Here is a 57,671-nt window from a genome sequence, read left to right as displayed (position 1 = left end):
ATCCTCAGAAGATATTGGTTATAGGTATAAGTCTTATATAGAAGATATTGTATTGACATTTGAATTGTTGGGAGCAAAACTGATCCCAGAATACAAACATTTAAGAGCTAATAACAATAAAGCTTTTATGGAGCTTATGCGCAAAACCATTGGTATTACTCCTTATTTGAAATCTAAGATATTTGGATCGATGGCAGATTTAAAAATGAAGATAGAAGATATCGATTTTCCATGTGTTTTTAAAGAATCAGGAGGCGCATCTGGAGACGGAGTTTCGTTAGTAAAGAGTAAAGAAGAATTATTCACTAAAGTAAAAGCGTCTAGCAGAGAACGTAGTTATCTGCAGGATTTTAGGGATCATGCCAGAGCAATAAAGCACAAAGGGTATATCAAAGAATCTGTCCATAGAAGCAAATTTATTCTTCAGGATTTTATTCCTAATCTAAAAAATGATTGGAAAGTATATGTGTTTGGAAATAAGATATATACCTTTAAACGCCCGATTTTTAAGGGACGAGGGATAAAAGCCAGTGGAGGGGGTTATGATAATTATTTTTATGGCCTTGAAGCCGAAGCACCCGAAGGAATGTTCGATTTGGCCTTAGAAATATTTAAAAAATTAGATGTACCTCATGTTTCTATAGATTTTGCATACGATGGAGACGAATTTTACGTTTTAGAGTTTCAGTCTTTATATTTTGGAACAGCCGGAATACCATATTCTGAAGGATACTTTACCAAAGAAAATGACCAATGGAAGTTTATTAAAGAAAAATTGGAAATTGAAAAAGTATATGTCGATAGTATTGCTTACTATCTAAATCCATAGGATAGGAGATCAGGTTTTAAAGGAAATAAAGACTGTAATTAATAAGATACGTAGATAGCATTGTTAATTACATAGATCATTAACCCCTTTAAAATGATTGATTTTGAAAACTATTCTTGCACTCACGGACTATAAAGGCAATTTTGGTTCTAAACATTATGCGGTTCCTTATCGCAGCGGAATGGAAAAAGAAAAGCTAAGGCAATATTTTAAAGAATATGGCTTTAACCTTACTTTTGCCACATTTTCAGAAATCGATCTTACCACACAAAACTATAGAGGAGTATATGTAATCTATACGTCATCAGAAGATCCTTTCTATTATTACAAAGATTATATAGAAGATCAGATTTTTGCATTGCAATTGGCAGGTGCTAATGTGATTCCTCTATACGAGTTTTTACGAGCTAATAATAATAAGGTTTTTATGGAGCTTCTAAGAGAAATTATATTACCCTCAGAGTTTTGTAAATTAAAAACGTTTCGGTTTGGAACCACAGAAGAAATGTTAACATGTATTGATCAGATTAATTTTCCAGTGGTTGTAAAAGGATCAGGAGGAGCATCTGGAACACAAGTATCTCTTGCCGAAAACAAAAGAAACCTATTGCAAGAAGTGAAAAAAATATCAAAAACTTTTCATATCAAAAATTATTTATGGGAAATAGGACGTTCATTTAGACACAAAGGGTATAAAAAAGACTCTATGTATCGAAAAAAATACATTTTACAGGAGTTTATACCTAACCTGAAAAAAGATTGGAAAATCCTCGTTTTTGGTCAACGCTACTTTATATTAACCCGCTATGTTAGAGAAGATGATTTTAGAGCCAGTGGAAGTCAAAATAATTATAAAGCCGGTATCCAATCAGAACTAACATACCAGATTTTAGACTTTGCCAAGCAAGTATATGATAACTTAGAAATCCCACATATTTCACTAGATATTGCATTTGACGGAAAAAAATATTACCTTTTAGAAATGCAAGGCGTATATTTTGGCACCTCTACGATATATATGTCTGATGCTTACTTTGTTAAGGGTGATAATGGTTGGTCTTCCAAAGAAGTAGATTTAGACCTCGAAAAACTGTATGCCGATTGTATATATAGTCATATCATCAAAAAGAAAAGCGTACTAACTGCATGATATCATTCATATATTAAGTCGAGAACGTATACTATGGAAATACTTTTTATAAGTAGTGGTAATACCAAAAGTGGTATTTCTCCTATTATTAAAAATCAGGGACAATCCTTAATAAATCTGGGGCATAAGGTTACTTTCTATACCATAAAAGGAAAAGGACTAAAAGGATATTTCAACAACATTTTTACTTTAAGAAGGTTCTTGAAAAATAAGAATTTTGATGTTATTCATGCACATTACTCACTAAGTGCAATGGTGGCTTCTTTATCTGGAGCGCAACCTCTAGTAGCTTCTCTAATGGGAAGTGATGTAAAGGCTTCGGGTTTATTAAAATACATGATTAGATTTTTCAATAGGTTATTTTGGAAAAAAGTAATTGTAAAATCTGAAGATATGAAAATATCTGCGGGACTTAAAGAATCGTATATTATTCCTAATGGAGTAGATTTTGAAAAATTTACACCCAAAGATAGAAACAAGTCCATTGAGATTACCCAGTGGGATTCATCTAAAAAACATATACTTTTTGCGGCAAATCCAGGTCGTTATGAAAAGAATTTTGTATTAGCCAAACAAGCTTTTGAATTACTAAATGATCCTTCTTTAGAACTACAGGTTCTAATAGATATTCCTAATGAAAAAATGGTGCATTACTTTAATTCTGCAGATGTTATTTTATTAACTAGTCTTTGGGAGGGATCACCAAATGTAATAAAGGAAGCAATGGCTTGTAATTGTAAAATTGTAGCGGTAGATGTTGGAGATGTTAAAAAAGTAATTTCTAATACCCAAGGGTGCTTTGTTACCAGTTTCAATGTCAAAGAGATTGCATCAACCATAAAAGGAGCTTTGCTTTTGGAATATAAAACAAAAGGGAGAAACCATATTCAATATCTTAACTCATCACATATAGCACAACAAATCATTAATATATACAATGAAATATTATATTCTAAGTAAGCCAACAAACAAAGAATTTAATGAATTAGAGGAGTTTATTCAACAGCATCCAAATGGAAATTATTTTCAATCCACATCGTTTTTTAAGTCCTGTAAAAGAAAGTTCATTCCTTATTATATAGTTGCTAGTCAAAACGATAAAATAAAAGGAGTATTACTTGTATTTAAACAGATACAAATTAAGAAACCATTTCTAAGTTTTTTATCCTCGCGCAATATTATTTGGGGAGGCCCATTAATTCACGATAACGATACAGAGGTATGTGAAGGGATACTAAATGCTTATGAAAAATTTAGACCCAAATCAATATACACGCAAATAAGAAACTTATGTGACACTTTTTTACTTAAAGACACATTGGTCAGAAACGGTTTTAACTATGAAGAACACTTAGATATACTAATTGATTTAACAAAGTCAGAAGAACAGTTGTGGTCCGAAATTAATCCAAAAGGAAAAAATAAGATTAGAAAAGCAATTAAAGAAGGAGTAACTTTTAGTATCGATAATACAAAAGAGGCTTTACAAGATTGTTATACTGTTTTAGAAGAAGTCTATCTGCGTGCAAAATTACCTTTACCTGACTTTGATCACTTTATCTCTCTGTATGAGAATTCTCGAGATAATGAAGGGCTCGCTATTGGAGTGGTAAAATATGAAGGTAAAATTATTGGGTGTATGCTTTGTTTACTTTATAAAGATGTTGTTTTTGATTATTATGCAGGTGCTTTGAGTGCTTTTTATAAAAAGCGCCCCAATGATGTAATGCCTTGGGAAATATTTAGATGGGGTAAATCAGAAGGTTATAAAGTGTTTGATTTTGGTGGAGCAGGAAAGCCCAATGTTCCTTATGGGGTGCGTGATTATAAATTAAAATATTCTAAAGAATTGGTTAACTATGGGAGGTATGAAAAGATTCACTATCCTATGCTTTATAAAATGGTTTTGTTAGGTTTTAATATGCTCAAAAAGTTTAAAAAATGAAAATTCTAATCGATATCGGTCATCCCGGACATGTACATTTATTCAGGAATTTTGTAAATGAAATGCAAGAAAGAGGACACGAATTTTTGTTTACTTGTAGACAAAAAGAATTTGAAATAGAGTTGCTTAAGGCAGCAGGTTTTAAATATGTTTCTTTTGGAAAGAAGTATAATACTACCACAGGAAAAATTTGGGGGCTTCTTAAATTTGATGTTTTAGAAATATTACAAGGCCTTAAATTTAAGCCAGATGTGTTAATGAGTCATGGGTCTCCCTATGCTGCCCATGCTGCTGCAATTTTAAAAAAACCGCATATATCCTTAGAAGACTCTGGCAATTGGGAACAAATCAAAATTTATTTACCATTTACCAAAACGGTACTTACACCATCGGTCCTTTTTGAAGACCTTGGACCCAAACAGGTTCGATATAAAAGCTATCATGAGCTTGCGTATTTGCATCCAAAATATTTTAAAAGTAATGAAGAGCATCATACGATCTTAAATATCCCAAAGGATAAGAAATATGTGTTATTAAGATTCGTATCCTGGAACGCCTCTCATGATAAAGGACAAAATGGTTTTACAGCTCAAGAAAAAGAGAATCTTGTTGCCTATCTTGAAGCTCGGTATGAGGTTTTTATTTCTGCAGAGAGTGAGTTACCCGAACACTATGAAAAGTATAAAATAAAAATCGCTCCAGAAGATATGCATGAGGTATTGGCTGGCGCTACCTTTTTTATAGGAGAAGGAGCGACTATGGCAGCAGAAGCAGGAGTCTTAGGAACCCCCTCTATCTATGTAAACTCTATTAGAAGAGCCTATAACGAAGATCAGGAAAAATACGGATTGGTTTATAATTTTCAGAAAGGAGAAGGTGTTTTAGAGAAAATTAAGGAATTAGAACAACTACCAGATCTTAAAAAAACTTTTAGAGAACGACAACAAAAACTGCTGGCAGATAAAATTGACCTCACAGCTTTTATGGTCTGGTATGTAGAGCACTTTCCAGAAAGTCAAGATACCATGAAAACAAACCCTAATTACGACCTTAATTTTAAATAATGGATTTTACAGTAAAAAAATACACAGAGCTATTGCGATCCCTTATTGATCAGGGATATATGTTTCAAACTTTTGAAGATTTTATAAAAGAACCAGCGCAAAGAAGTGTTGTGCTTCGACATGACGTTGATTTGTTGCCCTTTAATTCTCTTACGTTTGCAAGAATACAAGCAAAACATGGGGTAAAAGGCACGTATTATTTTAGAGCAGTACCCGAGAGTTGGGATGAGGCAGTAATCAAAGAGATTGGTGAATTAGGTCACGAAATAGGATATCACTATGAATGTTTGACTACTTGCAATGGAAATGTAGAATTAGGGATTAAAGACTTTATTACTAATTTGAATGCGCTGCGCGAATTAGCTCCTGTAACAACTATATGTATGCACGGTAGTCCTATGTCAAAATACGACTCAAAAGATTTATGGAAAACGTATTCATATCAAGATTATGAAATTATTGCAGAACCATACTTTGATGTTGATTTTGAAAAGGTTTTTTACATTACAGATACTGGAAGAAGATGGGACGGTCATAAAGTAAGTGTAAGAGACAAAGTAAAAACCTCTATGAAAAGAACATTTCATACTACAGATCAAATTATAGAAGCATCAAGTACTTTGCCAGATCAAATTATGTTTACTTTTCATCCACAAAGATGGAATGATGATAAAAGATTATGGGCAAAAGAATTGATCTTACAAAATACAAAGAATGTGGTCAAGAAATTTTTCTTTGTAAATAGATAATTGTGATTAGAATTTGGCTCGTTTTTTATAGGAATTATAAGAAAAAGATATTTTGACTGATATTTCCCCTATTATGTCGGTTTAACTTATTGTTAATCAAACAAGAGCGTAATGTTAAAATGACAATAATCATCGTTAAGTTTACGTTATTCTTCGATAATTAAACAATCGATTATAATATAGTTACGGAAAACCCGTTAGACTAAAACTTATGTCGTTGATAATGAGTATTTTACTTATTAAGTATTTGTTAAAAAATTAACAGTTTGTTAGTAATTTTTTTCTTACATTAGAGAAATTGCCCCAGAAACCCTTAAAACCAACAAAACCATGACCACCAAATTTGCTACGTACATCGACAACCAAATTGAAAGGCTTTTAAACCCAGAAAATTCCAATGGTAAAACCGTTATTGTCGACCGAAACAGGGACGAGGAAATCAAAAAATTAATTTGTAAAGAAGTAGGCAATGAAACCTTTGATTTTATTGATAAATATGTAGGTCGCTCACTTAAAAGAGTGCATGTGATCGCCACCAGAACATATTTTAATATCGATAAGATAGCCACCAATAAGTTTTCTGCATTAGTTAACCTAAAAAGAGTCAATGACTTTAGAAGAATAAATAAATATTTTGAATCGGTTAATGCAAAACTACCTTTGGGCGGTGTTTTTATTAATCATGTCGAAACACATGCGGTTCGTAAAAATAGAATTTTAAAAAAAATTCCTAAATCTTTAGGGTATTTGTACTATTTCGCAGATGTAATTCTTACACGGGTAGTACCAAAATTGAAATATACAAAAGGATTGTACTTTCATATCACAGGAGGAAAAGGAAGAGTTTTAACCAAGGCAGAAACTTTTGGGCGTTTATACTCTTGCGGTTTTGAAATAGTAGAAGAAAAAACAATCAATAATTTGCTTTATTTTGTTGCAAGAAAGATAAAAGAGCCCAGTTTTGATTCAGACCCTACCTATGGACCTTTAATTAAACTTAGACGACTAGGTAAGGATGGAAAAATAATAAGAGTATATAAGTTTAGAACCATGTACCCTTTTTCTGAATATCTACAGCAGTATGTTTTTGAAAAAAACAATTTGAAAGAAGGCGGAAAAATTAAAAACGATTTTAGAATATCCCACGAAGGGAAAATAATGAGAAAATATTGGATCGATGAGCTTCCTATGATTATTAATTTAGTCAAAAATGAAATGAAATTGATAGGAGTACGTCCATTAAGTAATCACTACTTTAGCTTATATCCAAAAGAGCTTCAGGAAAAAAGAATTAAAGTAAAACCAGGGTTGCTTCCTCCCTTTTATGCAGATATGCCAAAAACATTGGAAGAAATAGTAGCTTCAGAAATGAAGTATCTCGAGGCTTACGAGAAAGCACCTTTAAAAACAGATATTCAGTATTTTATTAAAATTTTACAAAATATTTTATTGAGAGGCAAAAGAAGTTGCTAAACCTTGGTATCTTAAACGATATTAAATTTCCACAAATGATCATTAAAACGTTGAATAAACTTTGGCTTATTATTCTAATTTTATTTTTTACCGCTTGTGCTTCAAAAAAAGATGTAGTTTATTTTCAAGATATAAAGAATACATATGAAAAAGAAATAGTAGAGAATTATAATACCGTATATCAGCCAGATGACCTGTTAGCAATAACTGTGTCATCTTCTGATATGCAAGGATTAGAACCTTTTAATCTGCCCGCAGTTTCTTTTAATGCTATTCCTGGCAGTGTTGTAGGGCAGCACAAACAGCTAACCTACCTCATTAAAAAAGATGGTACTATAGACTTTCCTGTACTTGGCAAAGTAACACTGAAAGGCCTTACACAAATAGAGGCCTCACAGTTGTTAAAAGAAAAATTATCTATCTATATAAAAGATCCTATTGTTCACTTAGAATTAGTTAACTTTAGAATCACAATTTTGGGTGAAGTAAATAAACCTGGTACGTATACAATTTTGAATGAACGTATTAGTATTATTGAAGCTTTGGGTATGGCAGGAGATCTTTCTATTACAGGTAAAAGAACCGATGTTCTTGTTATTAGAGAGCAAAACGAAAAATTTAAATACCATAGAATAGATCTAACTTCTGATGAGATTTTTAACTCACCTGTTTTTTACTTAAAACAAAATGATGCGATATACGTTACTCCTAATAACGCAAAGATAAAATCATCCTCGTATAATAAAAATGTACCCATATGGGTTTCTGTAGCATCGGTTATTATGTCGGTGATTATTTTGTTAAGTAGATAGATAAATTTGTTAAAAACAGAAAGTGAATGGATTACCAGTATGAAAAAGATAAAAACAATCTTGCCTTTAAAGACCAGCTTCAGGCTTACCTAAGGTACTGGAAACTATTTTTATTATCCACCATTATATGTCTTGTGTTGGCCTATTTGTATCTTAAGTATACGCCAGTGCAGTATAAGGTAGCAGCTACTATTTTGGTTAAAGGAGAAAAAGCGGGTATACTCTCAGAATTATCAGCCTTCGAAGATTTAAGTATTGTAGAGTCTAGTAATAAAGAAGTCGAAAATGAGATAGAGGTTTTAAAATCCAGGCCACTTTTTGAAAATGTCATAAAAAAACTGAACGCAAACTATGTTTATTATGCCAAAACAAACCTTTCTAAGCGAACTGTAGAACTATATAAAAATAGACCTTTTACAGCTTTGTTTGTGAAAGATTCACTGTTGCTGGACGAAGCAGCAGAATTTGTAATTACTATTAACTCTAAAAACAAATTTACACTGGTAGAAAATGCGCACGATTATAAAGTAGAGGGTACTTTTGGAAAAGTGGTAACGACCAGAATAGGTAATTTGATATTGGCCAAAAATCGAAAACCCAAATTTTTTGATTCGTTTGTCAATAGAGATGTTTATCTGTCTATTAGCACCATATCCACGGCAGTAGAGAACTACAAAGCAAGTGTAAGTGTCGGTTTGGTAAGTAAGGATGCAGATGTGATTTCGCTTAGAATGAATACTTCTAATACAGAAAAAGCAAAAGATGTTCTTAATCAGTTAATAGAAGAATATAATATAGACGCTGTAAGAGATAAAAATCAGATTTATGAAAATACAGCAGATTTTATTCGAGAGAGACTGGCGATTATTAATTCAGAGTTATCAGATATAGAGCAAGGAGTTGAGGTATTTAAAACATCTAATAAGCTTACCGATGTCTCTACCGAGACCGAACTTTTTTTGGCAAACTCATCAGAGAATAAAAAAGGAGTAGGAGATACTTATACTCAATTGGGTTTGGTCGATTTTATGAATGATTATCTTCACAAGAATACCGAAGGTCTATTGCCAGTAAATTTGGGCTTTTCTGACGTGGCAATTGTACAAATTATTTCAAAATATAACGAGATATCCCTTAAGAGAGATGAGGTTTTGAAAGGAACCACCCTTAAAAACCCGATGGTGATAAGTCTTAATGAAAAATTGGGAAGCCTAAAAATAAGCCTTAAGCAAAGTCTCAGTAATCAGAAAACAGCGTTAAAAATTAAGCTTAGAGATCTGGAAAGACAAGATGCTATGATGAATGAAAAAATAGCATCTCTGCCAAAAAAAGAACGTGAATTACGTGATATTGTAAGGCAGCAAGAAATAAAAGAAACTTTATATCTGTATTTATTACAAAAAAGAGAAGAAACAGCAATTTCTTTGGCAGCTACCGTAGCAAATGCAAAGATTATAGAAAAAGCATATGCTTCTAAGTCTCCTGTAAAACCAAAGAAACGAATCATTGTACTGGTAGCATTAATGGGAGCTATTTTTATCCCTGTGTTATTACTATTTCTTAAAGATCTTATTGACGTAAAGGTAAAAGGTAGAAAAGAATTAGAGAATATATTAGATATTCCTATTGTAGCAGAAATACCAAGAACCGATGTCAAAAATAACTTTATTATCTCTACCGACGACCGTTCTGTAGTGGCAGAAGCATTTAGGATATTCGAGAGCAATATTAATTTTTTGCTGTCAGACAGTACCCAAGAAAATAAGGTTATACTTGTTACTTCTTCTTCTACCGGAGAAGGAAAAACATTTACCTCTACAAATTTAGCCATTTCCTTAACCGAACCCGAAAAGAAAGTAGCACTTTTAGGGTTAGACCTTAGATCTCCTAAGATATTAGAATACTTGGGAGTTAACGATACTCTTGGTATCACGAATTATATAAGGGATCATGAACTTTCATTGGATGATATTACTATCAATTTAGAAGATAGTCCAGGGTTAGATATTTTAAACTCTGGTATTGTACCTCCCAATCCTATAGAGATCTTAAAAAGTAAGCGTTTTAAAGAGCTAATGGAGATCTTAAAAAATAAATATGATTATATCATTATAGATACTCCTCCGATTAGTTTGGTAGCAGATGCATTACTACTTAGTGAATATACCGATTTATGTATTTATATTGTTAGATCAGGGTTCTCTGATAAAAGACAATTACCGGTTGCTCAAAACCTATATAAAGACAAGCGTTTTCCTTCTATGGCAATTTTATTGAATGAAGTAACTCTTAGTAACGGAAGTTATTATGGATATTATGGATACGGATATGGACTCAATAACTCAGAAGAAACACCTAAACCTTGGTGGAAGTTTTTTACTTAACAATAGAATAAGAAAAAGTAAGTCGTACCTGATTTATTAGTACTAATTATAATCGAGCAGTACTCTTGGCTTTAGGAAGAGCGATATCTTCATTAGAAATAACTTTTTCAAAGCAGGGATTTTGAACAGGCTTTTTTTGTAGTAGTTTTTCTCGAATTACATCCCAAATCATGGTATAAAGAATAACAAATATACCACCTATCAAGGCTAATATTCCCAACACAGAACGAGCTATAAAACCTACAAAACGGTTTATCATTTTGACCATTGTTACTTATTTACGTTTAGATTTTTATTAAATATCCAGGCACCCAATTCATTAGGGGATAAGTACCACATATTATACTCTTTTTGATTTTTTTCAAAAAGAAAAATTCCCTAAAATATGCTGTGTGAGTTGAGAGTTTAAGTATTTATCAAAAATACTAATTTTTTATTTCATTTCATAAAAAAAGATTAAAATTTGGCAGTAAAACCGCAATATAAATACAATATTGTTATTCTAATCTTAAAAAAAAGAAGTAATCGAAGTAAATTATTTCTTTATTTGTTCATTTTATGAAAATGAAACGGGGTAAATTCCCTTAATTGTGTGTTAAAAAATGAATGTTTTTAGAAATTACTAATACACTTTTTTTTCAAAGTATCTTTTGTCTTTAATCTATTCTATTTCCTTTAGAAGTTTTACACCGTTGTTATGGTTAAAATAACTCGGGTTTTTGGATAGTACTTTTAATTCTTGAATGGCTTTTTCTAATTGATTGACTTTTAGGTAAGCTAATGCCAAATACCAATAAGCTCTGTTAGCATCAAGACTATTACTGTTTTTAAGTTTCGTAAAGTTAGCTATTGCAAGACCAGTTTGATCGGTTTCTAATTGGGCTATGCTAGTATAAACAATAACCTGCCAGTTTATAATTGTACTATTTTCTGTTTGATATTTTTGAAATATAGTAAGAGCATCACTATATTTTTTTTGGCGAAATAATTTCTCAGCTTCAGTAAGATTATTATGACCATCTCTTAAAGTTAATGAAGGTAAATCACTCCAATCACTATAGGTTGCATATAAGTTTTGATGATCTGTACTGGTATTTAGCTTTGAAAAAGTAAAGAATCCAAATAGTAGCATTGCTGCAATTGCAGCAGCATAATAGTAGCGTCTATTTTTGTTTTTCGAATAAAATTTAAAATATTGTTTTTCTGCATTTTGAATATGAGCAGCAACAGTCTTTCCTTTTTTACTTTTTAAAAAAGTTTCATGTTCTTTTATTTTAGAATGTTGTGTAGAAGCATCAGTGATTGCCCAATCGGTATCATCAAAAATAATGTTCATCTCCCGATACAGTTCAAATTCTTTTTGAGCTTTAGGATCTGACGAAATCTTTTGTTCAAAAACTTTTGACTCGTCTGTGGTCATTTCCCCATTTAGATAAGCTTCAATCTCTTGTTCGAATTTATTCATAGCTCTTTTAATTCATTATAACGAGAATCAGATTTTATAGCTTCCTTAAGCTTATTCTTACATTTAAAAATACGTTGTCTTACTGTGTTTTCTGATGCATAATCTAATTTTTCTGCAATTTTTGAATAGGGTACTTTATTAAAAAAATAGCTCAGAATTTTTCTGCAATTTTCAGAAATGGCAGCTAGTTTTTCCTGAAACAATTCCCATTTTTCTTGTTCATAAGCTGCCAATGCTATTTCTCGTTCTTCATGTACTTGATCAATTATTGCCGGATTTGTTACCCGCAATTGTTTGATTTTTATTTCTCTTCGCCAAACATTTTTACAAGTGGTAAAAAAATATCCTTCGAAAGTAGAAGTGATTTTGAAATGTTTTGCCTGTGCTCGTGCAGAGAGTTGTAAGAGTCCTTTTTGCATAACATCTTTGGCATCGTCTTCTGTACCATCATGTTTACAAACATATCTTAAAACCTTTGGGTAAAGTTTTTTGTAGATTTCTGTGATCCCTTTTTCATCCCCAGTAACAAGGCTTTGAAGTAGGAAATCATCAGATTTTTGGGAGGCCATAGGATACGAAAGTTGATTGTCGAAATAAAATTTTGATAGTAATTCTACCAGCACAAACTTAGATATAATTTATAGATTTATATAGGGGAAAAAGCCCTGTTTATTGAAATTCTTAGAAAAACAGAGCACATAAAAAGTACTTTTTTCTGCATTGTGATAGCTCATATTCGAATTACAAAACTATTTTGATAATGATCAAATTGAAGCAAAATTTTCTTTGTAAAACGAAACAAAAAAAGATCAATATTCTGGGTAACATTTTATGTAATTTGCACTCCTCTTAGTAACTATTAATCAACCAAAACATGTTGTATTCTTGGGGAAGAAAATAGATGTTTTGCTTACTAAAATTTTAAATTATGAAAAAAAGTATTGTTTTAATTGTGGGATTCTGTCTGTTAACATTATGGGGATGTGTTACAGATGAAGGTGATAGCATAACTACTGAAGCTATAGAGAGTAGGGCAAAAAGTGCAGGTACAAATGTCTCAATTCCAGAAATTATAAAAAATGAAGTAGTTATACAGTATAGAGTCAAAGGGCTTTCGGAAGAGAAAAAATTAAGTATTCAACATCATTATGAACGTTTACACAAGTTTAAAGTTACAGAAAGAAAACCGTGTGATTGTGACAATAATGATATAGAATTGTGGACAATAGATTTAACCAATTCTAAGTTTTCAAAAATCGAAGGCGCCATAGGAAACATGGGAGGCCCCGAGCCAGAAGGCGGTGTCGAAGCAAACCTAAACTTTTATTTTCAAATTAGAATGGATAGATTGAATGGTAGATATTCTTCATCGCTGGTAGATAAAGTAGCCAATAATACAAATAATGAAGATGTTGTGAATATTGCTATTCTGGACACTGGTATTGATTATGATTTTTTTCCAGAACCATTTTTATATGATAGTAGTGGGACGAGTGAGTGTCAAGATGAAATTTCTGGATGGGATTTTGTAAATAACGATAATGACCCCAGAGATGATCAGGGACACGGAACTGTAGTTGCCAAAATTATTACTAATAAATTGGATCTGTACAATATACCCTATAGAATCATGGCGGTTAAAGCTTTTGATCAAACAGGAAGAGGATCCTATTGGACTACCATTTGCGGGTTGAATCACATTGCAAAAAAACAAAAACAATTTATAGTTAATACTAGTTTTGGGTTTTATAAACTTACCGATCAAACAATTTTTAAAAATGTTATAGAGGATGCTAGTGATCGATTGTTGTTAGTCTCTTCTGCTGGTAATAATGGAGTTGATACGGATATTGCAGGAAATGAACATTTCCCTTCTGGATATGACTCTGATAATATATTAACAGTAGGCGGTTATATAGAAGGAGAATTAATGAGTGCTCCAATATTTGGAAGCCAATATATAAGTGGCTTGTTAATCGCAAGTAATTCTAATTACGGAAGCAATAGTATTGATGCCTTAGGTCCGTTTGATGAACATCAATTTGAGTTAATTGATGTACTTGATCCTAATAATCCAATTCTGATAAATGTAGAAGGCACATCATTTGCTGCGGCAGAAGTAACAGGTAGAGCGGCACGATTGTTTAGAGAAACCATAGGAACCCCTATAACGATAAAAGAAAAAACGTTGGATTCAGGTTTTTTAGAATACGGATTAAATAGTATTGTTAATAGTGGTAAAGTTATTGTTAGAAATCTTATCAATACAGCAAATCAACCAACAACTGGACATTATTAGAGAAGTAAAAAGATAACGATAAAGGGATTTAATAGAACCATCTATACATTAGATATAAGTAATCGATAATTCATACTTTTGAGGTATGAATTATCGATTACTTTTTTTTTGCATTATAAGTTTCTCTTCTTTATTTAGTCAAAATCAATACTACAAGGAATTCAAAGAAATTCTAAACACCACAGTCAAGATATCTATAAAAGAAAAGGAATTAGACTTGTTTTTACTTTCAAATGCTCAAAAAATGCCTAAAGAAGAGCTGGCAGATTGTTATCATGAGTATGGTAAATGGTTTTATCAGCAGAGTAAGATTACTACGAATACTCAAGCAATAAAGAAAGCTATTTTACACACCAAAAAAGCTGCAGAAATAAAACAGAAAATAACGAACATAGCCCCTAAGTCATTAATAAAAACACTTTTTAATTTAAGTTTTTTTAATAATAAGGATAACAACTTCTTCGAATCTATTGATATCTATTCTAAAATTATAGAAATTAATAAGGATATGAACAAGTCATTATATTCTTATATCGGATTAGGAAAAATATATAATAATATAGGAGACCTTCATAAAGGTTTACAAAGTTTTAGTAGTGCTATCGCTTATGCAAAAAAGGATGTTAAGTATAACAATAGATTAATAGAAGGGTATTTAGGAAGAATAGATACGTATTCCTTGATGGGATATGAAAAATATTCTGATTTTATTAAAGCAGATATAGAAAAAATAAATATCATTTTAAGTAAAACTGAGATTAATAAGTTTGCGGTTAAGCATTATAAAAATCGTATTCATCATATAGAAGGAAATAGACTTTTAAAAACAAAGAACTATAAGAAAGCGAATCAAAATTTTCATAAAGCAATAAAAGGATTGTCTATAAATGATTCTCTTAATCTGGCTAAAGGATATAATAGTTTAGGTTTGTCATTCTTACATTTAAAAGAAATTGACTCTTCCAAATTTTATCTGCAGAAATCTATTTTACACGCTTCTAAATTTACATGGCCTTATGAAAATATGGGAGATCTTTATCTTACACAACAAAAATTTACCAAAGCATTATTAGCGTATCAAAAAGCTATAGATTATGCTGTTTTTAATAATAAAGAATCGGCATATGATGACTTAGTCGCTATAGAAGAGTTAGAAATAGCAACAGATAAATATTATTTATTGGGGCACTTAATTCAAAAGGCAAATGGTTGGGTCTCATATTATCATCATGATCAAAATAGGGATCATTTAAGACAAGCATTACGTACTTTTAAAGTGGCAGATCACCTGGTTGATATTATTCGTTTTGAAAGTACAGAATATAAATCCAAGCTGTTTTGGCGTGAACAAGGAGCATCTCTCTATATGAAAGCAGTAGAGACCTGTTATTTATTAGATTTACCAGAGGATGCTTATTATTTTATGGAGAAAAATAAAGCATTACTACTTCTAGAGGATATTACAAATGAGCAGGCCAAAGAGAACTCAAAACTTCCTGTGGTATTGGCAAAAAGAGAGTTTGAATTAAAACAAGCAATACACTTTTCTGAAAATGAGCTAAATATTGCTAAAAACAATCCTAAAGACAGTTTACAGTTTTTGAAAGATCAAATTTACCGTCATAAGCGTATATATGAACGATTTGTAGATTCTATATCCCGAGCGTATCCTAAATATGCTGCAAACAAGAAAAAGATAACCGTGCTACCGTATAAAACATTTAGGACCAAATATATTTCTGATCAAGAGTTGGTATTACAGTATATTTTTAACAAAAATCAGGGATATGGATTGTTAACGAGCTCTAATAAATCTATTTTTTTCGAAATAGACCAGGTAGCACAGCTTCAACAAAGTATTCAAATAATTCAAAAACAGTCTTCAAATTGGTTTTCTGATCAAGAGCAGTTATCAGGCTATCATAAAAATGCACATGTTGTTTTTAAGCGATTAGTACCACAGGTGGTATTTGAAGCGATAAAAGGAAAAAAAATCACAATTGTACCCGATCATACTTTGCAGCAACTGTCCTTTGACACTTTAGTAACTTCAGAACAAGATCATAGTTATTTAATAAAGGATACAGAAATTAGATATATCTATTCTGTATCCTATCTTGATCGCAATGATAAGGTTTTACGAGACCCTACATATTCTTTTATGGGTATTGCACCGGTTACTTTTTCTTCAAAAGATTTAGGGGATTTAACTTTAAGTAAAGAAGAAGTGACTTCGATTACGGATTTACTTAACGGAAACGCATTACTAGAAGAAAAAGCAACCAAATCGAATTTTATAGACACTATTTATCAGTATAAAGTAATACACCTTTCTACACATGCAGATATTGGAACGATTACAACCCCATGGATAGCTCTTAGAGATAGTAAGCTTTCTCTAAATGAGATATATGCCACCAAAAATCAATCTGATATGGTGGTATTAAGTGCTTGTAAAACCTCATTAGGAAAACTCCAAGAGGGAGAAGGTATAATGAGTTTGGCAAGAGGTTTTTTTCATTCTGGGGCCAAAAGCGTGGTTTCGTCATTATGGGCCACCAATGATAAATCTAGCAAAGAATTAATGATTGATTTTTATAAAGAACTGGATAAAGGATTAACAAAGTCAGCAGCATTAAGAAATGCCAAGTTGAATTATATTAATTCGCATACAGGTAGTGAGTTATCTCCTTTTTATTGGGGTTCTCTGATACTTATTGGAGATAATACTTCATTGTCTCTGTCCAGTAATTTTTTTGATAGGTATTGGGGAGCTGTTTTATTAGCAGCGGTAATTTTATTACTGGTAGTGTTTTTCTTTTTGAAACGAGATACTATTTTCTATAAAAAAATAAAGTAGCAGTCTTTGATTTTACACACATTAAAAAGAGGCTGTCTAAAAGTGACTTTAGACAGCCTCTTTACACCTTTTTTGAGACTAATAAACTTCGAAATCGTTGAAAACAGTTATAAATTCATTTTTTCAAAATTTCTCATTGTTTTGATTTTCAATTTTCTTAGAATATAGCCCAATCCTATTTTATCACATTTAGTCAAATACAATTTACATTCCTAATACCATCTTTTCGCTCACAACTCAAGTTGTGACGTCTTCAAAGGGAGATTTTAGATCCCTTCCTTTGAAGGAAGTTTGGAATGGATGTTTTTTAAAACCTAAGATAACAAAGTAGGACTAACTATTAGGGTTGTCCTGGCTGACCAGACTCTAAAATACGTCTGATTTCACGTGGGTCAGTAATTACTGCATTTGGACTACATACTCTACTACCACCTTTAACCTCTATAAGTTCATTTTTTTCTAAATTTCTCATTGTTTTTGATTTTTAATTATTAAACTTTTTAATTAATCAAAGCGCTTTGACGGTAGTAAACATATTATTACAATAAGTGTATAGCAAATCATTAAAAACAAGATTCTGGAATTTCGATCAAAATTCCGGAATCTGGTACAATTTTTTTAGAAGGAAACGATATTTGATATAATATCTACTCATTAACCCATCATTTTAAAATGATTTTTAATAAAATGATTGCCTGTTTTTATACCTTTCAATTGACTCCACCATAAAACCTGAGACCGTTCCTGTGTTTTGTTCACAGCACTAATAGAGGTGTAAAGTGAAACAAACCATTCGATGTATTTGTAATTAGATATATCGAATGGTTTTGTGGTATGTAACTCTTTATTAGATATTATTCTATAGCCAGTTGACGTACCATTGTTACTCCAGAAATGTCGGTAGTTTTGATGAAATACATTCCTTTAGAAATATTGCTGTCCAAATTAATTAAGATACTTTCTCTTTGCTTTATAAAATGAAGCGGTGTACTTTTTCCTGAGAAAGTGACTAATTCGACTTTTTCAATTCTATTGGTAGAGGTTGTTAAAACAGTAAGTGTTTTTCCAATTTGGGCGGGATTTGGATACATCTCTAAACGATTCTCTTCTTGAGTGGCTAAAGAAGATTTTTTATCATCAGAAAATCTCCTTTCATATTCTGGATACTTGTCAAAGATAGTTCCAGAAATAATCTCTTCATTGATCTCTCTGGTATAGCCGCTATCAGGCTCATAAGGATATTCTTTGATTTCGATAATAAAACCACCAATATTATTTTCGGTAGCACTTTCCTGAATCTGAATTCTAAAGTATTTCCTTGTTTCTGCCCAATCTGTACAATCGTTCCAGATTCCATGTTTTACGTAGTACCAGGTGTTAATTAATAAACCAGCAGAAAAAGAAGCGGTGTCAGAATTACAACAGTAGGCATTATTACTAACCAAATTATGATTTACATCGTATACTTCCCAACCGTGATATGTTTGTACGGGATTAGAATCTGCAAGCACATTTACAGTCACATTTCCATTAAGGTCACTACCCGCACTTAATGAAAAATCTGTAGTAAATCCTAACCAGCTAACAGGTGTTGGTACTATTTTTCTGTTCTCTTGCCATGGATAACATCCATTTTTATCACTGTCTTTCCATACTCCATGTTTGATATAATAATTTTTTGTCCAGCTTAATCCGGTAAATGTATATGTGTTTCCTGTTTGTATACCACCTATTTGAGTACCTCCCATGATTCCGCCAGTATTAGTTTCGAATAATCCCCACCACTGATAGGCTGTAGGATCTATTGTAGTAACTTCTGCAGATATGGTACCATCACCGGCACAAAAAGTATGAATTGTAAAATTAGCATCAAGTAAAATATTACCAAGTATTGTAAAACGTTTTGTTAAAGGTAGCCACCCATTACAAGTATTGTTCATTGCAACTTTGATCTCGTATTCGTATCCCATTTCAAAAGTGGTATTGGTCGCGTTAAACAATGAAGTTAAGTTTACAGTGTTTAACTCTCCTTGAGTCCATCCTAACCCAGATACATACTGAAAATTCCCAATACTCCCGGCTGGTCTTCTCCACGCGTCGATAAAGTAATTATCTTCATCGGTAGAATTGGCACCATCAAGAAAAATAGTTTCTCCATAACAGAATGTATTTCTTTCAGTTCCCGAACTGTCTTCAAAATGAAAGTCTACAGCCAAATTATCTTCTTCTACAACAATATTATCTACAGACATGGCAACCTGAGGGTTTCCATTAAAAAAAGGATTAATAATTAGTGTAGAGAAATTTGCTGTGGGAGTAAAAGAAACTGTAATGGTTGTTCGATTGTTTAGGTATGGTCCCCCTATAGTATTTGTATAAATAACCTGTTGATTTTGAATAGCGCCATTTTGTACATTAGCAGCTCTAAAATTAATGGTTCCGTTGGTATTTGCATTCGCATTATTGTTATCATCTGTCCATATTTCAAAAGAAACGGTATAGCATTTTCCTTGTTCAAAAGCAACAGAGGTTTGTAATGCTTCAAAATTTCCGTTAGCAGACCACATCCATGCATTAGGATTGTTAGGTACTCCCCATAAAGCAGGGTGTCCTCTAAATTCTGTCCATCCTGTTACACCGCAACTTGCCCATGTGGTTGTGTTACCAATAAAATTAAAATCAGGACAATTAGGGTCATAAATAGAAAAATCTCCATTGGTTACTAAGTTAGTCTGAGCTATTCCTGAAAAGGATAAAAGTGTCATCCAAAGTAGGAGGATTGTATTTTTAAGTTTCATTTTTTAAAAGTTTTAATAGTAGCTTACTCATGCGCTTTTCGGCTTCCGCGATCCATAAAGGATTTTTCAATAAGGCTGATCAGGCCAAAACAATTGCTCATATACGAGAAGGAGAATAAAAGAGACAAAATGTTACCATAGAATTTTAAAAAAATTTGAATCGATGATAAAAACTGTTTGCTTTTTGGTCAACTATAGTTTAATAGTATAAATGGTTTAACAATTTAGAAACCTATAGAAGTAAATGATATACTCGTGAACATCGTATAAACAGGGAGATTTCCGCCATATGATTACTTCTTTATGAGCTTTTGGTAAGGTATTCCCTTCTTTAAGAAAAGGATATTTAATCGTTAAAAAGAGATTTAGTTTGAAACCTTTTTTTATATTTATCCAGAATTTTAAAAGTGACCCCCACTTTAAGATTTTTATAGAATTGATCTGATGTAAGTCAGGGAAGCGGAGCTATACCTTTTAAGTAAAAATGATTTTTGAAATTAAAATCAGCTAACATTAAGGTCAATTTTATATTCTTGTTATAACACTACTAATGAGATAAATTTGTGAGTTTTTTTGAAGAATGTTTCTGTCAAAAAAAAGCAATAGATAAGAATATCTTTAGACTATTTTTTTAAAATGTAAAGGAAAGAGAAAGTAACGCCAGAATTTTCGTTAAATCAGTGTTAAAACAAGAAAAATAAGAATGTGTTAGTAGTTGAGTATTTAATTTTTTTGTAATATTCGGCTCTGTTTAAAACTGCTATATATTTAAGAGGATTTTTTAGAAATAAAAATGATTCTTATTGAAGTATTTTCTAATAAAGAATACTTCTTTTACCCCGAAAAAATTCATAAAATAATTTGATGGTATTCCTATATCAAATGGGCTACTGTCTTTAAAACCTATATTGTTTGTGATTCACATTTAACTGCACAAAATAATGTGATTCATATGGCGGAGCTTTGCAAAAAAATTAATGAGCTCTACCAAGCATAAAAAATCTAACCAACTTAAATATATAATATGAATCGTTGTTATACAGACAATTGGTACGTTTTGTACGTAAAATCTCGTCATGAAAGAAAGGTAGAAAGCCTGTTGAGAGAAAACCAAATAGAAACATTTCTACCATTTGTAAAACAAGTAAGAAAATGGAGCGATCGCAAAAAGACTATAGAAGTTCCACTTTTTCCTTCCTATATTTTTATAAAATTACTTAACAAAAGAGAATTTGAAAGAGTTCGCTCTATTGATGGTGTATGTGATTATATACACTTTGGTAGGGAATATGCTAAAGTAACAGATGACGAAATAAGTAAGATACGACTATTTCTTAGCATTAATGAACTAAGCGATATAGAGACTTCCTCAGAAAGACCCAAAGTGGGCAAGAAATATACAATAACTCATGGACCGTTGTTCGGTGTAGAATGCGAAGTGAGTATGGTAAATAATAAAGATAGAATAGTAGTTAGAATAGATTCTATACGGCAAAATATCAGTGCCACCATTCCTGCAAATTATTTATCAGAACCGGCTATGGCATATGGATAATCATATTCGGAATCCCTTTTATTAATCATTAAGTATAAAGTGTTGTTTTTCATATTGTTACGATAAGAAAAACAGGTTGTTGCTGTCTTTTAATGTGTGATTTTTACCCCTAATATCACTCATTGAAAATTAGTAAATCAAGTGGCTATAATTTAAGCTGCCTAGGATACCTATTGCTTTTTTTGAGCATTTTGGATGATCAGATAGATGGTAACAACAGCATAATCTTCTAAAAACAAAATTAATTCACACTAATTATGAAATCACTTAAGCAGTATCATTTATCCGAGACTTCAAAAATTGTATCACCTTCTTTACCAGGAGAAAAGTCAAAAAAATTATTAGATCTTCAAAGCGAAATTGAAGGGAGAGTTGTTTCTTATCCGAAGAGTATGCCTATTGCTATAAAAAGAGCAAAAGGTAGTATTATAGAAGATGTTGATGGAAATCAGTTCATTGATTTTTTCGGAGGTTGTGGCGTACTTAATGTAGGTCATGGAAACGAGTATGTTCTGGATTATGTAAAAGAACAACAAACAGAGTTAATTCACGCATTGGACTTTCCTACAGAGAATAAAATGTCTCTCATAAAAAAAATATTAAATAATTTACCAGAACAAATACGTGACGATTACAAGGTTAGTTTTGGTGGCCCTACAGGCTCTGATGCTGTAGAAGCAGCAATAAAGTTGGCAAAGATAAAAACCGGTAGAGACGGTGTGATCGCTTTTACAGGGGGCTATCACGGGATGACATCGGGTGCCTTGGCCGTTACATCAGACACATTTTTTAGAAAAAAACTAACATCACTTATTCCTAATATTCATTTTGTACCTTATGGTTATTGCTATCGTTGCCCATTTAATAAAAATCATAAAAATTGTAGTTTCGACTGTGTCAGTCATTTTGAGTGGATTCTAGAAACAGGACACTCTGGTATTGCTAAACCAGCGGCAATCATTTTAGAACCTCTTCAGGGAGAAGGAGGTAATATTTTACCAAAGAATGGATACTTAGAGCGTATTGTAGAGGTTGCTCATAAACATGATATCATTGTGATTTTTGATGAAGTACAAAGTGGTTTCTTTAGAACCGGTGCTTTTTTAGAGTTTATGAATACCAAAGCGGTACCAGATATTATTTCTTTTTCTAAAGGGTTTGGAGGAATTGGATTTCCTATTTCAGGATTGATCTATAGAAAAGAAGTTGAAGCTTGGGGCCCTGCCGAGCATATCGGAACTTTTAGAGGGAATCAGGTAAGTATAGCAGCAGCTCGTGGTGCTTTTGACTTTATTGAGGCTTATAATCTAGAAGAACATACGAAGGATATAGGAGCCTATTTGGTAAAAGGTCTCGAAAGTTTAGAAATGGAAATTCCATTTATTGGCGAAATAAGAGGTAGAGGAATGATGATAGGAGTCGAGTTTGTTAAAGATAAAAGCACCAAAGAACCTTTCCCAGAATTTGTGAAAAAATTTAGAACAGAATGCTTTCAAAGAGGACTGTTATTCGAAGTTGGAGGACACTATAATAATGTGTTACGATTAGTGCCTCCTCTAGTTACAACGTATTCGATTGTAGATGCCGCCATAGAAATAATGCGAGAAGCTATTGTAGTGTGTGCAGAAGAATACTTAGAATCTGCGCTTGTCTAAATTTTAAAAAAAATAAACCAATAGAAATGTTACCAACTAACCGATTGAATTCTGAAGATGCTACTTCAGGAAAAACATTGTTGCACCTGTTTGAAAAACATAGAAATACCTCTCCAAATAAAGTTATATATAGATTTTTACCAAATGGTGAAGAAGAAAGTGATTCGAGAACCTATCAACAATTATATGATAGATCCAGAGTTATTGCTTCTAATATTTTGGCAAAAGTTAAGCCGGGGGATCGAGTTTTATTATTGTATCCATCGGGATTAGATTTTGTAGACGCGTTTTTAGGTTGCCTTATGGCAGGAGTAATTGCTGTTCCTGCTTTTCCACCACAAGGAAAACGTAGAATAGGAAGACTTGAAAAAATAGTAGCAGATAGTAAAGCTTCACTCATTTTAACAACAGACAATGTTTATTCTAAAAGTCATAAATGGTTTAGTGATGAGGTTTTTTCTGAAATAAAATGGCTTCAAACCGATACGATAAAAGAATTTATTGAAATAGATTTTCCTGTAGTACATTCAGAAACAGTAGCTTTTTTACAGTATACATCTGGATCTACAGGAGATCCCAAAGGGGTTATCGTAAATCATGCCAATATTTTACATAATAATAGGCTGATTCAGAATTGCTTTCATCTTACAAAAAAGACCATAGGAACGAGTTGGTTACCCATATATCACGATATGGGATTAATAGGAAATATTCTTCAAGCATTTTTTGTTGGTTTCGAGATGATCATTTTCCCTCCTAATGCTTTTATTCAAAAACCATTACGATGGTTACAGATCATTTCTAAATACAAGGTTACTTATAGTGGAGGGCCAAATTTTGCATATGACTTATGTACGAGTCAAATAAAAGAAGAGCAATTAAAAGACTTGGATTTAAGTGATTGGCGAGTGGCTTATAATGGTTCAGAACCCATTCGATTAGATACCATGAATAGATTTGCTGCTTATTTTAAGAAAGTTGGTATAGACGAGACCAACTTATTTCCTTGCTACGGAATGGCAGAAACAACTCTTGTGGTAAGCTCAAGCAAATTTGCAAATACACCTTCGGTGTTAAACATAGATAAAAGCGAATTTCATGCTGGAAATGTAAAGTTATTGAATGATAAGGATACAGAAATCGATCAGATAAAGTTTGTGGGTAATGGCCCTGTTTTGGGAGATATGAAGGTCAAAATTGTAAACCCAGATACCAAACAGGTTTGTAAGAAAGGAGAAATAGGCGAAATATGGGTGAACGGGCCTAGCGTTGCCAATGGATACTGGAATAGAAAAGAATTGTCCAAGACTATTTTTTCGGCCTATACCACCTATGCAGATGGAAAAGAAAACAAAAAGAATGGGCCCTATCTACGTACAGGAGATATGGGATTTTTACACGAAAATGAATTATACATTTCTGGTAGACTGAAGGAAATGATGATTTTTAATGGAGTGAATTACTTTCCTCAAGATATAGAAAGAACCGTTCAGTATTCGAACCCAGATTTACAGAACAATGCAGGAGTTGCTGCTGCGATTGACGTAAAAGGTGAGGAGAAGTTACTAATTGTTCAAGAAATAAAGCGTACAAGTTTACGCAGTTATAAACTCGAAGAAATTGTTAAAAACATATGCGAATCGGTTCTGTTAGAGCACGAATTATCAGTGAATAGCATTGTTTTGGTAACGCCAGGTAAAGTAGGAAAAACATCTAGCGGAAAAATACAACGACTAGGGACTAAAATTGCTTATGAAAATAACACTTTGGACGGGATTCTGGAGACCTGGACTATAGGAAAAACTCTGGATCAACATACTGAAACAGCTGTAGAGATGGACAGTTCTTTAACAAAAACTGCTAAAGAAACAACAGCGTGGTTACAAAAGACAATTGCTTCAGAGCTTAATCTTACTTCGGTAAATATAGATGTAAAAGCTTCTTTTGCATCACTTGGTATGACTTCGTTTCAGGGGATTAGGTTATCAGGATTGTTATCAGAATACCTTGATAAAGAAATCTCACCAACATTAATTTATAGTTATCCAACCATAAACGATTTGGTAACGCATCTGCAAGGAGCCGAGAAACACTTTCAAAATCAGGAAAACAATCGACTTCAAGATAATGAACCCATTGCTGTTATTAGTATGGCGTGTAGGTTTCCTGGTGCATCAGATATAGAAACCTATTGGGAAAACTTGGTAGCAGGAAAAGATGCGATTACTGAGATTCCAAAAAGCAGATGGGATATCGATCAGTACTATAAAAAAGAGGTAGATGGATATAGCATGAATACGCGTTGGGGAGGATTTATAGAAGATGTAGATAAGTTTGATGCCTCTTTCTTCGAGATATCTCCTAGAGAAGCAAAATTAATGGATCCACAACAACGTATATTGCTGGAGCTAAGTCATGAATTGATAGAGCGTTCTGGATATGTACCGGCAAATCTAAAAGGATCAAAAACGGGGGTATACATTGGGATAGAACAAGTAGATTATGGGGTTTTTATCAATGATTTTCAAAAAGATTTATACTCGGGAGCTGGAGCGGCACTAAGCATGTCTCCAAATAGGTTGTCTTATTTCTATGATTTTAGGGGACCAAGTATGGCTGTAGATACAGCATGTTCGGCATCTTTAACAAGTATTCATACTGCGGTAAAAGATCTTAGAAATGGTGATTGTACAATGGCCATTGCAGGAGGAGTAAACCTTACCTTATCTCCGCATATAACAGTGGCATTATCACAAGCAAGTATGATGTCTATAGATGGTAGATGTAAAGCTTTTGATGATTCGGCAAACGGTTATGTACGTAGTGAGGGATGTGGTTTAGTTTTACTAAAACCTTTATCCAAAGCAATTGCAGATGGCGATAAAATAGAAGGAGTCATAAGAGGATCTGCTATCAATCAGGATGGCCGAAGTAATGGGTTAACCGCTCCAAATGGTCTAGCGCAACAAGATGTTATCGAATCGGCATTACAAGCAGGAAACTTGCTTCCTAACGAAATAGATTATGTAGAAGCACATGGTACGGGTACCGCACTGGGAGATCCAATAGAGGTAAATGCTTTGGACGCTGTTTATGGACAAGATAGAGATCAAAAGACTCCTTTAATTATAGGATCGGTAAAATCTAATATCGGTCATCTGGAAGCCGCGGCGGGAATCGCCGGATTTATCAAAACACTTTTGTGTTTGAAGAATAATCAAATTCCAGGACAACTACATTATTATAAACCCAATACACATATTAATTGGGAAAAATTAAATGTAACCATTCCTGAAAAACTGAGGTCATGGGAAAGAACAGGAAACAGACTTAGAAAAGCAGGGGTCAGTTCTTTTGGTTTTGGTGGAGCCAATGCACATGTTATAGTAGAAGAAGCTCCTGTTATAACAGGAAAAGAGATACAAAATGAATTAAATGCAAGACCTTATGAGTTAATCACCTTATCAGGAAAAGGACAAAAAGCCTTACAAAGTCAGGTAGAAGGTTTAATTCAATACCTGGAAGCAAACCCAACGATTAGTACAAAGGAACTATCTTTTAATAAGGCAATAACCAGAAGCCATTATAGCAATCGACTTGGAATTGTATGTGAAGATCAAAAAAACCTGATACAGCAACTTAAAAATATTGAAACAAAAGAACTAGAGAGTAGCAAAAAACAATTCCTGAATATTACTTTTTTATGTACAGGACAAGGATCACAAAATATTGGTATGGGCAAATCGCTTTACTATAGCGAACCTGTTTTTAAAGATGCTTTGGATCAGTGCGCCAGTATACTAAACACGTATTTAGAAGAAAATTTATTAGCCGTTTTGTTTGCCGAAGAAGGTAGTGAAAAGGCAAACTTGCTAGGGCAGACTGCATACACACAACCAGCACTTTTCTCATTAGAATATGCATTATACAAATTGTGGGAGAGTTTAGGAATTGTACCCGATGTGTTATTGGGGCATAGTGTAGGAGAAATAACCGCAGCATGTATCGCAGGAGTATTTTCGCTAGAAGATGGTTTAAAATTGATTGCAACCCGAGGTCGATTAATGCAAGAGTTACCACAAACAGGAGCAATGGCTTCATTAAGTTGTAAGGTAAGTTTGGTGTCAGAATATCTTGAGAAGTATGAAGGTAAAGTGAGCCTAGCAGGAATTAATAGCCCTAATCAAACAGTTATTTCTGGAGAAAAAGACGCAGTAACAGATATCAGCAAGGCATTATCATTAAAAGGAATAAAAACTAAAGAGCTTAAAGTATCACATGCCTTTCATTCGCCACTAATGAAACCTATGTTAGGGGCGTTTAAAAAGGTAGCAGAAACAATCACTTATAAACGACCAGAAAAACAACTAATTAGTAATGTATCAGGTAAACTGGCAGGTGATGAAATCTTGTCTGCCGCCTATTGGGTTGCTCATGTTATGGAGCCAGTAGACTTTTTACAAGGCATGGAGTCCCTCGAAAAACAAGGAGTAAACACTTATATAGAACTAGGGCCGCATCCTGTGTTAATTACACAAGGAGAACAATGTGTGATGGATAGCAACGCTATTTGGATAGCGTCGATGCGAAGAGATAAGGATGAAATACAACAGTTTTTGGAAAGCTTAAGTACCATTTATGAAGCTGGAAAAAACATTGATTGGCCATCCTTTTATAAAGGACGTGCTACCGAAAAAATAGATCTTCCGACGTATTCGTTTCAACATAAAAGTTATTGGATAGAACCTACAACTCAAGCACAACCACCACAGGAAAATACCAATTCTATAGTAGAGAAAACGCCTGAAACAGCCAAGGCAACGACTTCAGAGAGAGTGTTTAAAGAGATTGAAAAACATCTTAGAGATATTATTTCTGTGTCATTACAAATGGATGCAAACGAAATTTCGTTGCATGACCCATTATTACAGCTAGGTGCCGATTCGTTGGTATTGATAGAGGTGATCAATAAGATCAAAAAGAAGTATAAGATTCAGCTTTCGATCAGAAAATTATTTGAAGAGTTACATGATCTAAATGCAATCATAAATTATATTATTTCAGAAACCGGTTTAGAAGCACATCAGATTCAGGATGTAAATAATGATATTGTTGTAGAAACCAAGTATGATAGAGATGCTGCTTTTAAAGATATAGAAAAACACCTTAGAGACATCATTTCTGTGTCATTACAAATGGATGCAAATGAGATCTCATTGCACGATCCATTATTACAATTGGGAGCAGATTCGTTGGTATTGATAGAGGTGATCAATAAGATAAAGAAGAAATATAAGATTCAGCTTTCGATCAGAAAATTATTTGAAGAATTACATGATCTAAATGCGATTATAAATTATATCATAGAGCAGACAGGTCTTGAGGGATATCAAGTAAAAAATGAAGAAGATAGTCTACCTCTAGATATTAGTTGTCCTATTTCTGGACCGGCAAAACAAGTAAACGGAAGCAGCTCGATTTCTGATCAAACTTCATTATCAACAAATGGTTTGAGTCAAAAGTCAAATGACGTTCAAAGAATAGCAGTTGCTACAGGAAATACTTCGAGTGCTCAAATCATGAAAGAACAGTTCATGGAGCAAAATAGAGTGATGACTCAAATGTTTGCAGACCAAAATGAACTTCTTTCTAAACATATTACTTCATCTAACCAAGGTATTTCCGAAAGTTTTGTACGATTTAATGAAGTGCTTAAACCTACTAATGGGCAATTGATTGAGAGCAATGGTAATGCGATAAAAAGTCAAACACCAAAAGATAAAGTGAGTTTACCTGGTTCTTTTGGCAGTAAGGATTTTTACTTTCAAAAATTACCAAAACATCAGGAAGAGCAACTGCCAGAGTTAATCGCAAACTATACGCAAAGAACACAAAAATCAAAAGCTTTTGCAGAGAAGAACAAGGCTGTTTTGGCAGATTACCGATCGGCTTTTAAGTTCAATATTGCGACTAAAGAAATGGTGTACCCAATTGTTAGTGATAATGCTCTGGGATCACGTTTTACTGATATTGATGGGAACGAATATATTGATATCGTTAACGGGTTTGGTTCTTGTATTTTTGGTCATCGTCCAGACTTTATAACCAATGCTATTCAACATCAGAATAACGAAGGGATTAATATTGGCCCTATGTCCAAATTATCTGGAGAGGTAGCAGATTTGGTTTCAGAATTAACCGGATTAGAAAGAGTATGTATTACGAATACCGGAACAGAGGCAGTTTCTTTTGCTTTACGTATTGCACGTGCCGTGACCAGAAAAAGAAAAATAGTCATCTTTTCGGGCTCGTTTCATGGGCATGGAGAGGTTACTTTAGGAACACAGGGAGATACCGAGAATATGGTAGAGCCCATGTCTTCTGGGATTCCTTATGGGATGGTAAAAGATCTAATCATACTTAGTTACAATGATGATGATATTATAGAACAAATCAGAGAGAATAAAGATGATTTGGCCGGAGTGATGGTAGAGCCTGTTCGAAGCAGATATCCTCATTTTCAACCCAAGGAGTTATTACATCAATTAAGTGCGGTAACCAAAGAGCTGGATATCCCATTGATATTTGATGAAATGGTGACTGGCTTTAGAATCATGCCAGGAGGCGCACAAGAACATTTTAATGTAAAAGCAGATATTGTTACCTATGGTAAAATTGCCGGTGGTGGAATGCCTGTAGGTATTGTTGCAGGATCTCCTAAATATCTTGATGCCGTAGATGGAGGTGTTTGGCAGTATGGAGATGATTCTTACCCAGCAGCCGATAGAACATTTATCGCAGGAACATTTACCCGTCATCCTATGGTAATGGCAGCTTCAAAAGCAGTACTAACCCGAATTAAAGAAATAGGAGTAGACGCTTATCGTGATCTCAATCAACGAAGTGAAAACTTAATGAACCGATTAAATGCCTATTTCAAAGAGCATGCATTGCCGATAGAAATGGTACATTTTGGTTCTTTGTTTTCGTTTAAATACAGAGGCAATTTTGAATTACTTTACTTCAACCTCGTTCAAAGAGGAGTGTATGTATGGGAGTCAAGTAATCTTTTCTTAACCTTTGCACATACCGATGAAGATTTAGATTACTTATACAAAGCAATTAGCGAAAGTGTATCGGTAACCTATAATGCTAAAAAGAATCAAAATATTTCTATAGCATCAACGAAGAATGACGAAGTAATTACTGCCGATCTTACGCTTGCACAACAACAACTATGTCGATTAGATGAGATCGAGATAGAACGATCGCTCTCCTATATGATCTCTTTTGGTCTGAAAATGAATGGAGATGTTAATATAGACTTAGTCAAAAATGCGCTAGGTATAATCATAGAGCGACATAGGATCTTAAAAAGTAAAATTTCTGAAGATAGAAATGCTTTATTATTGGATGTTTCGGTACCGTTAGAAATAAAAGAAATTGATTTTTCTGGTCATGAAGAAGCGCTTAGAGAAGAAAAGTACCTATTGTTTACTAAAGAAAATGTAAATACTCCTTTCTCTTTTCAAGAAGGTCCATTTGCACGTATACATTTAATCAAATTCTCTAATACAGAATATAGGTTATTAATAACGATGCATCATGTTATTGCAGATGGGTGGTCTTCTGTTCTTTTTATTAATGAATTTACAGAATGTTACAATGCATTATTAATTGATAAACAACCTATAGCACCGGTAAAAGTAGAGTTTCCAGAATATGTGAATTGGTTACAACAAAACAAGAGTAGTCAACAATGGAAAGAAGACGAACAATATTTGTTGGATACTTTTTCGGGCAAATCTTTTCATATTCAGTTACCATTTGATAGAAATACTGCTGTAAATATTCATGAAAGTAATTCTATACAATTAACGATACCTAAGGACAAGGTTCGTGAATTAAAAGATTGGAGCAGTGCTAATAACCTTACGTTGTTTATGACATTTCTTTCTGCGTTCGAACTTGTGTTGTTTAAGTTAAGTCAGCAAAAGCATATCGTAGTTGGGATTCCTGTTACAGGTCGATCTATGCCTAATACAGAAAAATCGATGGGGTATTTCTCTCATATTGTACCCTTATTATCTAGCTATGATCCTGATCAAAATATTAATAGATATTTAAAAACACTTACCTCTCGATTGTTTGATGCTTTTGATCATCAGGAATATCCATATGCAGATTTTAGAGAGTTAATGAAGGGAGATGAAAAGACAGCATTTGGTGAAGGTGTAAATGTAAATTTCAACTTTGATGTGAGTTTAGGAAGTCCAAAAATGGAAGGCCTTGTCACAGAATTTGAAGAATACAGACCAGAATATGTTGAGTTTGATTTGGCACTTAATGTTATAGAACATCAGGATGAACTTATCCTAACTTTTGATCATAGAAAATCGTATATCGATGAGGTACACGCAAACGAATTCTTAGAATATTTTGAGCAAGTTTTGCATCAGATAACAGATGAGTTTGATTATAAGTTATCTAATATCGAATTACTGTCTGATCGTAAGAAAAAGGAATTATTTCAACTTAATCATTTATCTGTAGGATACCCGCGTACCAAGACGATTGCCGATTTATTTGAGTATCAGGTTCACAGACGTCCCGATGCGATAGCAGTAAAGTTCGGTGATGAGCAGTTGACTTATAAAGAATTGGATGAACGTTCGAATCAATTGGCATCCTATCTTGTTAAACAAGGTGTGGTATCTCAGGAGCTGGTAGGTATTTGTGTACCTCGTTCATTAGATATGATTGTTGGTATTTTGGGGATTGTAAAATCGGGAGCAGCCTATGTTCCTATAGACCCTGATTATCCCGCAGAGCGTATAGGGTATATGCTTTCAGATTCTGGAGCGAGTAAGGTGATTAGTAGCGCTAGTTGTGCAGAAGTATTGACTGGTGCAGATAGTCTAGAGATTATTTATCTAGATACAGATGCTGATACGATCCAGAAAGAATCCACATCGCGATTAGACATTGAGATTTCTGCAGAAGATTTGGCCTATATTATCTATACATCAGGTAGTACAGGTAAACCCAAAGGAGTAATGATCGAGCATAGAAATGTTGTTCGATTGTTCGAGAATGATGCTTCGTTATTTGATTTTGATGAACGAGATGTTTGGACGATGTTCCACTCGTTTTGTTTTGATTTTTCGGTTTGGGAAATGTATGGGGCCTTGTTTTATGGAGGTTGTTTGATAGTTGTTCCTAAAGAGGTTACCAAGAATACGATATTGTATAAGGAGTTATTAGAAAAAGAACAAGTCACGATTTTAAACCAGACACCTTCTTCTTTTTATGTGTTACAGGAAGAGTTTTTGTCGAGTTCATCAACTCATAAATTACGCTATGTAATTTTTGGAGGTGAGGCTTTAAATCCAAGTAAGTTAGCACGTTGGAAATCTGACTACCCATCTTGTAAATTGATCAATATGTATGGTATTACCGAAACGACAGTACATGTTACCTACAAGGAGATTGGTGAGGAAGAAGTATTACATACGACCAGTGCGATTGGAACCCCTATTCCCACGCTTAGCAGTTATATTCTGGATGGTGATTTTAATCTATGCCCATTAGGAGTTGTAGGTGAGATCTGTGTATCTGGAGCTGGGCTAGCCAGAGGATATTTAAACAGAGCCGAGCTTACCGCCGAACGCTTTGTATCGAATCCTTACTTAGAAGGAGAGAAGATGTACCTGACAGGAGATTTAGGGCGATGGTTACCCGATGGTACGATCGAATATATTGGCAGAAAAGATGATCAAGTCAAGATACGTGGTTATCGTATAGAGTTGGGAGAGATCAGTAATGTATTATCACAGCATCCAGGAATAGAGAGTTGTTGTGTATTGGCCAAAGAGGGTACCGCAGGTAACAAACGTTTGGTAGGGTATGTGGTTGCAAAAGGAAACTTTAATAAAAAAGCAATACAAGATGCATTACATGAGCAATTACCTGCGCATATGGTTCCGCAGATATGGGTGTCGTTAGAAACAATGCCACTAACATCAAATGGTAAAATCGATAAAAAAAGTTTACCAGATCCAGAAGAAACCGATCTTTCTACACAAGAGTACATAGCTGCACAAAATAATCTGGAAGAAGAACTGGTGCAAATATGGCAAGAGCTATTAGGAATTCAAAAAGTAGGTATTGATGATAATTTCTTCGAATTAGGAGGAGATTCTATTATTACTATTCAGGTAGTTACCCGACTAAAGAAAATAGGATATCATATACAACCAAGAGATGTATTCGAAAACCAAACCATTTCCAGGTTATCAAGAGCTATAGAGGCATCAACAAGCTCTATTGTTGGTGAACAAGGGATATTAACAGGTAGTAGTGATTTATTACCTATACAGCAGCGATATCTAGAAACCATTTATGATGCATCGTCACATTACAATCAATCACTTTTATTAGAAATTGATAAATCTGTTAACGAATCTTATCTAGAAAACGCAGTTAAGGTATTGGTGAATCGACATGATGCATTACGTTTTGTATACCAACAAAATGATGAAGGCGTATGGAATCAGTTTTACGGAAATGTAGAAGGGGCTGTTGAGGTAGTAGATTTAAGCGAAATACCATCAGAGGATTTAACAAGTTCGATAACAGAAATATGTAATACATATCATAGTAGCTTATCAATAGAAAAAGGAGAGGTTTTTAAAACAATATTGATAAAAACCCCATCTTCAGAGATTAGAAATCGATTATTTATCGTTGCAGACCACTTGGTAATAGATGGTGTTTCCTGGCGAATTGTATCTGATGATTTAAGGACAATTTTAGATTCATTACTACATAATGAAGAATTGAACTTTAGCTCGAAGAGTAGTTCTTATCGACAATGGGCAACGGCGATGAATACCTATGCAAGAACCGTTGCGGTTACTGATCAGGAATCGTATTGGAAATCTATTGCATCTTCATATTCAGCATTACCTACAGATAGAACATATGCTGATTCTAAAATGAAAGATGTTCTTGAGCATACAGTGGTTTTGCCAAAAGAGGCAACTACTTCTTTACTAAAAGAAGTTAGCCAAGCATATGGTACCGATATGAATGATATGCTATTAAGTAGCTTGGCTTTAACCTTAACTAATTGGGCAAGCCAAAACGAAATAGTAATCGGTATAGAGGGGCATGGTCGTGAGGATATATCCAAAGAGATAGATGTAAGTAATACAGTGGGTTGGTTTACCAATTTATTTCCTGTTGCTTTATCTGTAACTCCTAACATTTCTAATAGTGATTTAATAAAATCTACGAAAGAAGAACTACGTCGTATTCCTGCTAAAGGAATGGGATATGCCGCATTGCGGTATTTGCATCCATCTTCAGCAATAAGAGAAGAAATGGCAGCTGCACGTTGGGATATTCTATTTAACTACTTAGGGCAATTTGATAGTTTGACAGGTACTTCTTCTTTGCTAGAAATGGCAAAAGAAGCTACCGGAAACCCAATGGGAGATGAGGCATTGTTTGCTCATAAACTAGAATTGGATAGTAGTGTGATCGGCGGAGAATTAGTAATGACATGGAGCTATTCTGGTAAAGAGTATGACACGACTACCATAGAAGAGATTGCCAAACAATACACGTCAAATCTTTTAGAGCTTATTTCTCATTGTACAAATAAGGAACAAAGAGAACTAACACCTTCAGATTTTGGACTCGAAAAAGATGTAAATTATCAAGAATTTGAAGCCTTCTTAACAGAAAATAAAGACCGTGTACCCGTATCGGTTTATAAGTTAAGCCCGGTACAGGAAGGAATGTTATTTCATAGTCTGTTTGATGAAGGTTCTAATGCATACATAGAACAGCTGGCCGTTGATTTTCAATCTGGAGTAGAGGTGTCCATCTTAAAATCTGCATGGGAGTATGTCATCAATGCACATACCATTTTACGAAGTGCATTTTTTCATGAAGAGTTAAATATTCCTGTACAATGTGTGTATGACAAAGTAGATGTACCTTTTACAGAGTTAGACTATAGTGGATTGTCAGAATCTGAATGCGAGGAAAAACTAACTTCGTTTTTAGCAGTAGATCGAGCATTAGGTTTCTCATTTGATCAGGCGCCTTTGTTACGCATTACCCTGATAAAAATTAATGACACCTCGTATAAGATGATTTTTACCAATCATCATATCTTACTCGATGGTTGGTCAATGTCGATCATTTTTGAAGAATTTTTAGAAGCGTATAAAGCACTTTCTGCAAAAACGACATTACCACCAAAAAAAGAAGATGTTTACCAGGATTACATAAAATATATTGCTGGTAAAGATATTTATGAAGAGCAAGAATTCTGGAGAACCTATACAGAAAATATAGAATCTCCATGTATGCTACCATTTGCAAAAGAGAATGTATCCAGAAATAAAGCTTCAGGAGAGTTTGGAGAATCGTTATTATCTCTTGATGCTAATTTGGTAGAAAAACTATCAAACTATGCACAACAATATCGATTAACTGTCAATACTATTGTACAAGGAGTTTGGTCTTTATTGTTGTCTAAGTATACGGCAAATAATAGTGTAACCTATGGAGTTACGGTTTCTGGTCGCCCTTCAGATTTGGAGTCTTTAGAACAACGAGCAGGATTATACATTAATACCATACCCTTACATACTCAAATAGAAGAAGGGGTAACCATAGTAGATTGGCTTACAGACCTACAGTTAAATCATACCGAATGTAGAGAACATCAATATTCGAATTTAGCAGAAATACAAAGAGTAAGTGCTGTTTCTGGAGATCTGTTTGATAGTGTTTTGGTGTTCGAAAACTACCCGATTTCCGAAGTAATTTCTGATGGAGAACATGGGCTGGCATTTGATAATGTAGAACTTAAGGAACATACAAATTATGTGTTGACCATTTCGGTAGAATTAGGTAAAGGATTGGATATAGAGTTTAGCTATAACAAATCGATACTAGAAGAACAGGTGGTAAAAAATATCGCAGGACACTTCAAAAAGGCCTTGCATCAATTTGTAGCGAATCCAGAAGGAACACTATCAGATGTTACTATTCTTACTTTCAAAGAAGAGTATCAATTATTAGATGTTTTTAACGATACCAAAGTTACGTACCCAAAAGACAAGACAATTTTAGATATTTTCAAAAATCAAGTTGAAACTTCTCCAGAAGCAATAGCCGTTGTTTTTGAAGATAAAGAACTCACTTATGAAGATTTGGATAAACGCTCTAATCAGGTAGCACATTACCTGATAAAAGAAGGAGTACAACCAGGAAGTTTAGTAGGAATTTGTATAGAGCCCTCTTTAGAAATGATAATTGGGGTGTTAGGTATTTTAAAATCAGGAGGTGCTTATGTACCGATCGATCCAAATTACCCAGCAGATCGAATTCATTATATCATAGAAGATAGTAATGCTGCTGTTTTTGTTACTAATCAAGCAAATGAGTCTCTGGTAAAAGACAAAAAAGAAGTAACCATCATTGCATTAGACAGGGACCAGGAGCAAATAGAAAAAGAACCCGTTACTGCTACGAAGGTTAGTATCGATCCAAAACAATCAGTATATATAATTTATACTTCAGGTTCTACAGGACGACCAAAAGGAGTAGTTATTAGTCATACGAGTTTGTTAAATATGGCTTTATGTTGGCAAAAAGAGTATAAACTAGATAGTGCTACCTGCTTATTACAAATGGCAAGTTTTTCTTTTGATGTATTCTCGGGAGACCTGTGCAGAAGCTTATTGTTTGGTGGTAAAATGATATTATGTTCATCAGACACTCGTTTGGATATTGTTGGGTTGTACAACTTAATTTTCAAATGGAATATCAACATCCTCGAAGTTACTCCTGCATTGGCAACTCCGCTATTGGATTATATTTATGAAAACAACCTGGATTTTTCTTTTATGAATCTCTTGATTTTAGGTTCTGATGTTTGCCCGGTGGTTGATTTCAAAAGACTATTGAGTCGTTTCGGAACATCGATGCGAATCATTAATAGTTACGGAACCACAGAAACCACCATCGATAGTTGTTATTTCGAAGCCAAAGATGCTAACAGCCTTGATGGTCTGGTAAATGTACCCATAGGAAAACCATTGTACAATACCAGCTTTTATATTCTTGATGATGCTAAAGCACCAGTGCCGGTTAATGTAGCGGGTGAATTATACATAGGAGGAGCTGGATTGGCCAAAGAGTATTTAAACAAACCAGACTTAACAGAAAGTAAATTTATAGCACATCCTTTTAAAGAAGGCGAATTGGTCTACAAAACAGGAGATTTAGCCCGATGGTTACCCGACGGGAATGTAGAATTTATTGGTAGAAAAGATAACCAGATAAAAGTTAGAGGATACCGTATAGAACTTGGTGAAATCGAAAGCGTGTTAGCTTCAGAAGAAAGTATCAAGAGTTGTGCGGTAATGCTAAAAGAAGACATTCAAGGTATCGAACGTTTTGTAGGGTATATTGTAGCTAAAGAAGGTTTTGACAAGAAAAAAGTTCAGGAATATTTAAAATCTAAGTTGCCAGACTATATGATTCCTGATACGTGGGTAGTATTAGACAAACTTCCGATTACCAATAACGGAAAAATTGACAAAAAAGCATTGCCAGCTTTGGATTTAGCATCGCTTTCTGCTCATGAATATGTTGCGCCAACAAATGAAATAGAAGAAAAATTGGTAGACATATGGCAAGAGTTACTAGGCGTTGATAAAATAGGAATTCATGATAATTTCTTTGAGCTAGGAGGTCACTCTCTACTTGCCACACGTCTGGTGTCTAAGATTCGTAAAGTCATTGGTACCGAAATTTCTATCAAAAATGTTTTTCAGTTTGACATATTAGAAGATTTGGCAAACTATATACGCATTACCAATCTTAATCAAGAAAAAGAAGAAGAATACACAACAACCATCAATATTTGATTTTAAAGATCATGAACAAAGATATTTTAGAAATACTAGAAAGAGCTAGTAAACATGGGGTAAAACTAGAGTTGAAAGATGATTCTCTTGTTTTAAAATCTAAAAATAATAGTGTAGATCCTGATTTATTACAGGAAATTAAAGAATATAAAGAAGCAATTTTAAGCTATCTTAAAACCTATAAAAGTGAAACTAAAAATGAATTTTTAGATGCTGCCATCATTCCGGTTGATCGTGATGATAAGAAGAGGTATCCGTTATCTTTTGGTCAGGAGCGTCTATGGTTTTTGGATCAATTAGAAAAAGGAAGTACCGAGTATCACTCACCATTAGTTTTTAGGTTTAACGGAAAGCTGGATACAGAAGTATTGGGGGCTAGTTTACATAAAATTGTAGCACGACATGAAGTTTTACGTACGGTAATCAAATCTGAAGATGGCATTGCGTACCAAGAGGTATTATCAGATGAAAACTGGGCGTTGCAACAAGTTAAGGTTGCTGATGAAGCTGGTTTGAACGAGTTGTTGTTTGACTTTTTAAATACGCCATTTGATCTGTCTAGCGACTATATGGTAAGGGCGAGTTTATATGAATTAAGTGCTACAGAACATGTACTGATGATCGTTTTTCATCATATTAGTAATGATGCATGGTCTGATGATATTTTTATAGGAGAGTTAATTGAATTGTACAGCGCTGCTACAGAAAATAGAACTTCGGATTTGGCTCCTGCAACTTTGCAGTATATTGATTATGCAACATGGCAAAGAGAATATATAAAAGAAGACATCTTAGAATCGCAATTATCATATTGGCAAGAACAATTGTCGGGTGTTACTCCATTGTTACTATCAACCGATTACCCTAGAAAGTCAGTAAGAAGTGCCAAAGGCTCGAGATTTGCTTTTGAGATAGATGCTGATTTACAAGATGACTTACAGCAATTAGCCCAAGAGGAAGGAGTTACGTTGTTTATGCTATTATTATCTGCCTTCAAAGTATTGATGTATCGTTATAGTGGTCAGGATGATATTTGTGTAGGTACCCCGATTGCAAATCGTACTCAAGAGGAGATCGAAGGCATGATAGGTTTCTTTGTCAATACGTTGGCATTGCGCAGTAATGTAGGAGTGGATGCTACTTTCAAAGAATTTTTACAACAGGTAAAGGCAACGACCTTATCGGGTTATGACCACCAGCATGTTCCGTTTGAAAAAGTAGTAGATCGCGTGGTGAGTTCTAGGGATATGAGTATCAGTCCTTTGTTTCAGGTAGCATTTATTTTACAGAACAAATCAGAAGTTAAAGATTTACAATTAGGAGATATTCATATTGCACCATATGAAGGATATGATAGAGGACTTTCTAATTTTGATCTTTCTCTTATAGCAGAAGAAGGCGATGTTAATATCTCTTTAGAATTAGAATATTGTACCGATTTGTTTGCTGAGGCTACCATCCAGCGTATTGCATCTTATTTTCAGGAATTATTAAAAAGTATACTAGCTAATAAAAACAGTAAACTTTCAGATTTAAATATAGTATCCGTTTCAGAACAACATAAACTGTTAGAGACTTTTAATGACACGGCATTAACTTACCCTCAGGATGCATCATTAACAACTCTTTTTGAAGCACAAGTAAAAAATACTACAGACCATATTGCTTTAGTTTTTGAGGATCGAAGTTATACATATCAGGAGTTAGACGAGGCTGCTAATAGGCTAGCACATTACCTGTTGGCTAATTATAATCTTACTGTAGAAGATTTTGTAGGGATTAAGCTAGACCGTAGCGATGATTTGATCATCAGTATACTGGCAATTATAAAATTAGGAGGGGTGTATGTTCCTATAGACCCTAATTATCCTTTGGACCGTATTTCTTATATAGAGCAGGATGCAGATTGTAAGTTGATTATAGATGATAGAGTGTTAAGTTTATACAAAAAAGAAGCTTTTAACTATGAGGTTACTTCTCCTAAGGTTGGTATAAATAGTGATACTCTTGCATATGTAATGTATACTTCGGGGAGTACAGGTACTCCCAAGGGGGTGATGGTTACTCATCAAAATATTGTGAGTTTATGTACATCTTGCGATTACATTGATTTATCAAATGATACGGTCTTGTTGTCTACAGGTTCTGTATCTTTTGATGCTACGACGATAGAGTTTTGGGGCCCTCTTTTAAATGGAGGAAAATTAGTGATCACCGATAGAGATACCTTATTAAATACCGAAAAATTACGGAATAAAATTGCAAGCCATAATGTCAATACATTATGGATGACTGCTTCTTGGTTTCATCAGGTTGCAGAGGATAACCTTTCTGTTTTCGAAAACCTTAAATACCTTATGGTAGGAGGTGATAAGGTGCTGTTTAACTTTACAAATATGGTTAAGGAACGTTATCCAGATTTACACATCGTAAATGGTTATGGCCCAACCGAGAATACTACTTTTTCTACTACGCATCGTATTGAAGGGAATATGGATAGCGATATCCCTATTGGTGCGCCTATAAAGAACAGTCAGGCTTATATTTACAATTTAGATTTATCTCAATTACAGCCTGTTGGTGTTGTAGGAGAATTATGCCTGGGAGGGTCAGGGCTTTCTAAAGGATATCTTAATCAAGAAGAATTGACTGCCGAGAAGTTTGTGAACAACCCATTGGTTACTGGAGAGCGTATGTATCGTACAGGAGATTTAGCCAAATGGCTACCCGATGGTACTATCGAATTTGTAGGCAGAAAAGATGATCAGGTAAAAATACGAGGGTATCGTATCGAGCTGGGAGAGATCGAGAATGCGTTATTGGGATTAGATTCGATCACGACTTGTTGTGTGCTGGTCAATACCGATGCCCAGGGAACAAAGCGTTTGGTTGCTTATGTAGTAGCAGATGATTTTGATAAGGAAGCGATACAAGAGACCTTAAAAAATAAGTTACCTGATTATATGGTACCTCAGTTATGGGTTGAGTTGGATAGTATGCCACTGACCAATAACGGTAAGATTGATAAAAAGAGTTTGCCAGATCCAGATATCTCAGAGTTATCAAGTCAGGAATATGTAGCAGCTATTACTGCTAGCGAACATAAGTTGGTTACTATATGGCAGGATTTATTAGGAGTAGCACGTGTAGGTATTTATGATGAATTCTTTGAGTTGGGTGGTCATTCATTACTGGCGACTCGTTTGGTATCGATGATCCGTAAAGAGCTAGAGGTAGAAGTTGCTATCAAGGATATTTTTGTGTATTCGAAGTTGGTAGATTTAGGATTTTACATAGATAAGCAATCTAAAGGTACTTTATTGCCAGCGATTACAGCACAAGATCGTTCAGATCGTATCCCATTATCTTTTAGTCAGGAACGTTTATGGTTTATCGATCAGTTACATGGTAGTACAGAATATCACATCCCTATTAATCTTGAGTTATCAGGAGAACTGGATGTAACTGTATTAGAAGCCAGTTTTAGAGAGATTGTATCCCGTCACGAAGTATTACGAACCGTAATTTTTTCAGAAGATGGAGTAGGGTATCAACGGGTGATGCCTACAGATGCATGGTCTTTGGAAGAGGTGACGTTACAACTTGGAGATTCGGTGAGCTCGAATGTATCAGATTTTATGAATGCTCCTTTTGATCTAACACGTGATTATATGTTGCGTGTTCGTTTGTATCATTTAGGAGAAGATCAATATATATTGTCAGGAGTTTTCCATCATATAGCCAGCGATGGTTGGTCTAACGGATTATTGACTCAGGAATTTATAGAATTGTACGGGTCTTTATCTACCTCACGTACTCCTGTTTTAGAAACCTTATCGATTCAATATGCCGATTATGCCTTATGGCAACGCAAGTATTTAGAAGGAGCTGTTTTAGATCAGCAGTTATCGTATTGGGAGGATCAGTTAACAGGTTCGGTTCCGTTATCCTTACCAACCGATTACCCACGCCCAGAAGTACAGAGTAATGAAGGAGCGAGTCTTTCTTTTACATTAGATAAAGAATTGAGTGCTTCGTTACAGGCCCTTTGTCAGCAAGAAGGAGTGACCCTGTTTATGACATTATTGGCTGCTTTTAAGGTAGTTTTATCGAGATACAAGGGTCAGGAAGATATTTGTATAGGTACTTCTATTGCCAATCGTCCTCAGGAAGCGTTAGAGCATATGATCGGTTTCTTTGTAAACTCATTGGCACTACGAAGTGATCTAAGTGGTAATCCACGTTTTACCGATTTCTTACATCAAGTAAAGGAGGTTACTTTAGGAGGATATGACAATCAGGATGCTCCATTCGAGAAGGTAGTAGATCGAGTGGTCGAGGATCGTGATATGAGTAAAAATCCACTATTCCAGGTGATGTTTAGTTTGCATAATGTTCAGGAAGAAGAGGATGTTGCTATAGAGGGATTAACAATACGCCCTTATGATCAGGCAGATAGTACGATCCAGTTTGATCTTACCGCAGATGTGCAAGAAGGAGAAAATGGTATTGTAATTGACTTTGGTTATTGTACCGCTTTATTTAAAGAAGCTACGATAGCTCATATGGCTTCGCACTACGAGGAGTTGTTACGCAGTATTGTCAAGAACCCATCAGAGACGATTAGAGATTTATCGATGCTTACCGCCCAGGAGGCAGGCCAGGTGTTGCATTTGTTTAATGCTACCGAGGTTTCGTATCCGTTAGAAGAGACTTTTGTAAGCCTTTTTGAGACGCAGGTGTCCAAAACCCCTGATGCGATTGCAGTAAGTTTTGAAGGTGTTGATCTAAGCTATAAAGCATTAGATGAAGCTTCTAACCAACTGGCACATTACTTGAGCTCGCAAGGCGTAGAAGAAGATGTGTTGGTTGGTATTTGTGTAGAACGTTCTTTTGCAATGCTGATTGGTATTGTAGGTATTTTAAAAGCGGGCGGTGCTTATGTCCCTATCAAGCCAGATTATCCAGCATCGAGGATCCAACATATTTTAGGAGATACTCAAAGTAAGGTAGTGATTACTGATACTACCAGTAATGAGTTGATTACAACGAGCTATCCAGATGTGACGACAGTTGTTGTAGACTCAGAGGATGCTGTATATGCAGAACAGCCGACAACTAGTGTAAATGTTACTATTGCTCCATCTTCATTGGGGTATGTTATATACACCTCGGGTAGTACCGGTACTCCCAAGGGCGCTATGATCGAACATCAAGGGATGTTGAATCACTTACTACTAATGATCGATGAATTGGATATGGATAGTGATAGTGTTGTTGCTTTTACAGCACCTTTTACGTTTGATATTTCTGTTTGGCAGTTGTTAAGTGGTTTACTTACTGGTGGTCGTATGGTGATCTACAGTGAGGAGATGATTTTAGATCCATTAGTATTACAAGGATCCTTACATGATGATGGAGTAAGCATTTTGCAATTAGTTCCATCTTATGTATCCGGTTTATTAGATATTGATTCGATCAAGGACTTACGTCATTTGAGCTACTTTTTAGTTACCGGCGAGGCAGCCCATCACTCGTTGTTAGAGAAATGGTTTGCTCGTTATCCAGAGATTCCAGTGGTGAATGCATATGGTCCTGCAGAGGCCTCTGATGATGTTAGTTTACATATCATGAAGGAATGTCCAGCAGAGGGTATTGTTCCTATCGGGGTTCCTGTAGCCAATATGGATATTTATGTGGTTGATGATAAGAATCAGTTATGTCCGATAGGAGCTGTAGGCGAGTTATGGGTAAGTGGAGTTGGCGTAGGAAGAGGATATGTAAATGATCCAGAGAAGACGGCCAATAGTTTTATAGCTAATCCATTTAAGGATAGTGGGTATAAGGTCTATAAGACCGGAGATTTAGGGAGATGGTTACCCGATGGTAGTTTAGAGTTTATCGGTAGAAAGGACAATCAGGTAAAGATACGTGGTTATCGTATCGAATTAGGCGAGATAGAGAATGTACTATCCGGATTAGAAGGTGTTGAGAGTTGTTGTGTACTAGCGAGTCCAGATAGTGATGGCAATAATCGTTTGGTAGGTTATGTAGTTAACGAAGGAGGCTTTGATAGTCAGCAATTACAAGATGGCTTAAAGCAACAGTTACCTGAGTATATGGTTCCAGGTCTTTGGGTTGCGATGGATGAGTTACCGTTAACAGCTAATGGTAAGATTGATCGCAAGAGCTTACCCGATCCCGATATGTCCGAGCAATCGAGTAAGGGTTATGTAGCCGCAAGAAATGTTACCGAGGAGAAGTTGGTAGGGATCTGGCAGGATTTGTTAGGCGTAGAGAGAGTTGGAGTATATGATGATTTCTTCGAATTAGGAGGACATTCATTATTGGCTACCCGTTTGATTTATATGGTTCGTAAAGAGCTGGATGCAGAGATAGCGATCAAGGATGTGTTTATGAACACCGTTCTTTCTGATCTGTCTGCTTATATCGGAGGAGGTTCAGAAGAGGAAGGATTACCAGCTATTGTAGTGGGTGATCGATCAGGACGTATCCCATTATCGTTTAGTCAACAACGTCTATGGTTTATCGATGAGTTAGAGGGTAGTTTACAATATCATATGCCTATTGTATTACGTATCGATGGTGCATTAGATATCGATGCGTTGTCGAGTTCCTTCAAAGAGATAGTCAACAGACATGAGGTATTACGTACGGTGATCAAATCAGAAGATGGTGTTGCTTACCAGGAGGTGATGTCTGCAGATGCATGGAGTTTAGAAGTGGTACGTTTAGATAGTACTACCGATATGGAATCCTTATTGCATTCGTATGTTTCTATTCCTTTTGATTTATCGAGTGATTATATGGTACGTATGTGTTTATATGATCCGGGAGATGGTTCTTATATTCTTGCAGGAGTGATTCATCATATTGCCAGTGATGGTTGGTCAGAAGATGTTTTTGTACAGGAGTTAGGAGCGTTGTATAGTTGTTATTCACAAGGTAGAGCATCAGATTTAGCACCATTATCCTTACAATATATTGATTATGCCTTATGGCAACGTAAGTATATTGAGGGAGATGTTTTAGAGGCCGAGTTATCGTACTGGCAGGATCAATTGTCAGATGTTACTCCATTGGCTTTACCGACCGATTACCCACGAGGTTCAGTTCGTAGTACAGTAGGATTACGACATGAGTTTGAGTTGGATAGAGAATTGAGTGCTTCGTTACAGGATGTTTGTAAAGAAGAAGGAGTTACTTTATACATGTTATTGTTAGCTGCCTTTAAGGTCTTGATGCATCGTTATAGTGGTCAGGAAGATATTTGTGTAGGTACCCCGATAGCTAATCGTATACAGGAGGAGACTCAGGGTATGATTGGATTTTTTGTCAATACATTGGCCTTGCGCAGTGATGTAGGATCGGTTGCTACTTTCCAGGAGTTTTTACAACAGGTAAAGGGGACTACTTTGGCAGGACAGGATCATCAGCATGCACCTTTTGAGAGGATTGTTGATTTGGTGGTAGACACCAGAGATATGAGTATGAGCCCATTGTTTCAGGTAATGTTCTTACTACAGAATAAGATGGGTAGTAAGGATTTAGCCTTAGATGGAATAGAGATTTCAGCCTATGATGAGTATGATCGAGGATTATCGAATTTTGATCTTACTTTAATAGTCGATGAGGGAGAGACGCATATTTCATTTGATATAGAATATTGTACAGACTTATTTACCGAGGCTACGATTCGACGTATGGCGTTACACTATAAAGAATTGTTAAGTAGCATTGTGGTAAATAGAGCAAGTAGTATTGCAGACTTATCAATAGTAACCCAAGAAGAACAAAAAGAATTACTAGAAATTTTTAATGATACAAAAACCGAAGAAGCCATTTCTTCGACTCTGGTAGACTTGTTTAGAGATCAGGTTGCCAGAACTCCAGATAGTACAGCATTGGTTTATCAGGACAAAATGTTTACTTATCAGGAGTTGGACGATATCTCTAATCGACTAGCTAACTATTTACTATCAAACTATACTATCAAGGTCGAAGATTTTATAGGTGTTAAGTTAGATCGTAGTGATGATTTTATTATTAGTTTGCTTGCGGTTATGAAATCAGGAGGAGTGTATGTTCCTATTGATCCAAATCATCCGCAAGATCGTATTTCTTACATAGAACAAGACAGTAATTGCAAGGTGATCATAGATTCAGAGGCTCTTAAAACCTTTAAAGAAACCAAAGATGACTATCCAACAATTCTTCCGAATATATCTTTATCAGAAGATCACCTTGCTTATATTATTTATACTTCTGGATCTACCGGCAAACCTAAAGGAGTATTGATAGAGCATAAAGGTATTGTAAACACTATTGTTTCTCAGATAAAAGAATATAAGGTTACTTCATTAGATTCTTGTTTACAATTTGCAAGTATATCATTTGATGTTTCTATAGGAGAAATTTTTACTTCATTATTGAGTGGAGCTCGATTGTGTATTATTTCAAAGGAAGAAAAAGGAGATGTTCATCTATTTTCAGAATATGTAAAAAATAACCATATTACATGGGCATCATTACCACCTGCATTTTTTAAGTTAGTAAACATAGAAGATGTATCAGGGATAAAAACTTTGATTACAGCAGGAGAAGAAGCACCATTGGACAAAGCTCTCGAATTTTCTAAACAAGGAAATTATGTAAATGCTTATGGTCCTACAGAAACTAGTATCTATGCTACTGTTTTTGCTGAAGATTTTACGACCAAAGTTCCTATTGGTAAACCGATTAGCAATACCTCTATTTATATTGTTTCTGATGATCTAAACATCCAGCCTATTGGTGTGGTTGGTGAGTTGTGTATAGGAGGAACGGGACTGGCCAGAGGGTATCATAATCGAGAAGAACTTACTGCCGAGAAATTTATAGCAAATCCATTTGTTGTTGGTGAGCGCATGTATCGAACGGGAGATTTAGCCAAATGGTTACCCGATGGTAATATTGAGTTTTTAGGTAGAAAAGACAATCAGGTAAAGATTCGAGGATATCGTATCGAATTAGGAGAGATCGAAAATGTTTTACTAGCCGAAGATACAATTACTACTTGCTGCGTCGAAGCCAAAACAGATGCCGAAGGTAATAAACGTTTAGTAGCGTATGTGGTAGGTAGCAAGGATTTTGATAAAGATGAAATTCAGTTAACACTAAAGAGTAAGTTACCAGAATATATGGTTCCTGGATTATGGGTTGTTCTCGATACTATGCCATTAAATAACAATGGTAAGATCGATAAGCAAAACTTGCCAGAACCAGACCTGTCTGATTTATCTAGCGAAGTCTATGTGGCTGCTAGTACTGCAATCGAAGAACGTTTGGTTGCTATTTGGGAAGATTTGTTAGGATTAGAAAAAGTGGGTGCAAATGATAATTTCTTTGAGCTAGGAGGGCATTCATTACTGGCAACCCGATTAATTTCTATGATCCGTAAGGAGTTACATGTAGAAATCAAAATCAAAGAGATCTTCGTTTATTCAAGACTAAAGGATCTAGCAACATGCATCGAAAAACAATCCAAAGGTTCTTTCTTACCTACAGTGGTTCCTCAGGAGCGTCCAGAGCGTATTCCGTTATCGTTTAGTCAGGAGCGTTTATGGTTTTTAGATCAATTACAGGGAACAGCAGAATATCATATACCTATTAGTTTACAGTTATCAGGTACATTAGATATCAAAATTTTAGAAACCTGCCTACGAGAAATCATTGCTCGTCATGAGGTTTTAAGAACGGTAATCGCTTCAGAAGACGGAGTAGGGTATCAGCAAGTATTGCCAGCTCAGAATTGGTCATTATCGGTGGTTACGCAAGAGGAATCTTCAGACTTAGAAATTGCTATCCATAACCTGATCAGTCAACCTTTTGATTTGTCAAAAGATTATATGCTTAGAATGGCAATTTATGATCAGGGAAATAATAATTATATACTGGCAGGAGTATTTCATCATATTGCCAGCGATGGTTGGTCTGATAGTATTTTTGTAAGAGAGTTTGTAGAACTCTATAGTGCGTATTCTCAAGACAAACTTTCAGAACTAACTCCATTATCGATTCAGTATGCAGATTATGCATTGTGGCAAAGAGAGCACCTTACAGGAGATTTCATGGAAACCCAATTATCCTATTGGGAAAATCAACTATCAGGAGTGCTTCCGTTACAATTACCAACAGATTATACAAGACCGCTTATTCCAAGTAAAGAAGGGGCGTCATATGGGTTTGATTTATCAGAAGAGCTAACAACTTCATTAGTACAATTAGGCAAAAAACAAGAGACTACTTTATTTATGACGTTACTGTCTGGTTTCAAAGTGTTATTGTCAAGATACAGTGGTCAGGATGATATATGTATCGGTACTCCTATTGCCAATCGACCTCAGGAAGCGTTAGAGCATATGATCGGTTTCTTTGTAAATACGTTGGCATTGCGAAGTGATTTAAGCGGAAACCCAAGTTTTACATCAGTATTGCAAAAAGTAAAAGAAACTACCTTAAATGGTTATGATCACCAGCATGCACCTTTCGAAAAGATAGTAGAGCGAGTGGTTAAGAACAGAGATATGAGCACCACGCCATTGTTTCAGACACTATTTGCATTACAAAATATGCCTGACGAGAATGGAGATGCTTTAGAAGGAATAACGATAAAATCGTATGCTCAGGAAAGCAATACAGCTCAGTTCGATTTATCTTTTTATGCCATAGAAGAAGAGAAAGGGATTTCATTTAGGATAGAGTATGCGACTTCTTTGTTCAAAGAAACTACCATACATCAGATGGTAGTGCATTTTGAAGAGTTATTAAAGGATATTGTAAAAAATCCAGATCAAGGAATTAATAACCTATCAATGCTCACGGCTGCAGAAGAAAAAATGGTATTGCAGTCTTTCAACACTACCGAGGTAGCATATCCTAAAGACAAGACGTTGGTGGATTTATTCGGAGAGCAGGTTGTAAAAACTCCAAATGCGATTGCTATAGTGTTCGAAGGTTTGGAACTTACCTATCAGGAGTTAGATCAAAAATCCAATCAGTTAGCACATTATTTGCGTTCTAAAGGAATCAAGGCAGAGAGCTTAGTAGGTATTTGTATTGATCGTTCCTTAGAAATGATGATAGGAATTTTAGGGATTCTGAAAGCAGGAGGTGCTTATGTACCGATTGATCCAAAATACCCATCAACAAGAATAAATTATATTATTGATGATGCAGCTATTGACTTTGTATTAAGTAGTTCTGATGCAATTGAAGCCTTGCAACATAAAGAAGGTCTTGAGATTGTTTTATTAGATAGTGATTGGGGAATTATTGCCAAAGAGTCTTCTTCAGGACTAGCTAAGACAGTTACTCCAGAAAATTTGGCGTATGTGATCTACACTTCGGGTAGTACAGGAAACCCTAAAGGGGTAATGAATGAACACTCTGGAATTGTAAATCGTCTGTTATGGGCTCAGCAAGAGTATGATTTACAGCCAGAGAAAGATGTTGTGTTGCAAAAAACTACATTTTGTTTTGACGTTTCTGTATGGGAGTTGATATGGCCTGTATTAACAGGAGTAAAATTAGTCTTTGCACATCCAGAAGGACATAAAGATGGTAATTATTTAAAGAATGTTATTGATGATCAACGTATTACCACTATGCATTTTGTGCCATCGATGTTATGGGTTTTCTTACAGGAAGTAGAAGCAGGTGACTGCAGTTCTCTTCGCCAGGTGTTATGTAGTGGTGAAGCATTATTACCAGATCATGTAAATCTATTTAAAGAGAAATTTCCAGAGGTACGTTTAGACAATTTATACGGTCCTACAGAGGCAGCAATCGATGTAAGTTCCTGGAGCGTTCCTAAAGAAGCTAAAAAAGTAACCGTAGTTCCTATTGGTAAACCAGTAGCCAATACTAGTTTATATATCCTTAATTCTGAATACAAACCTTTACCGATTGGTGTTGCAGGAGGTTTGTATATCGGAGGAATACAAGTATCAAGAGGGTATTTGAATAAAGAAGAACTTACCAGAGAACGCTTTATAAATAACCCTTTTGCAGAAGGAGAACGATTGTATTATACGGGAGATTTAGCAAAATGGCTACCCGACGGAAATATCGAATATATCGGTAGAGAAGATGACCAGGTTAAAATACGTGGATATCGTATCGAATTAGGAGAGATCGAACAAGTATTAAATGAAGTTTCAGGAATTACACAATCAGTAGTTTTAGCCAGAGCAGATAAAGAAGGAAATAAACGATTGATAGGATATGTAGTTGCCGAGGGTGAATTTAATAAAGAAGAAGTTCAAAATAAGTTAGTGTCAGAACTTCCCGAATATATGGTTCCACAGTTATGGGTTTCTTTGGATGAAATTCCATTAACTAGTAACGGAAAGGCGGATAAGAAGAATCTTCCAGATCCTGATATGTCTACAATGTCTACCAAAGCCTATGTTGCTGCAAGTACTGCTACTGAAACACAATTGGTAAGTATATGGCAGGAGTTATTGGGTATTGATCAGGTAGGTATACATGATGATTTCTTTGAGTTAGGTGGTCATTCGTTACTAGCGACCCGTTTGGTATCTATGATTCGTAAAGAGTTATCGGTAGAAATTCTGATCAGAGATATTTTTACGTATTCATCGATAGCAGAGTTGTCATTGCATATTACTACAAGTACCAACACTGCTTTACTACCTCCCGTTGTAGCAGGAGATCGTTCTGAGCGTGTTCCGTTATCGTTTAGTCAGCAACGTTTGTGGTTTATCGATCAGTTAGAAGGAAGTGTTTCTTATCATATGCCTATTTTACTATGTATTGATGGTGGATTGGATATAGAAGCATTATCGGCTTCCTTAAAAGAGGTGGTAAACCGCCATGAAGTATTACGTACAGTTATTAAATCAGATAACGGAGTTGCTTACCAAGAGGTGCAGTCTGCAGAGGATTGGTCATTAGAGGTGATAAAGCTAAATGACTCTGATGATGTTACAGCGCTATTACAGTCTGCTATTGCCACACCATTTGATTTGTCGAGCGATTATATGTTACGAGTATGTTTGTATGACAAAGGCGATGATGCATATATTTTATCGGGAGTGATTCATCACATCGCTAGTGATGGTTGGTCAGAAGGTGTTTTTGTAGAAGAATTTACCAGATTATATCAATCTTATTCGTCAGGTATTGCTTCAGATTTATCACCATTATCATTACAGTATATTGATTATGCGTTATGGCAACAGGAATATGTAGAAGGTGAAGTTTTAGACTCACAGTTATCCTACTGGCAAGAACAGTTATCAGGAGTTAGTCCGTTAGACTTACCTACAGACTATCAACGTCCTATCGAGCAGAGTACCAAAGGTTCGAGATATTCTTTTGAGGTAGATACTGATTTGCAGGATGACTTACAAAAGATTGCTCAGGAAGAGGGAGTTACTATGTTTATGTTATTGTTATCGGTTTTCAAGGTATTGATGTATCGTTACAGTGGTCAGGATGATATTTGTGTAGGTACTCCGATTGCAAATCGTACTCAGGAGGAGACCGAAGGCATGATCGGTTTCTTTGTAAATACTCTTGCACTGCGTAGTGATGTAGGAGCGGTTGCTACTTTCAAAGAGTTTTTACAGCAGGTAAAGGCGACGACTTTATCGGGTTATGATCACCAGCATGCTCCTTTCGAGAAGGTGGTAGAACATGTTGTAGAGACTAGAGATATGAGCATCAGCCCATTGTTCCAGGTCATGTTCTTATTACAGATCAAATCAGAAGTTAAAGATTTACAATTAGGAGATATTCAAATTGCACCTTACGAAGGTTTTGATAGAGGGCTTTCTAATTTTGATCTGACTCTTATGGCAGAAGAAAGTGATGCAGGAATTACTTTTGATTTAGAATATTGTACCGATCTGTTTACCGAGGCAACGATCCAACGTATGTCTCTGCATTTTGAAGCGTTGTTAAAAGGAATTATTGCTAATAGAGAGTTATCGATTACAGAGCTTTCTATGATTACAGCTCTAGAACGTTTTGAGCTGTTAGAGACATTTAACGCTACTCAAACTGAAGAAATTACTACGACGTTGGTTGATTTGTTTGCTGCTCAGGTAGAGAAAACTCCAGACGGTACTGCATTGGTGTATGAAGATAGGGTACTTACCTACCGTGAGTTGGATGAAGTTTCTAATCGATTAGCCAACTATTTACTAGAGAATCATGCGATCGAGATAGAAGATTTTGTAGGAGTGAAGCTGGATCGTAGTGATGATTTGATCATCAGCTTACTGGCGGTTATGAAATCAGGAGGGGTGTATGTTCCTATCGATCCTAATTATCCAGAAGAACGTATTTCATATATAGAAAAGGACAGCAATTGCAAGGTGATTATCGATTCAGATACTCTTACAACCTATAAAGCAACCGAAGAAGACTATTCTGTAGCACTTCCGAATATATCTTTATCAGAGGATCACCTTGCTTATATTATTTATACTTCGGGATCTACCGGTAAGCCAAAGGGAGTACTAATAGAACACAAAGGAATTGTAAATACCATTACATCACAAATAAAAGAGTTTGATATTACTTCATCCGATGCATGTTTACAGTTCTCGAGCGCTTCTTTTGATGCTTCGATATGGGAAATTTTCATGGCACTGTTAAGCGGAGCCAGTTTACATGTGATCGAAGAAACCATAAAAGGAGATGCTGATTTATGTGCTCATTTTATTAATAAGCACCAAATTACATGGACGATACTTCCTCCGGCATTTTTAAAATTAGTAGATGTTAGTCAATTAAAAAGTTTAAAAACCTTGGTTACTGGTGGAGAAGAAGCACCTTTAGAAAAGGTGATCGAGTTTGCTAAACAAGGTCGTTATGCCAATGCATATGGCCCAACAGAAGCGAGTATTTGTATTACCATCTTTACAGGTGAAGTTACTACCAAAGTTCCTATCGGAAAACCGATCAATAATACTCGTATTTATATTCTTTCTGATGATCTAAAGATTCAACCTATAGGTGTTGTGGGAGAGTTATGCGTTGCAGGAACGGGATTAGCCAGAGGTTATCATAATCAAGAAGAATTGACTGCCGAGAAGTTTGTAGCCAACCCATTTGTTTTTGGTGAGCGTATGTACCGTACAGGGGATTTAGCCAAATGGCTACCCGATGGTACTATCGAATTTATAGGTAGAAAAGATGATCAGGTAAAAATACGAGGGTATCGTATCGAGCTGGGAGAGATAGAGAATGTAGTATTGGGGTTAGATTCGATCACGACTTGTTGCGTGCTGGCTAATACCGATGCCCAGGGAACAAAGCGTTTGGTTGCCTATGTAGTAGCAGATGATTTTGATAAGGAAAAGATACAAGAGACCTTAAAAAATAAGTTACCCGAGTATATGGTACCTCAGTTATGGGTTGAGTTGGATAGTATGCCACTGACCAATAATGGTAAGATCGATAAAAAGAGCTTGCCAGATCCAGATACCTCAGAATTATCAAGTCAGGAATATGTGGTACCAGTTACTACTACCGAGCATAAGTTGGTTGCTATCTGGCAGGATCTGCTAGGTGTAGAACGCGTAGGTATTTATGATGATTTCTTCGAGTTGGGAGGTCATTCGTTACTGGCGACCCGTTTGGTATCGATGATTCGTAAAGAGTTGGAGGTAGAGCTTGCCATCAGGGATGTTTTTGTGTATTCGAAACTGGTAGATTTAGGAAGGTATCTCGAGAAACAATCTACGGGAACTACATTGCCAGCGATTACGACACAAGAGCGTTCAGATCGTATCCCATTATCCTTTAGCCAGGAACGTTTATGGTTTATTGATGAATTACAAGATAATAGTATAGAATACCATATTCCATTTAATTTAAGGTTATCAGGAGCTTTAGATATCCAAATATTAGAAACTAGTTTTAGAGAGATTGTATCGCGTCACGAAGTGTTACGCACGGTGATTAAGTCAGAAGACGGAGTAGGATATCAGGAGGTACGATCTGCAGAAGCGTGGAGCTTGGACGAAGTTACTATAGCATCGCAAGAACTCTTAGGACAAGATATTTCGCAATTTATTGCGCTACCTTTTGATTTATCTAAGGATTACATGCTTCGAGTTCGCTTGTATCATTTAGAAGAGGATCAATATATATTATCAGGAGTTTTCCATCATATTGCCAGCGATGGTTGGTCTAATGGTTTGTTGATCCAGGAGTTTATGGAGTTATACAAGGCATTATCAACTTCACGTACTCCTGCTTTAAAATCCTTACTGATTCAATATGCCGATTATGCCTTATGGCAACGCAAGTATATCGAAGGAACTGTTTTAGACCAGCAGTTATCGTATTGGGAAGATCAGTTAACAGGTGCAGTGCCTTTATCTTTACCGACTGATTACCCTCGTCCAGAGGTGCAGAGTAATGAAGGAGCGAGTCTTTCTTTTACATTAGATAAAGCATTGAGTGCTTCGTTGCAAACACTTTGCCAGCAAGAAGGAGTAACGATGTTTATGACATTACTGGCAGCTTTTAAGGTAGTGTTGTCACGTTATAAGGGTCAGGAAGATATTTGTATAGGTACTTCTATTGCCAATCGTCCTCAGGAAGCATTAGAACATATGATTGGCTTCTTTGTAAATACATTGGCGCTACGAAGTGATCTAAGTGGTAATCCAACATTCCTGGATTTCTTGTCCAGAGTAAAACAGATGACCTTAGATAGTTATGACAATCAGGATGCTCCATTCGAGAAGGTAGTAGATCGTGTGGTCGAGGATCGTGATATGAGTAAGAATCCATTATTCCAGGTGATGTTTAGTTTAGATAACATGCCAGAGGAAGAAGAATTGGAGATAGAAGGATTAACCATCGACTCTTTTACTCAGGATGATGGTGCGATACAATTTGATATGTCTGTTGATGTAGTAGATACTGGCGAAGGTATTGAAGTTAGGATAGGCTATTGCACTGCTTTGTTTAAAGAAGCTACAATCGCCCATATGGCTTCCCACTACGAGGAGTTGTTACGTAGTATTGTCAAGAATCCATCAGAGACAATTAGGGATTTATCGATGCTTACCGCCCAGGAAGCAGGTCAGGTCTTGCATTTGTTTAATGCTACCGAGGTATCGTATCCGTTAGAAGAGACTTTTGTAAGCCTGTTTGAAGCACAGGTATCCAAAACTCCTGATGCAATAGCAGTAAGTTTTGAAGGCGTTGATCTAAGTTATAAAGCATTAGATGAAGCTTCTAACCAACTGGCACATTACCTGTGCTTACAAGGGGTAAAAGAAGATGCGTTGGTGGGTATTTGTGTAGAACGTTCTTTTGCAATGCTGATTGGTATTGTAGGTATTTTAAAAGCGGGCGGTGCTTATGTCCCTATCAAGCCAGATTACCCTGCATCGAGGATCCAGCATATTTTAGGCGATACCCAGAGTACGGTAGTGATTACCGATACTACCAGTGATCAGTTGATTACAACGAGCTATCCAGATGTGACGACAGTTGTTGTAGACTCAGAGGATGCTGTATATGCAGAACAGCCAATAACTAGTGTAAATGTTACTATTGCTCCTTCTTCCTTGGGGTATGTTATTTACACCTCGGGTAGTACCGGTACTCCCAAGGGAGCTATGATCGAGCATAGTGGTATGCTTAATCACTTGCTACTAATGATCGATGAGTTGGATATGGACAGTGATAGTGTTGTTGCTTTTACAGCACCTTTTACGTTTGATATTTCTGTTTGGCAGTTGTTAAGTGGTTTACTTACCGGTGGTCGTATGGTGATCTACAGTGAGGAGATGATTTTAGATCCATTGGTATTACAAGGATCCTTACATGATGATGGAGTAAGCATTTTACAATTAGTTCCATCTTATGTATCCGGTTTATTAGATATTGATTCGATCAAGGACTTACGTCATTTACAATACTTTTTAGTTACTGGCGAGGCAGCCCATCATTCGTTGTTAGAGAAATGGTTTTCTCGTTATCCAGAGATTCCAGTGGTGAATGCGTATGGTCCAGCAGAGGCATCCGATGATGTTAGTTTAAATATCATGAAGGAGTGTCCGGCAGAGGGTATTGTTCCTATCGGAGTTCCTGTAGCCAATATGGATATCTATGTGGTTGATGATAAGAATCAGTTATGTCCTATAGGAGCAGTAGGAGAGTTATGGGTAAGTGGAGTTGGTGTAGGAAGAGGATATGTAAATGATCCAGAGAAGACGGCCAATAGTTTTATAGCTAATCCATTTAAGGATAGTGGGTATAAAGTCTATAAGACCGGAGATTTAGGGCGATGGTTACCCGATGGTAGTTTAGAGTTTATCGGTAGAAAGGACAATCAGGTAAAGATACGTGGTTATCGTATCGAATTAGGCGAGATAGAGAATGTACTATCCGGATTAGAAGGTGTTGAGAGTTGTTGTGTACTAGCGAGTCCAGATAGTGATGGTAATAATCGTTTGGTAGGTTATGTGGTTAGTGAAGGAGGCTTTGATAGTCAGCAATTACAAGATGGCTTAAAGCAACAGTTACCAGAATATATGGTTCCAGGTCTTTGGGTTGCGATGGATGAGTTACCGTTAACCGCTAATGGTAAGATTGACCGCAAGAGCTTACCCGATCCCGATATGTCAGAGCAATCGAGTAAGGGTTATGTAGCAGCAAGAAATACTACCGAGGAGAAGTTGGTAGGGATCTGGCAGGATTTATTAGGCGTAGAGCAGGTAGGAGTATATGATGATTTCTTCGAATTAGGAGGACATTCATTATTGGCTACCCGATTGATTTATATGGTTCGTAAAGAGCTGGATGCAGAGATAGCGATCAAGGATGTGTTTATGAACACCGTTCTTTCTGATCTGTCTGCCTATATCGGAGGAGGTTCAGAAGAGGAAGGATTACCAGCTATTGTAGTGGGTGATCGATCAGGACGTATCCCATTATCGTTTAGTCAACAACGTCTATGGTTTATCGATGAGTTAGAGGGTAGTTTACAGTATCATATGCCTATTGTATTACGTATCGATGGTGCATTAGATATCGAAGCGTTGTCGAGTTCCTTCAAAGAGATAGTCAACAGACATGAGGTATTACGTACGGTGATCAAATCAGAAGATGGAGTTGCTTACCAGGAGGTGATGTCTGCAGATGCATGGAGTTTAGAAGTGGTACGTTTAGATAGTACTACCGATATGGAATCTTTATTACATTCGTATGTTTCTATTCCTTTTGATTTATCGAGTGATTATATGGTACGTATGTGTTTATATGATCCGGGAGATGGTTCTTATATTCTTGCAGGAGTGATTCATCATATTGCCAGTGATGGTTGGTCAGAAGATGTTTTTGTACAGGAGTTAGGAGTATTGTATAGTTGTTATTCACAAGGTAAGACCTCTGATTTAGCAGCTTTACCGTTACAGTATATTGATTATGCTTTATGGCAACGTAAGTATATCGAGGGTGATGTTTTAGAGGCCGAGTTATCGTACTGGCAGGATCAGTTGGCAGATGTTACTCCATTGGCTTTACCGACCGATTACCCACGAGGTTCAGTTCGTAGTACAGTAGGATTACGACATGAGTTTGAGTTGGATAGAGAATTGAGTGCTTCGTTACAGGATGTTTGT

General features: G+C 35.3%; 20 protein-coding genes (1 of these 20 running past the window's edge). 15 read left to right on the top strand and 5 right to left on the bottom strand.

Annotated features, from left to right (window positions below):
• From ABW636_RS05030 to ABW636_RS04990, 9 genes are all read left to right on the top strand, one after another.
• A protein-coding gene (locus tag ABW636_RS05030) for an ATP-grasp domain-containing protein (RefSeq protein WP_367588862.1) crosses the window boundary here: on the top strand, positions 1-829 show its 3' portion. It extends 197 nt beyond the left edge of the window; only the last 829 of its 1,026 coding nucleotides appear in the window; its start codon lies off the left edge, out of view; its stop codon occupies positions 827-829.
• A 103-nt stretch (positions 830-932) separates the two neighbouring features.
• Positions 933-1,979 (top strand): ATP-grasp domain-containing protein, encoded by a 1,047-nt coding sequence (locus ABW636_RS05025; protein WP_367588861.1) that lies wholly within the window; start codon positions 933-935, stop codon positions 1,977-1,979.
• 33 nt (positions 1,980-2,012) lie between these two features.
• A complete protein-coding gene (locus ABW636_RS05020) occupies positions 2,013-2,939 on the top strand; it encodes a glycosyltransferase family 4 protein (protein ID WP_367588860.1) in 927 nt (308 codons plus the stop codon).
• Positions 2,917-3,924, top strand: a complete 1,008-nt coding sequence (locus tag ABW636_RS05015) for a lipid II:glycine glycyltransferase FemX (protein ID WP_367588859.1) — start codon at positions 2,917-2,919, stop codon at positions 3,922-3,924. The genes ABW636_RS05020 and ABW636_RS05015 overlap by 23 nt, the downstream gene beginning before the upstream one ends.
• The gene (locus ABW636_RS05010) at positions 3,921-4,988 is read left to right on the top strand and encodes a DUF354 domain-containing protein (RefSeq protein ID WP_367588858.1); all 1,068 of its coding nucleotides are present in this window, start codon (positions 3,921-3,923) and stop codon (positions 4,986-4,988) included. The genes ABW636_RS05015 and ABW636_RS05010 overlap by 4 nt, the downstream gene beginning before the upstream one ends.
• Entirely contained in the window at positions 4,988-5,737 is a 750-nt protein-coding gene (locus tag ABW636_RS05005) for a polysaccharide deacetylase family protein (protein WP_367588857.1), read from the top strand. Before ABW636_RS05010 ends, ABW636_RS05005 begins: the two co-directional genes overlap by 1 nt.
• Positions 5,738-6,067: 330 nt before the next feature.
• Positions 6,068-7,210 carry a sugar transferase gene (locus ABW636_RS05000; RefSeq protein ID WP_367588856.1) on the top strand — a complete coding sequence of 381 codons (1,143 nt, stop codon included), beginning with the start codon at positions 6,068-6,070 and terminating at the stop codon, positions 7,208-7,210.
• Between the two features lie 35 nt (positions 7,211-7,245).
• Positions 7,246-8,022, top strand: coding sequence for a polysaccharide biosynthesis/export family protein (locus ABW636_RS04995; protein WP_367588855.1), 777 nt, complete (start codon positions 7,246-7,248; stop codon positions 8,020-8,022).
• Positions 8,023-8,048: 26 nt separating this feature from the next.
• Positions 8,049-10,406 carry a GumC family protein gene (locus ABW636_RS04990; RefSeq protein WP_367588854.1) on the top strand — a complete coding sequence of 786 codons (2,358 nt, stop codon included), beginning with the start codon at positions 8,049-8,051 and terminating at the stop codon, positions 10,404-10,406.
• A gap of 46 nt (positions 10,407-10,452) precedes the next feature.
• Here the strand turns inward: ABW636_RS04990 and ABW636_RS04985 are convergent, their stop codons facing one another.
• The 3 genes from ABW636_RS04985 to ABW636_RS04975 form a co-directional block, all read right to left on the bottom strand.
• Positions 10,453-10,665, bottom strand: a complete 213-nt coding sequence (locus tag ABW636_RS04985) for a hypothetical protein (RefSeq protein ID WP_367588853.1) — start codon at positions 10,663-10,665, stop codon at positions 10,453-10,455.
• A gap of 402 nt (positions 10,666-11,067) precedes the next feature.
• The gene (locus ABW636_RS04980; protein WP_367588852.1) at positions 11,068-11,871 is read right to left on the bottom strand and encodes a hypothetical protein; all 804 of its coding nucleotides are present in this window, start codon (positions 11,869-11,871) and stop codon (positions 11,068-11,070) included.
• Positions 11,868-12,440: an RNA polymerase sigma factor gene (locus ABW636_RS04975; RefSeq protein ID WP_367588851.1), complete on the bottom strand. Its 573-nt coding sequence runs from the start codon at positions 12,438-12,440 to the stop codon at positions 11,868-11,870. The genes ABW636_RS04980 and ABW636_RS04975 overlap by 4 nt, the downstream gene beginning before the upstream one ends.
• Before the next feature lie 359 nt (positions 12,441-12,799).
• Between ABW636_RS04975 and ABW636_RS04970 the strand changes: the two genes are divergently transcribed.
• Positions 12,800-14,170, top strand: coding sequence for a S8 family peptidase (locus tag ABW636_RS04970; RefSeq protein ID WP_367588850.1), 1,371 nt, complete (start codon positions 12,800-12,802; stop codon positions 14,168-14,170).
• Positions 14,171-14,255: 85 nt separating this feature from the next.
• Positions 14,256-17,030, top strand: a complete 2,775-nt coding sequence (locus tag ABW636_RS04965) for a CHAT domain-containing protein (RefSeq protein ID WP_367588849.1) — start codon at positions 14,256-14,258, stop codon at positions 17,028-17,030.
• Positions 17,031-17,370: 340 nt separating this feature from the next.
• Here ABW636_RS04965 and ABW636_RS04960 read toward each other — a convergent pair whose 3' ends face one another.
• Both ABW636_RS04960 and ABW636_RS04955 read right to left on the bottom strand, forming a co-directional pair.
• A complete protein-coding gene (locus ABW636_RS04960; protein WP_367588848.1) occupies positions 17,371-17,502 on the bottom strand; it encodes a hypothetical protein in 132 nt (43 codons plus the stop codon).
• A gap of 382 nt (positions 17,503-17,884) precedes the next feature.
• On the bottom strand, positions 17,885-19,828 hold the full coding sequence (locus tag ABW636_RS04955; RefSeq protein WP_367588847.1) for a T9SS type A sorting domain-containing protein: 1,944 nt from the start codon (positions 19,826-19,828) through the stop codon (positions 17,885-17,887).
• A gap of 1,024 nt (positions 19,829-20,852) precedes the next feature.
• Between ABW636_RS04955 and ABW636_RS04950 the strand changes: the two genes are divergently transcribed.
• The 4 genes from ABW636_RS04950 to ABW636_RS04935 form a co-directional block, all read left to right on the top strand.
• Complete coding sequence (locus ABW636_RS04950; protein WP_367588846.1) at positions 20,853-21,383, top strand: UpxY family transcription antiterminator; 531 nt, start codon at positions 20,853-20,855, stop codon at positions 21,381-21,383.
• A gap of 257 nt (positions 21,384-21,640) precedes the next feature.
• Positions 21,641-23,038: an aspartate aminotransferase family protein gene (locus tag ABW636_RS04945; protein ID WP_367588845.1), complete on the top strand. Its 1,398-nt coding sequence runs from the start codon at positions 21,641-21,643 to the stop codon at positions 23,036-23,038.
• A 26-nt stretch (positions 23,039-23,064) separates the two neighbouring features.
• Complete coding sequence (locus ABW636_RS04940; RefSeq protein WP_367588844.1) at positions 23,065-37,992, top strand: non-ribosomal peptide synthetase/type I polyketide synthase; 14,928 nt, start codon at positions 23,065-23,067, stop codon at positions 37,990-37,992.
• An 11-nt stretch (positions 37,993-38,003) separates the two neighbouring features.
• Positions 38,004-57,671, top strand: a 19,668-nt coding sequence (locus ABW636_RS04935) for a non-ribosomal peptide synthase/polyketide synthase (protein WP_367588843.1), incomplete at its 3' end; no start/stop codon positions are given.

The organism is Aquimarina discodermiae (assembly GCF_040786235.1).
Taxonomy (GTDB): domain Bacteria; phylum Bacteroidota; class Bacteroidia; order Flavobacteriales; family Flavobacteriaceae; genus Aquimarina.
The sequence above is the reverse complement of the archived record's forward strand: the minus strand, read 5'-3'. Positions and strand labels throughout refer to the sequence as shown.

Coding starts and splice junctions, on each gene's coding strand:
- ABW636_RS05020 (WP_367588860.1), top strand. CDS start 2,013: ATGGAAATACTTTTTATAAGTAGTGGTAATACCAAAAGTGGTATTTCT.
- ABW636_RS04975 (WP_367588851.1), bottom strand. CDS start 12,440: ATGGCCTCCCAAAAATCTGATGATTTCCTACTTCAAAGCCTTGTTACT.
- ABW636_RS04950 (WP_367588846.1), top strand. CDS start 20,853: ATGAATCGTTGTTATACAGACAATTGGTACGTTTTGTACGTAAAATCT.
- ABW636_RS04940 (WP_367588844.1), top strand. CDS start 23,065: ATGTTACCAACTAACCGATTGAATTCTGAAGATGCTACTTCAGGAAAA.
- ABW636_RS04980 (WP_367588852.1), bottom strand. CDS start 11,871: ATGAATAAATTCGAACAAGAGATTGAAGCTTATCTAAATGGGGAAATG.
- ABW636_RS04960 (WP_367588848.1), bottom strand. CDS start 17,502: ATGAGAAATTTAGAAAAAAATGAACTTATAGAGGTTAAAGGTGGTAGT.
- ABW636_RS04970 (WP_367588850.1), top strand. CDS start 12,800: ATGAAAAAAAGTATTGTTTTAATTGTGGGATTCTGTCTGTTAACATTA.
- ABW636_RS05000 (WP_367588856.1), top strand. CDS start 6,068: ATGACCACCAAATTTGCTACGTACATCGACAACCAAATTGAAAGGCTT.
- ABW636_RS04985 (WP_367588853.1), bottom strand. CDS start 10,665: ATGATAAACCGTTTTGTAGGTTTTATAGCTCGTTCTGTGTTGGGAATA.
- ABW636_RS05015 (WP_367588859.1), top strand. CDS start 2,917: ATGAAATATTATATTCTAAGTAAGCCAACAAACAAAGAATTTAATGAA.
- ABW636_RS04965 (WP_367588849.1), top strand. CDS start 14,256: ATGAATTATCGATTACTTTTTTTTTGCATTATAAGTTTCTCTTCTTTA.
- ABW636_RS04945 (WP_367588845.1), top strand. CDS start 21,641: ATGAAATCACTTAAGCAGTATCATTTATCCGAGACTTCAAAAATTGTA.
- ABW636_RS04990 (WP_367588854.1), top strand. CDS start 8,049: ATGGATTACCAGTATGAAAAAGATAAAAACAATCTTGCCTTTAAAGAC.
- ABW636_RS05005 (WP_367588857.1), top strand. CDS start 4,988: ATGGATTTTACAGTAAAAAAATACACAGAGCTATTGCGATCCCTTATT.
- ABW636_RS05010 (WP_367588858.1), top strand. CDS start 3,921: ATGAAAATTCTAATCGATATCGGTCATCCCGGACATGTACATTTATTC.
- ABW636_RS04955 (WP_367588847.1), bottom strand. CDS start 19,828: ATGAAACTTAAAAATACAATCCTCCTACTTTGGATGACACTTTTATCC.
- ABW636_RS04995 (WP_367588855.1), top strand. CDS start 7,246: ATGATCATTAAAACGTTGAATAAACTTTGGCTTATTATTCTAATTTTA.